Origin of the sequence: Paenarthrobacter sp. (assembly GCF_031180005.1) — a bacterium.
GTDB lineage: Bacteria > Actinomycetota > Actinomycetes > Actinomycetales > Micrococcaceae > Arthrobacter.
This window is the reverse complement of sequence record NZ_JAPSHI010000019.1, coordinates 1-57,671: the sequence shown is the minus strand read 5'-3', so window position 1 is coordinate 57,671 and position 57,671 is coordinate 1. Positions and strand designations below refer to the sequence as shown.

The following is a 57,671-nucleotide window of genomic DNA, read 5'->3' as shown; positions in this document are numbered from 1 at the left end:
GCGGAGTTCGCTGTTGTGGACAGCAACAGTCCGACGGCGTTGATCGCCAGTGCCACGATGAGGATCTTGCGCCGGCCGTAGCGGTCCGCGAAGGGCCCGAGGACGAGCGAACCCACGGCCATACCGATGAGGCCCGCGCTGAGCAGCCACCCAAGCTGGGAACCGGAGAGTCCGAACTCCTTGGTCACGGATGTGGCTGTAAAGGCCATGGCCAGCACGTCGTAGCCGTCGAGGGCGTTGAGGAAGGTGGTCACCGCGATGATGAGCCACTGGTAGGACGACATCTTGGATGCGTCGATCTGGTGTCTGATGTCCATGGTACTGATGCCTCTCAGGGAACGTCGATGGTGAGGATGGTGGGACGGGGTGTCAGGTCTGTGCCCGGTTCGGCAGCGACCACCCGCGAGACGCAGCAACACATTTTGGTGTTGGGTTCCTTCTGGCGGTCCGAGTAAAAAACGTCGCGGTGGTCGATCCGTCCGGCGAGCTCAAGGACCTTGACCTGGCACAGGCCGCACTCGCCTTTGCGGCAGTCCGACATCATGTCCACACCATCGCGCTCGAGGGCCTCCAGCACGGACTCATCGGAGCCGACATGTGTCTCTACCCCCAGCCGCGGTATCCGCACGGTGAATGGTTCTGCCTCGTACCAGCCGCTGTTGCCGAAAGTCTCGTAGCGCAGGTTCGTGGGTTCGAGCTCCCGCTCGGTCCATGCACGGCGGACAGCGTCCATGAGCCGAATGGGCCCACACATGTAAAACTCTGCGTCCTCGGGGGCTGAGCCCACGAGAGCCCGGACGTCAAGGGCAACCCCCTCCGCGTCGATGTGCGCCTCGAAACGGTCTCCGTGCATGGCGGCGAGGTCATCCAGGTAGGCCATCGCATCCCGGGAGCGGGCCACATAGACGAGGCGGTAGTCGGCGCCGAGGCGGCGCAGCAACGCGGCCATCCCGGCGATTGCGGTGATGCCGATGCCCCCGGCAAGCAAGACGTAGGAGGGGGCTCCGATCCGAAGCGGGAAGTTCTGCAACGGCTGGGTGATCTCCAGGCGCTGCCCGGGCTGGAGAGAGTGCATGAACACGGATCCGCCCCGGGAGGTGGGGGTCCGGAAGACGCTCAGGGCGAGGTGCGTGCCATCGTCGGCGGCGTTGACCACGGAGTATGAGCGGACGTGCTGCTCGCCTTCGATGGTCGTGCGGACATCCACGTGCTCGCCGGGACGAATGGCGCAGGGACGCTCTGGACGCAGGACGATACGGCGGATGTTCTCGGCCACGTCGGATACGGCGTCGACGACGGCCTGCTGCCAGAGGATGTGATGGGAATCGGCCACGGTTCTCTCCCCTGCTCAGCTGCCCGGCAGGGCGGCGAGGCGGCCCTCGGCTTCGAGCGCACGCTCCAGGAGCCGGCGCACCCACATCCCGCCCATGTCGATGTTGAGGTTGTAGAACTCGTAGTCGGGGTTGGCGTCGATGGCCGCCTGCTGCGCAAGGAGCATGGCCTCGTCTTCGCCGAAGACCCCGTGCACGCCGTTGCGCAGCTGTGTGGTGATGAGCTGGCTCTCCAACCGGTAGTTGCGCATGAACGCCCAGAAGTAGTGGCAGGAACGTTCGGTCTCCGGCGTGATGGTGTTCATGACGTAGCCGTTCACCCCGCGGGAGCGGTCGCCCTCGGGGGCTCCGGTCCCGGCCTCGGCGACCCCGACGTCGATGCAGATGGTGGACGGGAAGTAGTAATGGATGATCTGCCAGCGGTCCACCTTTCCCTCGAAGTCCGGGAACTTGTCCCGCATGTTCTTCAGCCAAAATGGCGGCGCGTCAATGTTGCGCATCCAGCGGGTGACAGTGACAGATGACTCGTCGTGGGTCACCTCAAACTCGGACTCGGACAGTTCCTCTTGCCCGATCGAGGAGCTGTGCACGAACTCCTCATGGGTGAGGTCCATGAGGTTGTCGAGGACCAGCTGGTAGTTGCACGGGGCGTGGATGGTCTCGCCGTCTCCTGCCCACTCGGGGCTGTCCAACTGGTGCATGTCCGGCACCAGGCCCGGGTCGGCCTTCGTAGGGTCACCCAGCCACACCCACACGTAGCGGTATCGCTCCACCACAGGGAACGAGGGAACCGTGGCCGAAGGATTGAGTGTTTCCTGCGCAGGCATCGAGGTGCAACGGCCAGCAGCGTTGTAACGCAGCCCGTGGTAAGGGCACTGGATCTCGTCGCGGCCCACAAGCTTACCCTGGGACAGCGGGGCAAGACGGTGCCAGCAAGCGTCGGCCAGTGCGACGGCGCGGCCGTCTCCTGTTCGGTAGAGGGCCAGAGGGCGACCCGCGACGGTGCGGGCCAGAATCCCCTTGGCGGAAATCTCATGATCCCACCCCGCCACGAACCATGCGTTGAGCGGAGAGGGCAGGAGCTTGGCGGTGGATGTGGTCTTTATTGCGGAGACGGTCATGAAGCGGTCCTCATCTTTGAGCGGGCCAGACAGAAGAAATAACTATCAGCATAGTTATTTGGTGACGTGGCACACATACTATCTATCTCGATAGTGGTTTGCAAAGCTCTTCTGAAGCTAAGCTGTGAGGGCCCGCATTGCCGACCTGAAAGGAGTACCCGTGACCCTTCGCTCAGCCCTGCTGGCACTGCTGTCCTCAGGTCCGCTGACGGGCTACGACCTGGTGAAGCAGTTCAGCTCCTCCGTGGGCCACGTCTGGCATGCCCCCGACTCCCAGATCTACCCGGAGCTGCGTAGGATGCACGCCGAGGGCCTACTCTCCAGCAGGCCTGTGCCATGGGGCACCCGCGGAGCGACAAAGACGGAGTATGCCCTCACACCGGCAGGCGAGGCGGCTCTGATCGAGTGGCAGAATCAGCCGCTCACCTACGTCCGGGACCGGGACCCCGCCCGCCTCAGGGCCGCTTACTTCGAGTGGGCACCGTCCGGCGTGGCGGCCGCGCAGCTGCGAGCTCACATCGCTCATTACGACGAACAACGCCTCCAAACGCTGCACATGATCCAAGCTCTCGAGCAGCGCACCCACCCCACGCTCGCCCGGCGCCTCACACGGTACTCCGAAGAGGAACGGGAGCATATTGTCCGCTTCAAGGTCTTCGCCTATGAAGGTCAGCTTGCCCATGCCGAACAGGAGATTGCCTGGGCGAAGCGCGGCCTGCAGATACTTGAGGATATGGAGAAATCAGGAACGACTGATCCGGTGACTGGAATGCTGCCAGCAGGCAACGGCAGCTAAAGAACGTCAACCCCATCCAGACGCAGCTGTACCGGACCCGACGTCCGTTTGGCGGCGTTTGCTGCCTTCACAGCGCGCATGGCACGGGTGGCCGTCGCAGCGTCAGCGTAGGGAATGAAATAGAGCGTCCTGACCTCTGCATCGTTCTCAGCGGCTGACGGTTGGGCACCGCCGAACAGCTGCACGGGAGCGGGTCCGGCTTTGCGAAGTTTCGCTGCCGATGCCAGCTCGGCGTTGGCTTCCAGCGCGTCACTGAAATGCACGACGTCGGCCCTTGAGCCGGTTACGGAAGCCACCCTGACCGCTGGGGGCAGCTGGAGTTCCTTCCGAAGGGCCAGTTCCCTTGATGCGTAGCCGGAAGCGTCCCACCTCAAGAGTGCTCCCGTCGCAGCGGTATCGTCCGCGGTAATCACGACGAGTCCACCTTGGCCTGCCGGCTTCACGAGGGAGGCGGCATTGAACCACCGGCGAACAGTGTCCTCCCCCGCCCGCAGGTTCTCGCGCCGGAGCAGCGAGTTGCCGTCCAGCAGCAGGGCGGCCGCATAACCGTCTGGCGCAACCGGCTCGGCACCCACCGTAGCGACAACCAACGCGGGCGCGTCGGGGACAGTTGCCTTGATGTGTTCGCCGGAGGACGTCACCACGGCCTTGCCGGGGAACGCCCGCCCCAGCTCCTCAGCAGTCCGCATGACTCCGGCCGCTCCACGGCGCAGCTTTGTCCCGCTGCAGTGGGTGCAACGCCATTGTGGGGCTGGAGTGGAACACCATCGGCAGGCCGGCATGGCAGAACTGCTGGAGACCGCAAGCGGCCCCTGACAGGCGTTGCACCGTGCCAACTCGCGGCATGTTTCGCATACCAGTGACGGAGCGTAGCCGGCCCTGGCCACCTGCACCAGGACAGGCCCACGCTCCAGCCCCTCTTTCGCCGCACGCCACGCGGCTCCCGGCAGGCGGGCAATGCGTGCAAGGGGGTCGCGTTCCTGCTCGTAACTATCAGCGGTGTTGAGGACACGCGGCACCGTGCAGCGGACAGTTGTGCGCGCTGCTTCGATAGGCACCGCCCACTGCATCTCAACGAGGCGTTGGAGTTCGGTGCTGCGGCTATGGGACGCCATAAGGCAGGCGGCATTCTCCTGCTCGGCCCGAAGCAAAAGGACCTCCCTGCTGTGTGCATAGGGAGCCCTCTGTTCGATGTGGAGGTCATCACCGTCGTCCCAGCACACCACCAGGCCAAGATCCTTGACGGGCGCATAGGCCGCCGAGCGGGTTCCGATGGCAACGCCCGCGGCACCGCTCAGAAGCCGCAGGAAATTCCGGTAGCGGGGCGTTTGGCCATCATCCGCAGTGAGCCGGGCAACGTCGGACGTCGGCAGGACCTTGGCCAGTGCAGTCTCCAACTGCTCAAGATCCCGATAATCCGGTACCACCACCACAGCTCCGCGCCCGGAGGCCCGTACAGTAGCCACAGCAGACGCCACGAGGGCCGGCCAACTTTCAGGGCCGAACCCTTGAAGGGCCGTGAGGACTGCCTTGGGCGAACCCCCGCTGGCCAGGTGCTGCAGGTATGCCGCCCCGTTCGCGTAAGAACCCCAAGCATGGGCATCCGGGGCGGGCTTCAGATCCTCTAAAGCGGCATCGAGATCCCCGGCCAGCAGCTCCTTCTCCACCTTCGCTACCCGTGGAGGAATTGCCGTTCGAAGGACGTCGCTCAGCGTACCGGCGTAACGGGCAGCGACAGTCCGGGCAAGCTCCATAGTGACCGGAGCCAGGACCGCTACGGGGGAAACAAGTTTATGGAGTGGAGTCAGCGGGTGGGCCGCATCGGAATCCGCGCGGCGCTCAGCAATGTAACCATTCAGTTCCTGGCCGTTGAACTTCACCTTCACACGGACACCGGGGACCGCAGTTTCGGCGAGCTCGGCGGGAACACTGTAGTCAAAGGGCCTGTCGAGATGCGGCACGGACGACTCCAGCACCACGCGGGCCACCGGATTCTCCGACGCCAAGGGCGGTCCGTTGACCGGCACCCTATCCGGAAATCCCTGAAGCAGCGAAGGTTGAAGCAGGGACGGTTGGGCCTCGTGTCCTGTCATGCTCGTCACCTCCAACTCATCGCGCGGAAAACCACCGCACACCATCAACGCAGATGCCCGCAGCGGGATCGACCCGCTGCGGGCATCTCTCTGGCACCAGCCAACCACGAACCACCGACAAAAACAGAGGCCAACGGCAGAACAGATCAGGCGTTGAAGTATTCCTTCAGGTCGGCAACCCGGTCCAGGCGTTCCCACGTGAAGTCGGGTTCGTCGCGACCGAAGTGACCGTGGGCCGCCGTCTTGGTGTAAATGGGCCGCTTGAGGTCAAGGGCATCAATAATGGCGCGGGGACGGAGGTCGAACAGTTCGTCGATGGCTTCGCTGATGCGCGCCGGGTCAACAGTTTCGGTACCGAAGGTCTCAACGTATGTTCCCACGGGGCGTGCTTGGCCGATGGCATAAGCAATTTGAATCTCAGCGCGCTTGGCCAGTCCAGCGGCTACCACGTTCTTGGCAACCCAACGCATGGCGTAGGCCGCTGAACGGTCCACCTTGGACGGATCCTTTCCGGAGAAGGCACCACCGCCATGGCGGGAGAATCCACCATAGGTGTCCACGATGATCTTTCGGCCTGTGAGGCCGGCATCACCAACGGGACCGCCGATAACGAAGGCGCCGGCAGGGTTCAGGATGTTGGCAGTGCGCGCGATATCCAGGTTGGACGCCGACATCACGGGGTCGATCACATAGCTCGCGAGGTCCGCGCGAAGCTGCTCAAGGCTTGCTTCTTCTGCGTGCTGGCTGGAGATGACCACAGTTTCCACGGAAACCGGCCGGTCGCCGTCGTACCCTACGGTGACCTGGGTCTTGCCGTCCGGGCGGAGGTAGGCAAGTTCACCGTTCTTGCGGACTTCGGTGAGCCGTTCGGACAACCGGTGGGCAAGCCAGATGGGAGTAGGCATGTAGGACGCCGTCTCATCGCTGGCGTAGCCGAACATGATGCCTTGGTCGCCGGCACCTTGGAGGTCGTAGTCGTCCTCCTGGCGGCCTTCGCGGGCCTCCAGCGAGTTGAACACTCCACCGGCAATGTCATTGGACTGCTGGCCGATGGACACGGAGACACCGCAACGGGCGCCGTCGAAGCCATTGGCGGACGAGTCGTAACCGATTCCCAGGATGGTCTCGCGGACGATCTGAGGAATCTCTACATAGGCGTCGGTGGTGACCTCACCAGCCACATGCACCAGGCCGGTGGTGGCCATGGTCTCGACAGCAACACGGGATTCAGGATCAGCGGCTAGCAGCGCATCCAGGATGGCATCGCTGATTTGGTCGCAGATCTTGTCCGGGTGCCCTTCAGTGACCGACTCGGAGGTGAAGAGCCGGAGCTTGGACGGGGTGCCATGGTGTTCATGGTGCAGCGGTAAAGTCACTCGTCCACCTTACTGGGTTGCGGGACGGCGGCCTCTGCCGTGTGTCCCTTTGCTAAGAATTCGGGTGTGGGCTCAGTTACAGAGCCGGGAAGACCCGCGTGAGCTCGGCGCCCACCCGATCAATGACGGCGGTGGCGACGTCGGCTTTGGAGCCGGCAGTAGACTGCGGTTCGGCTCCGTGGCCGGAGAGGATGACCACGGAATTGTCATCCTGGCCGAACACCCGGCCAATGCCCACCTGATTAACCACCAGGAGGTCGCAGCCCTTGCGCTTGAGCTTGGCCGTTGCATGCTCCAGGACATCGCCATGGGCGTCGCCCGTTTCGGCCGCGAATCCAACAATCAGCTGCTGGCCGCCCTCGGCGTTGCGGCGTCCCACGAGCTCATGCAGGATGTCCGGATTGCGGATCAAGCGCACAACCGGCGCATCCTCGCCGTCGACCTTCTTGATCTTGGTGTCCGAAACCTCTGCCGGACGGAAGTCAGCCACGGCAGCGGCCATGATGACGACGTCGGAGTCGACCGCCGCTTTCAGCGCAGCGTCCCGCAGTTCCAAGGCTGATTCGACGCGGACAAGCTCGACGCCGGCGGGCGGCTCGACGTCCATATGTGCTGCGAGGAATCTCACAGTCGCCCCGGCAGCCAGTGCTGCAGCGGCGAGAGCGACCCCCTGCTTTCCCGAGGACCGGTTACCCAGGAAGCGGACAGGGTCCAGCGCTTCCCTGGTCCCGCCAGCGGAAATGGTCACGGTACGGCCTGCCAAAGATGCGTGCGCGGCGGGCTGCGCCTCCGCTTCACCATCCACCGAGGCCTCAGCCAACGCCATTGCGGCAGCAAAGATCGCTTCCGGCTCGGGCAGCCGGCCGGGACCTGAGTCGGCACCCGTCAGACGGCCCGAGGCAGGCTCGAGTACCGTGACTCCACGGCTGCGCAACGTCTCAACGTTAGCCCGGGTGGCGGCATGCTGCCACATTTCGGTGTGCATCGCAGGAGCGAACAGAACCGGCCCATGGGCCATGAGGAGCGTGTTGGTGAGGAGGTCGCCCGCTTGTCCGGTTGCCGCCTTGGCCAGGAGGTCTGCCGTGGCAGGAGCAACCACGATCAGGTCCGCTTCATGCCCTAAACGGACATGGTTAACCTTCTCAACGTCGTCGAAAACGCTATTGCTCACAGGGTTACCGGAGAGGGCTTCCCACGTGGCCACTCCGACGAATCGGGTCGCGGCTTCCGTGGGGATGACCGTCACCTTGTGACCGGCTTCAGTAAAAAGCCGGAGGAGCGATGCAACCTTGTAGGCTGCGATCCCTCCCCCGACTCCGAGGACTATGCGCACGTGACCTCCGTCAACAGGCAGTCTTTTCTTATTCGGCGGGCTCGATCGGCGTGGACACCAGAAGGCCTTCGTTGATCTCGCGGAGCGCGATGGACAGCGACTTCTCGTTCAGCTTGGTGTCGACCAGCGGGCCGACGTACTCGAACAGGCCCTCGTGCAACTGTGCATAGTAGGCGTTGATCTGACGGGCGCGCTTGGCGCCGAAGATGACCAGGCCGTACTTGGAATCAGCAGCCTCAAGCAGCGAATCGATCGGCGGGTTGATGATGCCTTCAAGGTTCGTGGACACGAATTCTCCAAATTTTAGCGGGCCAACAAATGCAAGCGCTTAGCGCTGGTGCGGGGTAAGCCCCATGAGTGAAACAAGCTCGTCCGCTGCCCGGCGAACGTCGTCATTGATGACGGTGTGGTCAAACTCCGGTTCAGCAGCAAGTTCCAGTTTAGCGGTTTCCAGCCTGCGCTGCTGTTCCTCGGGAGTTTCCGTGCCGCGACCCACCAGTCGACGGACCATTTCGTCCCAGCTGGGCGGCGCCAGGAACACGAAATTCGCGTCCGGAACGGCAGCTTTGACTTGTCGCGCGCCTTGAAGGTCGATCTCCAGCAACACCGACTTCCCGTCAGCGATGGCCGCGTCCACGGTACTGCGAAGCGTCCCATAGCGGTTCTGGCCATGTACAACAGCCCACTCCAGCAATTCACCCTCAGCTACCAGGGAGTCGAACTCCTCGGCGGATTTGAAGAAGTAGTGAACGCCGTCCTTTTCGCCCGGTCGCGCAGCCCGGGTGGTGGCCGAGACCGAGAGCCAAACCTCCGGATAGTTGTCCCTGATGTAGGTGGATACGGTTCCCTTGCCAACGGCAGTGGGGCCTGCAAGGACAGTCAGTCCGGGTTTCTTGCTCACGGATTCCTTCGGGGAGATGCGTCAAACGCTTTGCTGGGTATCCATAAAATCTACCAGCGCCCGGGCCTGATGAATTCCCAAGCCCCTGATGCGCCGTGATCCTGCAATGCCAATCTCCGCCATAATCCCCGCAGCCCTGACGGGCCCAATACCCGGCAGGGCCTCCAGTAACTCCACAACCCGCATGCGCGCAATCGCTTCATCCGTTGAACCGGAAGAAATCAGCTCCGCGACGCTGACTTCGCCGCGCTTGAGCTTTTCCTTGGCAGCGGCGCGCACGGCCCGCGCCTTGGCAGCCTTTTCAAGCGCATCGGAACGCTCCTGCGGTGTCAGCTCTTTAAGGCCCACTGCCAAACCCCTGTCAGATCGCGATTGTGATCTAGATCACGCGGACTGATCCTGAACCTACCGGCAGGCGCCGCGTTGCGCAATGAGGGTAGCCAAGTTACTCGGAGCGAAGCCCTGCCAGCGTCTCTTCCGTTGCGCCCCGGAGGCGCACCAGGGACGGACCGGCAGCCAGGATCCCGCGGCTGGACGTCGCCAGAACGCTGGGGTAAGCAGCACCGAACGTCTCGCGGAGATCGCTCGGAGTTGCGCCCTGAGCACCTAGCCCCGGAGCAAGGATCGGCCCGCGGACAGGGCCGAGCTGAATGTCCAGATCATCAAGCGCGGAACCGATAGTGGCTCCAACAACCAAGCCGACCGAACCAAGGGAACCCTCGTACCGCTGGTTCTCCACTGCAGCCGACGCCACAATCCTGCGCGCCACGGAGTCGCCTCCGCCGACATGCTGGACGGACTTTCCTTCAGGGTTCGATGTCAGTGCAAGCACAAACACTCCCCTGCCGTATTGAGCAGCAAGATCCAAAGCCGGGCGCAGCGACTCAAAGCCAAGGTACGGGCTCAGCGTCACGGAGTCAGCCGCCAAGGACGAACCATCCCGCAGCCAGGCATCCGCATACGCCGCCATGGTGGAACCAATGTCCCCGCGCTTGGCATCGGCAATACTGAGCACGCCTGACTCCGTGCAGGCGGCCAGGGTGCGCTCCAAGACTGCCATGCCGGCGGAGCCGTGACGCTCATAGAGTGCCACCTGCGGCTTGACCGCGGCAGCGAGGGAAGCCACGGCCTCCACCACCGTCAGCGAAAAGCGCTCCAGTCCCGCGGCGTCGTCGGTCAATCCCCAGTCAGACAAAAGCTGCGGGTGCGGATCGATTCCGACACACAACGGACCGCGTGAGGCCATGGCTGCAGCCAGCCGGGAGCCGAACGACTCCCAGGCCGGCTGCAGCTCTAGCTGTGGTGAAGCAGACTCAGGCATTGGCTGCTTCCATTGCGGCTGCCAGGTTGGCTGCGTGCTCCTGCAGGCTGGTCACGGACCATTCGTAGGTGCGAAGCGCCTCAATGGCTTGCACTGCTGCATTGAACTCGGCAACGGTGGTGATGCAGGGAATGCCGATGGACGTTGCCGCGGCACGGAGTTCGTATCCGTCGCTGCGGGCTTCGCCGCCGGATGGCGTGTTGAAGACCATGTCGATCTCGCCGGCGATGACCAGATCCGCAATGGTGCCTTCGCCTTCAGCGCTGCTTCCCTCGGCCACCTTGCGGACCGGAGTCGCTTGGATGCCGTTGCGCCGCAGGACATCAGCCGTGCCACCGGTGGAGACGATCTCGAAGCCCAGGTCCGACAGGCGCTTGACGCCCATGATTACTGAGCGCTTGTCACGGTTGGCTACCGAGACGAAGATCTTGCCTTCGGTGGGCAACGCGTTGTTCGCAGCGGCCTGGCTCTTGGCGAAGGCGGTGTCGAAGTGTTTGTCGATGCCCATTACTTCGCCGGTGGAGCGCATTTCCGGGCCAAGCAGGGAATCTACTACCTTGCCTTCAGGAGTACGGAAGCGGCTGAACGGAAGGACCGCCTCCTTGACGGCAACCGGGGCGTCCAAGGGAAGGGTGGAACCGTCACCGGCTTCCGGCAGCATCTTGTAGGCGCCGCGGAGCTGGTTGATGGTCACGCCCGTACCGATGAGGGCAGCTGCCTTGGCCATCTGCACACCCGTTGCCTTGGAGACGAACGGAACCGTGCGGGAGGCGCGCGGGTTGGCTTCGAGGACGTACAAGACGTCGGAAGCCAGTGCGAACTGGATGTTGATGAGGCCGCGGACACCCACGCCCTCGGCAATGGCCCGGGTTGCCGTGCGCACGCGCTCGATCACGTTATTGCCCAAGGTAATCGGAGGAAGAACGCAAGCGGAGTCGCCGGAGTGGATGCCGGCTTCTTCGATGTGTTCCATGATGCCGCCGAGGTACATGTCAGTGCCATCAAAGAGTGCATCGACGTCAATTTCAACCGCGTCTTCGAGGAAGCGGTCAATCAGCACCGGGTGGTCCGTGGTGATTTCCGTGGCGTTTGCGATGTAGCGGGAGAGGTTTGCTTCGTCGTAGACGATCTCCATGCCACGGCCGCCCAGAACGTAGGACGGACGGACCAGCACCGGATAACCGATTTCGTCAGCGATCTTCTTGGCGTCCTCGAAGGAAACGGCAGTGCCGTTCTTCGGGGAGGTCAGGCCGGCTTCGTCCAGGACTCGGGCGAAGGCGCCGCGGTGCTCAGCGAGGTCGATTGCTTCCGGCGACGTGCCCAGGATCGGAACACCGGCGTCGGCGAGCTGCTGTGCGAGCTTCAGCGGAGTCTGGCCACCGAGCTGCACGAAGACACCCATGACGCCACCGGTGCGCTCTTCAGCAGCGATGACTTCGAGGACGTCCTCAAGGGTCAGCGGCTCGAAGTAAAGGCGCGTGGAAACGTCGTAGTCCGTGGAGACGGTCTCGGGGTTGCAGTTGACCATGACGGTTTCGTAGCCGGCTTTGCGGAGCGCCATGGAGGCGTGCACGCAGGAGTAGTCGAACTCGATGCCCTGTCCGATGCGGTTGGGCCCTGAACCCAGGATGATGACGGAGGGCTTGGCGTGCAGGCCTACCTCATCTTCTTCGTCATAGGACGAGTAGTGGTAGGGGGTGTACGCGGCAAACTCAGCAGCACAGGTGTCCACTGTCTTGTAGACCGGACGAATGCCCAAGGCCTGGCGAACGCCGCGGACCACTGCCTCGTTGTTGTGCGTCAAGGCACCGATCTGCTCGTCGGAGAAGCCGTGGCGCTTGGCGTTGCGCAGCATTTCCTCGGTGAGCACGCCCGCCTTGCGGATCTCCTGCGCGGTCTCGTTGAGGAGCTGCAGCTGGTCCAGGAACCAGGGGTCGATCTTGGTTGCTTCGAAAAGGTCTTCCACCGTGGCGCCGCCCAAGAGCGCGCGCTGCACCTGGTGCAGGCGGTCCGTCGTGGGGCGCTTGGCCTTCTCGATGAGCTCGGCAACCTCGTACTCCGGGACAGAGCTGAAGTCCAGCTGCGAACCCTTCTGTTCCAGGGAGCGAAGGGCCTTCTGCAGGGCTTCGGTGAAGTTGCGACCCATGGCCATGGCTTCGCCAACGGACTTCATGGTGGTGGTGAGCGTGTTGTCGGCTGCCGGGAACTTCTCGAAGGCGAAACGCGGAACCTTGACCACTACGTAGTCCAACGTGGGCTCGAAGGAGGCCGGCGTCTTCTGGGTAATGTCGTTCGGAATCTCGTCCAGTGTGTAACCGAGGGAGAGCTTGGTTGCGATCTTGGCAATGGCGAAGCCCGTTGCCTTGGATGCCAGCGCGGAGGAACGGGATACGCGCGGGTTCATTTCAATGACCACTACGCGGCCCGTGGCGGGGTCGATGGCGAACTGGATGTTGCAGCCACCGGTGTCCACGCCGACTTCGCGGATAACGGCGATGGAGACGTCGCGCAGCTTCTGGTACTCGCGGTCCGTGAGGGTCAGCGCCGGAGCAACAGTGATGGAGTCGCCGGTGTGGACGCCCACGGGGTCGAAGTTCTCGATGGAGCAAACAACAACGACGTTGTCGTTCTTGTCGCGCATCATCTCAAGCTCGTATTCCTTCCAGCCGAGGATGCTCTCTTCGAGCAGCACCTCGGTGGTGGGGCTGTACTGGAGGCCCTGGCCAACGATGCGGCGGAGGTCGTCCTCGTTGTACGCCAGGCCCGAGCCCAGGCCACCCATGGTGAAGGAAGGACGGACCACCATCGGGTAGCCGAGGTCTTCCGCAGCAGCGAATGCCTCTTCCATGGTGTGGATGATGTGGCTCCGCGCGGACTCGGCACCACAGCGCTCCACGACGCCCTTGAACTTCTCGCGGTCTTCCCCGAGCTCAATGGCAGCAATGTTCGCGCCAATGAGTTCCACGTTGTACTTCTCCAGCACACCGTTCTTGTCCAGCGCGATGGCCGTGTTCAATGCCGTCTGGCCACCGAGTGTGGGCAATATGGCGTCCGGACGCTCCTTGGCGATGATCTTCTCCACCACCTCCGGGGTGATGGGCTCAACATAGGTGGCATCGGCGAACTCGGGGTCCGTCATGATGGTGGCCGGATTGGAGTTCACGAGGATGACCCGCAGGCCCTCCTCTTTGAGGACGCGGAGGGCTTGGGTGCCGGAGTAGTCGAACTCGGCCGCCTGGCCGATGACGATCGGGCCGGAACCGATGACCAGGACGCTCTTGAGATCTGTACGCTTGGGCATTACTTCTTGTCCTCAGTCTTGGATTCGGTGGAGTTGGCGCCTGTGGCCTTGGACTTGGTATCGGCCATGAGGTCGATGAAACGGTCGAAGAGGTAGGCAGCATCGTGCGGTCCGGCCGCAGCTTCGGGGTGGTACTGGACCGAGAACGCCGGGATGTCGAGGCAGGCGAGTCCTTCAACGACGTCGTCGTTCAACGAAACGTGGCTGACTTCCACACGACCGAAGCGTTCTTCCGGCGCCACGGTGGAACCGTTCAGCGGCGCGTCCACAGCGAAGCCGTGGTTCTGCGAGGTGATTTCCACCTTGCCCGTCCGACGGTCCATGACCGGCTGGTTGATGCCCCGGTGGCCGTAACGGAGCTTGTAGGTGCCGAAGCCCAAGGCTCGTCCCAGAATCTGGTTACCGAAGCAGATGCCGAAGTACGGGAGTTTCTCGTCCAGCACCGAGCGCAGGAGGGAAACCTGGTGGTCTGCCGTGGCGGGGTCGCCGGGTCCGTTGGACATGAAGAAGCCGTCCGGCTTGACCGCATTGACGTCCTCCAGAGTGGAAGTGGCCGGCAGTACGTGCACGCGCACACCGCGCTCAGCGAAGCGCACCGGAGTCATCGCCTTGATACCAAGGTCGACGGCTGCGATGGAGAAGCGCGGCTCGCCTTCCCAGCCATGGTCCTTGGGCTCCACGACGTAGGCCTCGTCAATGGAGACTTCCTCAGCCAGCGCCGCGCCTTCCATAGGCGCACTGGCCAGGACAGCGTCCAGCAGTTCCTTGTCGGTGGCCTGCGCGGCATCGCCGGAGAAGATACCTGCGCGCATTGTCTTGTGCTCGCGAAGGTGGCGGGTGATGGCACGTGTGTCGACGCCCTGGATGCCAACGATCCCCTGCTCCACCAATTCATCATCGAGGCTTCGTTCGGACCGCCAGTTTGAGGGGCGGCGGGCGGCGTCACGCACAATGTACCCGGCCACCCAGATGCGGCGGGACTCAGCGTCTTCGCTGTTGACGCCGGTGTTGCCGATGTGCGGTGCAGTCTGGACCACCAGCTGGCGGGCGTAGGAGGGGTCGGTGATGGTCTCCTGGTAGCCGGTCATGCCGGTGGCGAAGACGGCCTCACCAAGAGCGGTTCCCTGCGCTCCGTAGCTGCGACCGCGGAACATGCGGCCGTCTTCGAGCACGAGTACTGCTGCTGAGGGGGTGGTTGTGGTGGCTGCTTTACTATCCGTCACTTTATTACTTTCCACTATCGGCATCTGCCTGAGGGGCTGCGGAGATCAATTCTTGGAGGGCTTCGAGGAGGAGCTGCTTGTCGGTTGCGTGCCTGGAACGGAACCCGGTGTCGAGTTCCCGGTCACCAAGTTTCCAATTGACGACCAGAAGTCCGTCCTTTTCGACAAATTTCCCGGCCATGCCGTTGGCTTCGCGGCTGTCCACCAGGGCGGAGCGCGGGATGAACACGGGGGCGGCACCGGATCGGTCGAACAACACGCCTTCAGCGTGGATGCTCAGTTCCGCATTGGTCCGGATGCCCATGCCCTGCACTGCGATCCGGTCCAGCCAGTCACCCGCCGTGGTGGTGGCCACGTATTGGCCGTCCGCGACCACCGTTGCCGGTGTCAGCTGCTCCGGCACCTCGGGAAGGCGTTCGACGTCGGCTTGTCGCCTCAGCCGGTTGCGCCACCCCAGCCAGATCATCGCCAGGATGACGACGATCAGCGGCACCGTGATGAGCACGGTCAGTGTTTGGTTGTCCATTAGTTGCTGCTGACTGCCGGGTACCTGTACGGCGTGTTGAGCTGTCCGTCGAGGACGGTTGGGTGGCCCTTGAAGAAGGTTGCCACCACGGATCCGGGCAGCTCTTTGCCCTTGAACGGTGAATTGCGGCCCATGGTTGCCATTTTATGGGGGTCAACGGTCCAACGCGCAGCCGGGTCCACCAGGATGACGTTGGCAGGCTCACCAACCTCAAGCGGACGGCCCTGATCGGCCACTCGGCCAATGACTGCCGGCGTGAACGAGGTAACCCTGGCGAAGTCGGCCCAAGTCATGAGGCCGGTTTCGATCATGGTCTCCTGAACCACAGACAGGGCGGTTTCAAGGCCGGTCATGCCCATGGCTGCCTGCGCCCATTCGCATTCCTTGTGCTCGCTGGGGTGCGGAGCGTGATCGGTCCCCACGACGTCGATGGTGCCGTCTGCCAAGCCCTCGCGGAGCGCTTGAACGTCAGCGTCGGTACGCAGCGGCGGGTTGACTTTGTACACGGGGTCGTAGCTGCGGACCAGCTCATCGGTGAGAAGCAGGTGGTGCGGGGTAACCTCGGCAGTGACGTTGATTCCACGCGCCTTCGCCCAGCGCACGATTTCCACGGATCCCGCCGTGGAAACGTGGCACACGTGGAGGCGGGAACCAACATGCTGGGCAAGCAGGACATCGCGGGCGATGATGCTTTCCTCGGCAACAGCCGGCCAGCCCGTGAGTCCCAGCACCGCGGAAACAGCACCTTCGTTCATCTGTGCGCCAGCGGTAAGGCGCGGCTCCTGCGCGTGCTGGGCCACCACGCCGTCGAACGCTTTGACGTATTCCAAAGCCCGGCGCATGAGGACGGGGTCGTGGACGCAGATGCCGTCGTCGGAGAACATACGGACCTGGGCGCGGGAATCCGCCATGGCCCCCAGCTCGGCGAGCCGCTCCCCCGCCAAGCCCACCGTCACTGCACCGACAGGACGCACATCCACCCAGCCTGACGCCCGGCCCAGGCTGTGAACCTGCTCCACGACGCCCGCAGTGTCTGCCACGGGGTTGCTGTTGGCCATGGCGTGAACCGCCGTGAAGCCACCAAGCGCAGCGGCCCGGGTACCGGTTTCCACCGTTTCGGCATCTTCGCGGCCGGGTTCGCGCAAGTGGGTGTGAACATCCACCATGCCAGGCAGGGCGACGAGGCCCTGGGCATCGATGACGGTTGCGTCGTCATGGGAGAGGTCTTTGCCGCGTGCTTCGATAACGCCGTCACGGATCAAGAGGTCTTCAGCTTCGCCACCGAGGATGGCGGCCCCACGAATCAGGTAAGTGTTCTCGGCCATCAGTTGGTCTCCTTGCTGGGCTGGCTTACGTTCGGGGCGGCTTCGCGGGAGTCCCCCGAGAGCAGCAGGTAAAGGGCGGCCATTCTGACCGAGACACCGTTCCGCACCTGTGCGAGCACGGTGGAACGCGGCGAATCTGCGGCGGCAGAAGATATCTCCAACCCCCGGTTCATGGGGCCGGGATGCATGATGATGGTGTCTTTCATGCCGAGATCGTCCAGCGTTCGGAGCCGGGCGTCGTCAAAACCCCAGCGGCGCGAGTACTCGCGGGTCGAGGGAAAGAACGACGCATTCATGCGTTCACCCTGGACACGCAGCATCATCATGGCGTCGATGCCGGCTTCCAGCGTCTCGTCCAGGTTGTAACTGACCTTGCATGGCCAGTGCTCGACGCCGATGGGCAGCAGAGTTGGCGGCGCCACCAGGGTGACCTCGGCGCCTAGGGTCTTGAGCAGCCAAACGTTGGACCGGGCGACACGAGAGTGCAGGACGTCCCCGGCAATTGCTACCCGCATGCCCTTGAGGTCCGCTCCCGTGGATTCCATGCCGTTGACCTGGGACCAATGCCGACGCATGGTGAACGCGTCCAAGAGCGCCTGAGTAGGGTGCTCGTGGGTGCCGTCGCCGGCATTGATGACAGCTGCGTCAATCCAGTCAGTGGCAGCGAGCCGATGCGGCGCGCCGGAAGCCCAGTGGCGGATGACGACGGCGTCCGCCCCCATGGCTGCGAGTGTCTGTGCCGTGTCCTTAAGGGATTCCCCTTTGGAAACCGAGGACCCCTTGGCGGCGAAGTTGATGACATCGGCTGACAGGCGTTTGGCTGCGGCTTCAAAGGAAATACGGGTACGCGTGGAGTCTTCGAAGAAAAGGTTAACCACGGTACGGCCGCGCAGTGCCGGTAATTTCTTCACTTCACGCTCGCCGACTGCGGACATTTCCTCAGCCGTGTCCAGAACACGAATGGCGTCGAAAAGACTGAGGTTTTCGGTGGAAAGGAGGTGCTTCACTTGCCCGCCTCAATAACTACTTCGTTGACGGGCACGCCGTCCACGGAGTCAATCTCCTCGAGGTGGACCCGGACTTTTTCAGATGAGGAAGTAGGCAGGTTCTTGCCCACGTGGTCGGCACGGATGGGAAGCTCGCGATGTCCCCGATCCACCAGCACAGCCAAGCGGACAATCCGCGGGCGGCCGAGGTCAACCAAAGCGTCCAAAGCGGCGCGAATGGTCCGGCCCGAATAAAGGACGTCGTCGATCAGGACAACAACCTTATTGTCTATCCCGGACAACGGGAGCCGCGTGTGGCGTGGGGGCCGCGTGGGCTGGTGGGAGAGATCGTCGCGGAACATAGTGACATCCAGCTGGCCGACCATCGTCTCGGCGTTCACCGTGGGGTCGGCCGCTGCAATCTTGTTGGCAAGCCGCACGGCCAGAGGGTAGCCGCGGCTGGGAATGCCCAACAGAACCAGGTCCTGGGAGCCTTTATTGGCTTCAAGGATCTCGTGGGCGATACGAGTGAGCGCACGATCAATGTCCGCCTGATTGAGAACAACCCGCGACGGCACGTGCGCTGAAGTGACTTCAGTCATCGCTCGTCTCCCCTTTCCCCGCCTCACGGGACGGAATTAAAAAAGGAATATTTGCTTTTCAAAGCTACCACAGCGCCTCTTTCCCACCTCACCGGCGGCAGCAGCGAACCGTGAGTTTAAGCTCACACTCCGTGCTGTGGAATAGGCTCTTGCCCATGACCATGAACCACCACGGCCAGCACTATCCGCGACCATATCTGGAACCTGGTGCCAACCCCACCTGGATCGGCCGTGTGCAGCCGGGGAACTATCAACCGGCTCCCGGTAATCCGACGTCCCTCCCCGGGCAAACCTGGGCGGTGCCACCCGCGCCACCAGTTCGCGGGTCCTGGGGCATGCTTCCCCTACTCATTGTGGGAACCGTCCTGGTTCTCGGCAGCCTGTTGCTGGTGGTGCCGTTCCTGCTGGGCAATACGGGCATTGCCGGTTTCGTGATCGGCTTCATCGCCTCCCTTATTCCACTGTCCGTGGTGCTGTTGACGGTACGCCTGATCGATCGCTGGGAGCCCGAGCCAAAGAGGCTCTTGTGGTTCGCGTTCACGTGGGGTGCCGCGGTTTCCATTGCCGGGACCTTGCTTATCCAGCCGCTCTTCGCACTTGCAGCACCAACCTCCAGCGAAGAGGCTTTCACCTACTTCATGGCCACCGTCCAGGCACCCATCGTGGAAGAGTTCACCAAGTCACTGGGGTTGTTGGTTCTGATCCTGGCAGCCCGAAAATACTTTGATGGACCTGTTGACGGTGTCGTTTTCGCCTTCACCATTGCCGCCGGCTTCGCCTTCACGGAGAACATCCTCTACTTTGGCCGCGAAATAGCCTCCTCCACCGATCCAGGGACTGACTTGATCCGAATCTTCATCCTCCGCGGCGTCATGTCTCCGTTCGCCCACGCGGTGTTCACAGGGACAACCGGGCTGATCATGGGCTTCGCAGCCCGGAAATGGCACTCGGGGTACGCGGTCCTTGCGTTCTTTATCGGTTTGCTGCCAGCGATCTTCCTGCATAACCGCTGGAACAGCATGGGACAGAACTTCCTGGTGGAGTACTTCGTGGTCCAGGTGCCGATCTTCCTGGTCGCTGCTGCAGGTATCATCCTTCTCCGCGTCGCGGAAGGAAAACTCACCCGCCAACGGCTTCTCGAGTATGCCCGGGCAGGCTGGTTCACGCCCGCTGAAGTGGAGATGCTGGCAACGTCGCGAGGCAGGCGGCAGGCTGTTCGCTGGGCGTCCTCGCGCGGTCGCGGGAACCAGATGAAATCGTTTATCAAAGGCGCCACTGCTTTGGCGTTCACCCGGCAGCGGATCCTCAGCGGCCGCGACGTCCACGTTCACCAGCACGATGAACTGGAGCATCTGCGCAGCATCCCCTCCCTCAGGGCGGCGGTTCTTCAATAGCGCAAAAGGACCTGCAGATAACGCAAAAAAGGACCCGCATCCCAGGGGTGCGGGTCCTTTATGTCGTGAATGGCTAAGCAAGAAGTGAAGGTTTGAGCTTCTGCAAACGGCCGAGCAGCCCATTGATGAAAGCCGGTGACTCGTCCGTGGACATCGTCTTGGCAAGGGCCACAGCTTCGCTGACAGCTACGCCGTCCGGAACTTCGTCATTGTAGAGAAGTTCCCAAGCGCCGATACGAAGGATGATGCGGTCCACGGACGGCATCCGCTCCAACGTCCAGCCCTGGGCGTAGGTCGCCAGGAACTCATCGATGGTTGCCTGCATGGAAACAACACCCTCCACGATTTCCACCGTGTACGGGTTGATAACAAGATCGGTCTTCTCCCGGCGCGCTGTCATCGCGTCGAAAGCCGAAACGGAGCGCTGCTCCGCCTCGAAAAGTACTTCGAGCGCCCTGCTACGGGCTTTACCGCGTGCGCTCACTAGTCGTTGACCCGGCCCAGGTAGCTGCCATCGCGGGTGTCTACCTTGACCTTGGTGCCCTGCTCAACGAACAGCGGGACCTGGATTTCGTAGCCAGTCTCCACAGTTGCGGGCTTGGTGCCTGCCGAGGAACGGTCGCCCTGAAGGCCCGGCTCCGTGTAGGTGATTTCGAGGACAACGCTCGGGGGCAGTTCGATGTACAGCGGCGTGCCCTCATGGATGGCAATGTTGACCATCTGGTTCTCGAGCATGAAATTGGTGGCGTCGCCTACGGTGGCGCCGGAAACGGTGATCTGGTCGTAGTCCTGAGTGTCCATGAAGACGAAATCTTCGCCGTCCTGGTACAGGTACTGGTAGTCACGGCGGTCAACCGTTGCGGTTTCGATCTTCAGCCCGGCGTTGAAGGTCTTGTCGACCACCTTGCCGGACATGACGTTGCGCATCTTGGTGCGAACGAAGGCGCCACCCTTGCCCGGCTTGACGTGCTGGAACTCAATGATGTTCCAGAGCTGGCCCTCGAGCTTCAGTACGGTCCCGTTCTTGATGTCGTTTGTGGTTGCCACTCGTATCCTCTGGTTTCTCTCACTGGTTCAAGCTGCCAGTTTGCCTATGCCAAGCAGGCATGCCAAACGGCCCGCCAGCGCGTATTTATCAAAAATCCAAGAACCATTCTACCGGCAAATACGGCTACGGCTTGCGAGCTGCGTTGCCCGGGCCTTCAGGAAGCCAGTTCAAGTACGTTCCGGGCCCTCTGCAGGGCAACAGCGGAAGAGTAGATCAACGCCGCATCGGCAGCCATGGCTACCCGCAGGTCCAGCGCCTTTGCGAATTCCTCGGACGCCGCCAGCGCATTGCCGCTGACGAAATATGCCCTGCCCAGATACTGGTGCACGATCGCTTCCTTGGAGCTGCCCTGGACATCCTGCAACAGATGCCTGAACAACTGCACGGCCCGGTCCAGCCGGTTGGTTGCCCGGTGTACTTCCGCTTCAAAAATCCTCAACCGGAAGGACTCCGGATCCTTGTAGCGAGCCTCGGCCAACAGCTCGGCCGCCTCGTTGGGCTGGTTGTCCAGCAATAGGGCCATAATGCGATCCGCTGGGTCTTCCGAGGCCGCGAGGGCAGTCTCCATGACATCCTCGTTGACAACCACAGGAAGCAAAGTGTCCGGGTTCATCCGGACTCCGGGGAAGCCGGCAGTAGGCCAGTCACTGACGCCTTCACGAAGAGTGACGGTCATGATGCGATCTCCTGGTAGGCGGCAAACAGAAGCGACGTGTCAGGGACCTCCAGGATGCCCGGCTTGGCAACGCCATCAAGGACAACGAACCGGAGAAGATCGCCACGGGACTTCTTGTCTCGGCGCATTCCATCCAGAAGACCCTGCCAGCGGTCCCTGCGGTACGTGATGGGGAGCCCCAGGCTCTCCAGGATGGTGCGGTGTCGGTCTGCGTCAGCATCGGACAAACGCCCGACGCTTCGCGACAACTCGGCAGCGAACATCATTCCCACGGAAACGGCCGCGCCGTGGCGCCATGAGTAGCGTTCCACGAGCTCGATGGCGTGGCCCAGCGTGTGTCCATAATTCAGGATTTCACGGAGGCCGGATTCCTTGAGGTCCTGGGAAACGACTTCAGCCTTCACGGAAATCGCGCGTTCAATGAGCTCCCGAACTACATCGGATCCGGGATCCATTACTGCGTCGGTGTTCTTTTCCACGAGGTCGAGGATTGCCGGATCAGCGATGAAGCCGCACTTGATGACCTCAGCCATTCCGGAAATGAGCTCGTTCTTCGGCAGGGTCTGGAGCGTGTCCAAATCTGCCAGGACTGCGGCAGGGGGGTGGAAGGAACCCACAAGGTTTTTTCCTTCAGCTGTGTTGATGCCGGTCTTGCCACCCACTGAGGCGTCCACCATGCCCAGCAAGCTCGTGGGCATGTGGATGACTTTGACGCCACGGAGCCACGTGGCTGCCACGAAGCCGGCGAGGTCCGTTACAGCGCCGCCGCCAACCGCCACGATGGCGTCTGACCGCGTGAAATCGTTCTGGCCCAGCACTTGCCAACAGAACGCCGCAACCTGAATGTGCTTGCCCTCTTCAGCATCCGGGATTTCGGCCGTGAGTGCCGTGAAACCTGCCGCCTCCAGCTCGTCACGGACGGTATCGCCGGTCAGGCGGAGGGCCCGCGGGTGGATCACCAGAACTCGTCGTACTCGTTCGCCAAGCTTCGCAGGCAGGGTGTCCAACAGCCCGCGGCCCACCACGACGTCGTAGTTCTCATTAACCGACTGGCCGGTCACCTTGATGACAGTTGCTTCGTTGCTCACTTTTCAACTTCCTCTTTCAAGGCTGCATGCTCGAGCAGCCGCTCCTCCAACTGGAGGCCGATTTCTGCCACGGATCCGGAACGGACATCCATGACAATGTCCGCGAGACGCTCATAGACGGGACGTCTGGTGGCAAACAACGCTTCCCAACGGGTCATGGCGTCACCCTGCAGCAACGGCCTCCCGGTGTTCCGCGCAATCCTGTCTGCGACGGTTTCCGCATCGCATTCCAGATAGACAACGGTGCACTCCCCCAGCAACTGCTGGGTCCCGGAGTCAAGCACAGCGCCACCTCCCAGGGAAATGATGGCTGGCTCTGCCTTGGCAGACTCGATGGCCTTCGCCACTGCCCGCGCTTCAATCTCGCGGAAGGCGTGCTCTCCCCTGCCGGCGAAAATATCTGCGATGCTGCCGTGGGCAGCTACCACCACTGCGTCCGTGTCCACGAACGGGACACGGAGTTGGTGGGCCAGTTGCTGGCCGATCGCCGATTTTCCGACGGCCATGGGACCCACGAGAACAACGGGGCGGCCATCCGGGATAGCGCGAACCACTACCGGCCGACCGAGTCCAGGGTGGCCGGAATGCTATCAAGGTAACCCTGCAGGTTCCGCTGGGTCTCCGCGACGGAGTCGCCACCGAACTTCTCGGCGACAGCCTCGGCGAGAACCAATGCCACCATTGCCTCGGCCACAACTCCGGCTGCCGGAACCGCGCAAACATCTGAACGCTGGTGGTGTGCCTTGGCAGGCTCCCCGGTGCTGACATCAACGGTCCGAAGTGCACGTGGGACGGTCGCAATCGGTTTCATGGCAGCCCGAACACGAAGAACCTCACCGATGCTCATGCCACCTTCGATGCCACCGGCCCGGTTGGTCTGGCGAACGATCTTGCCATTCCCGTCCTTGAGGATCTCATCGTGGGCAGCAGATCCACGGCGTGCGGCCGTAAGGAAGCCGTCGCCCACTTCTACACCCTTAATGGCCTGGATACCCATGAGGGCGGCCGCGAGGCGTGAGTCGAGGCGACGATCCCAGTGGACGTAGCTGCCGAGTCCAGGGGGAAGCCCATATGCCAGGACCTCTACCACGCCACCAAGGGTTTCACCTTCCTTGTGGGCGGCGTCCACCTCGGCCACCATCGCATTGGACGTCTCCCTGTCAAAACAACGCAAGGGGTCGGCGTCGAGGGCAATGACGTCGTTCGGCGACGGCAAAGGCCGGCCTTCAGGAACGGTCACGCTGGCAATGGAAACGGTATGGCTTACCAATTCGATGCCCAGTTGCTTCAAGAACTGCGCAGCGACGGTGCCAAGGGCCACGCGTGTGGCGGTCTCGCGTGCGCTGGCACGCTCAAGGACCGGACGGGCTTCGTCGAATCCGTACTTCTGCATGCCCGTGAAATCGGCGTGTCCCGGGCGCGGACGCGTCAGAGGTGCATTGCGGGCTTGGTCGGCGAGGATCTCAGGGTCCACGGGATCAGCAGCCATGATCTGCTCCCATTTGGGCCACTCTGTGTTGCCAACCTGGATGGCCACAGGGCCTCCCTGGGTAAGTCCATGACGGACGCCACCCATGATGGTGACCTCGTCCTGCTCAAACTTCATGCGGGCACCACGTCCATAGCCCAGGCGCCGACGCGCCAACGCGTCACGAATCTGCCCGCTGGTGAGTTCAACACCGGCAGGTACGCCTTCAACAATTCCGATCAGGGCCGGACCATGGGATTCACCGGCAGTCAACCAACGCAACATATAACCAATCCTGCCATGTAAGGCTTCTAGAACACTCGCCGGGGAAGCCCGACTGAGTCGCACATCACATCTATGACGGCGGCTTCAACGTCACAGCCGCTGAAGCGCCTGATCTGTTCGGCCGCCTGATACAGCAGCATCTCCAGCCCCGGAACCACCGCTCCTCCGTGGCCATGCCACACTTCCGCGAGGCGGCTGGGCCAAGGATCGTAGGCGACGTCCAGCAGGACTCCGGCCCCGGTGCCGGGCAACGCCGCAAGCTCCTCCGCCAAGGAATCCGCGGCACGAGGTGGAAACGTGGAGATGACCAGGTCCGTGCCAGCCACAGCTGTTGCCGCTTCCGTCAGGGGTCGGACGGCCAGGGAAATGCCGACGGCGGCCGCGGCGGCTTCCGCATCACCTGCACGTCCCGCGTCGCGAACGAAGACGTCCACGTGACGGGCACCAAGTTCGTGCACAGCGGCGATAGCCGCAGCCGAGGTGCCACCACCACCAAGGATCGCTGCATGGGGTGCGGCAACGACGCCGGCGTAGCGGACCGCTTCAACTATGCCCGCAACATCAGTGTTGTAGCCCACCCGTCGGACCTGTCCGTCGTCGTGCTCGAAAACCACCGTGTTGATAACGCCCAGATGGGCGCCGGCACCGCGGACTTCGTCCACTTCTTTGACCATGGCCGACTTCAGCGGCATGGTCACCGAAAGGCCACACCAAGCGTCATCCCCGCGGAGCGAGTCCATGAACGACGGAAGCTGTTCCACAGTGACGTCGATCGCCGAGTATGCGATATCCACGCCCAACTTGGCGTAGGCAGCAGAGTGCAGTGCCGGAGATTTCGAATGTGAGATCGGGTGCCCGAGGACTGCGGCGCGACGACTCACACACACCGTCCCGCGTTGGCCTGGCACCACGCGTTGTACTGCTCAACATAGGTGTTGTGCTCCGCCAGTGTCTTGGAGAACTTCGTCTCCTTGGTGTCCAAGTTGATGGTCACCCAGTAGAGGTACTCATTCTGTGTCGGCTTGGCTGCAGCATCGATCGCTGTCTTTCCCGGCGAACCAATGGGTCCTACCGGCAGCCCGACATTGGCGTACGTGTTGTAGGCGTTGGACTTGTCGGCCTTTTCTTCCTCGGTGAGGTGGAACGACTTCTTGCCCAGGCCATACGTGACAGTGGCATCGGATTGGATGAGTCCGCTGGTCTCAATGTTGTTGGGCTTGAGCCTGTTGTAAATGGCGCCAGCCACGTTCCCGTAGTCCGCTTGCCCGCCTTCAGCCTGCACGATGCTGGCGATGGTTACGGTGTCGTACTGCTTGGCGGGGTCAGTAACTCCTTGGGCTTTGAGTTCATCAAGGGTGGTGGTTACCAACTTCTGGATGATGTCCTTAGCGGGCGTACCCAGCTCGAATCGGTATTCGCCCGGGGCAAGGAAACCCTCCAGGTTCTTGGCCTTGGCAGGAACTCCGAACTGGGCCGGTGCCTGGTTCAAGGTGTTGAGCTCTTGCACCGGAATGCCCGAACCCTTGGAAATGGCCTCCAACGACTCATTGATGCGCAGGCCCGCGTTCAGCGCGAAGTACATGACCTTCCCGGCGTCCTTGTTGACGAGAACCGCCACAGCATCAGAGTTCTTCATTTCCGTGCGGAACGTGAAGTCGCCGGGAGACAGCTCCCCGCCATCACTCAGGAATTCCTGGACGAAAGCATCAGCGTCAGCGATCACGCGTTTTTGAACAAGCTCATTGGCGACGGCCTTGGGTCCGGACCCCTGGGCTACGGTTATGTTCACCGATCCCGTTCCCGGCCCCGGGTAGTCGGTAACCCTATCCATGCCCAGCAAGGGCTTCAGGAACTGCGCACCGATGGCGATGGCGGCGACGAAGACACCCAGCGTGATCAGGAGGGCCAGGACACGACGACGGCGGCGGGCCTTTTTCGCGGCGGCCTTGGACGCCGGACTTGCAACGGGGGCAATCAAGTCATGGTGGTGCTCATCATGAAGATGAACGTCATCGTGAAGTTCTTCATGGATGTCCAGCTGGTAGTGGTCATCATGCGCCGCGAACTCGTGCTGGTTGTGAGCGTCGTGAAACTCACCGTGATCAACGGCAGCGTGTTCACTGAGGTTGGGATCACTGAGATCGTGTTCATTGGCCTCGTGGGTGTGGACTTCTTCGTCGTGCAGGTCCTCGTGATGACCTCCCGGCTCACCAAGTACCTGAGCTGCGTGCACCTCTGCGTCGTCGGGTGCCTCGGCAGGAGCCTCCGGCTGGGCCGGGCTCTTGTGCCCGGATTCGATCGCGGAGGTTGGGGGTGCCAGAGGAGTCGGGGGGGCCACCGGTGTTGGGGGTGCGACTGGCGTGGGGGGCGTCACGGGCGCAGGCTGAACGGCCGGGACTGGTCGGGGCAATTCCGGCTCAACTTCCGTTGAGGGAGCAGCCTCTCCCGGAGTCGCTTCAGGAACGGGTACCACATTGTGGTTCTGCGTGGCGAGGAATCGTTCACGCGCCCGCAGCTCTTTGCGGGTTAGCGACATACCGCCGCCGGCGGTACCGCTGGAGGGGTCGTTGTTGACCGGGCTCACAGTTGCAGTCCCCTCTTAGAAGAATCGGATTCACGGCCGGAGGCAGCCCGCAGCGTTGGGGCACTGCTGGGTTTCTCGGACTGCGCCGGTGCCTGCACTCGGCGGCCAACGTCCGTTCCTCTGGCTTTTTGCATGTCGATTGCGTGCTGAAGTATTCCAGCAGCGGCAACCTGATCAACCACTTTACGGTGGTTCTTGCTACTCATGCCAGCTTCGTGCAGGTTGCGGTGTGCCGTAACAGTGGAAAGTCGCTCATCCACAAGGTTTACGGGAATGTCCAAACCCGCGCGTAGAAGCTCATTGCTAATAAGGTCCGCGTAGTCCATGGCCATCTGCGCAGAGGCGCGTTCCTCACCTTTCATGGTTCGAGGAAGACCCACGAAAATCTGGACCGCCGGCAACTCCGCCGCGTGCTTGACCACTACGCGAACATCGGAGTTTTTCTTGCTGTCCCGGCTTACCGTCTTGAACGGCGTGGCCAAAATCCCGTCGGGATCACAAATGGCCAGACCAACCCGGACGGTACCGACGTCTACCCCCAGCTTGATGCCCTGGGGGTAGACGCCGCTGTCAGTACTGGAATTCACCGTCAGCGCTTGGCTATCGCATCCACCACTGCTGTGAGGGCCTCGGAGACCTTCCCAGCGTCGGTGCCGCCGCCTTGGGCGACGTCGTCCTTGCCGCCACCGCCGCCACCGAGGATTCCCGCAGCCAAGCGGACAAGCACGCCTGCCTTGACGCCTGCTTCACGGGCCGCCTCGTTGGTAGCGACCAGAATGACGGGCCGGTCATTGCTCACACCCGCAACAGCGACGGTGGAGGCTTCCGAACCGAGGCGATTGCGCAGATCGAGGGCAAGGTTACGCAGATCGTCGGCTCCGCCCACCTGGCCGGCGTCGTGAGCTACAACCCGAACACCAGCGGCATCCTTGGCGGTACTCACGAGGTTTGCGGCCGCTGCTGCCAGCTGCTCCTTGCGGAGGCGATCGAGTTCCTTCTCCGTGGCCTTGAGCTTGTTCAGGGTACTGGAGATGCGGTCAGCAAGTTGTCCGGACGGAACCTTCAACAGTTCCGTGAGCTCGGAAACCAGAGCACGCTCGGCTGCCAGGTGACGGAATGCATCCAAGCCAACAAACGCCTCGACACGGCGGTTTCCGGAGCCAACAGACTGTTCGCCCAGCAAGGAAAGGCTGCCGATCAGGGAAGTGTTGGAAACGTGGGTACCACCGCACAATTCGCGGGACCACGCACCGTCGATCTCCACCACGCGGACTTCGCTGCCGTAGTTTTCACCAAACAGAGCCATGGCACCCAGTGCTTTTGCTTCAGCGAGCCCCATCACCTTGGTGTCCACCCGGAAGTTGTTCCGGATAGCGATGTTGGAGACCTCTTCGATTTCAGACCGTGTGGCAGTGCTCAGGCCCTCGCCCCAGGCGAAGTCGAAGCGAAGGTACCCGGCCTTGTTGTAGGAACCGCGCTGGGTGGCTTCCGGCCCGAGGATCTGGTGCAACGCGGCATGCACAATGTGCGTGCCGGTGTGGGCCTGCTCGGCAGCATGGCGACGTTCACGGTCGACGGCGGCGCGTACCAGCGCGTCGGAAGCGATCTCACCTTCACGGACTATTGCTTTGTGCACGCTCAGGCCCTTGATGGGACGCTGCACGTCCAGGACCTCCACTACGAAGCCATCGCCGGTGATGAGGCCGGTGTCAGCGGACTGGCCACCTGCTTCTGCATAGAACGGGGTTTCGTTGAGGACCAGCTCAATCTCGTCGCCGGTGGAAGCGTGCGCTACCGCACGGCCACCGCTGACAATGCCGCGGACTTTGGCCTCGCCCTCAAGTTCGTCGTATCCCGTGAAGACCGTCTCGCCCTTGCCTAGGAGCTCCTGGTAGGCGCTGAGGTCTGCGTGGCCGCCCTTTTTGCCCTTGGCATCGGCCTGGGCACGCTGGCGCTGCTCGAGCATGAGCGCACGGAAGCCTGCCTCGTCCACCTTGAGGCCGGCCTCTTCCGCCATTTCCAAGGTCAGGTCAATCGGGAAGCCGTAAGTGTCGTGCAAGGCGAAAGCGTCCGCGCCGGACAGGGGAACGCCGGCAGCCTTAGATTCGGCTACCGCGTCCTCCAGGCGGGCCGTACCGGAAGCAATAGTGCGCAGGAACGCCTTTTCTTCGGCGTAGGCAATACGGCTGATGCGGGCAAAGTCAGTCTCCACCACCGGGTAGACACCCTTCATGGCGTCGCGGGAGGCGGGAAGGAGGTCAGGCAGGCAAGCTTTTTCGACGCCGAGCAGGCGCATGGCGCGCACAGCGCGGCGAATGAGCCGGCGCAGCACGTAGCCGCGGCCCTCATTGGACGGTGCGACGCCGTCAGCGATGAGCATCAACGCAGAGCGAATGTGGTCGCCAACGACGCGCATGCGGACATCGTCCGTGTGGTGCGGGTCTTTCGGAGATTCAGCCGAGGTGTACTCGCGGCCGGACAATTCAGCAGCTTTGTCGATGACGGGACGGACCTGATCGGTCTCATACATGTTTTCGACGCCTTGGAGGATCATCGCGAGACGTTCCATACCCAAGCCGGTGTCGATGTTCTTCTGCGGCAGTTCACCAACGATGTCGAAGTCCACTTTGGAGCGGACGTTCTCGATCTGGTACTGCATGAACACGAGGTTCCAGATTTCGATGTAACGGGTCTCGTCGGCCAGGGGGCCGCCTTCGATTCCGTAGGCAGGGCCGCGGTCGTAATAGATCTCCGAGCAGGGGCCGGCCGGGCCTGGCTGGCCAGTTGACCAGTAGTTGTCAGCCTTGCCCATGCGCTGGATGCGCTCTGCCGGAATTCCGGTGTTCTTGAGCCACAGCTCCTTGGCTTCGTCGTCCTCTTCGTAGACAGTCACCCAAAGACGTTCGGCCGGAAGCCCGTAACCGCCGTCGTCAACACTGGTGGTGAGCAGCTCGAAAGCGAACTTGATGGCGTCTTCCTTGAAGTAATCGCCAAAGGAAAAGTTGCCACACATTTGGAAGAACGTGCCGTGGCGGGCGGTCTTGCCCACTTCCTCGATGTCTCCGGTGCGGATGCACTTCTGGACGCTCGTTGCACGGCTGTAGGGAGGCTCTTCGCGCGCGGTCAGGTAAGGAATGAAAGGCACCATTCCGGCCACAGTGAAGAGAAGTGACGGGTCGCTGGAAACGAGCGACGCGGAGGGAACGGCGGTGTGGCCCTTGTTGACAAAAAAGTCCACCCAGCGCTTGGTGATCTCCTGCGACTTCATTAGCTGATTACTTACCCTTCTCAATTCACTGCACACGATGTGCGCGGAACCGGCTGGTGCCGTTCCGCAGCTTTCCATTCTGCCCTGTTGAGGGCGTGGGGGCGAACCGCTCCCACTAGCGGCGGGCGGCCCCGGCGTCGTCGATCCCCAGCGCTGCCCGCAAATCCTCTTCGCGTTGGTGCATCCCTGTACGCACGGCGTCGGCAAAGTCGAATAGTCCGTCAGCCATCCGGCCGACGGCGCGGTTGAGGCCCTCCGGCCCAAGGTTTGCTTGGGCTTCGGTGATCTTACGGAAGGCAATGACGCCGATGGCGACGCCGATTCCCATCCAGACAATTCTCTTCATGAGGTTCCAGTCTCCCTGTCATTCAGCAGTTGGCTTGTTCAGCTGGCGTGTTCAGCTGATTTGTTCAGCGGCTGCGGCGGCCGGAGGAAGGCGTGCGGCGGGCAGCGAAGGCAGAACGGACGCCATAGCTGAAGGCAGCCACCTTGATCAGCGGCGAGCCCACCGTGGCTGCAACGAGCGAGGACAACGCGGAGATGTTGGCCGATGCATCGGAGACGTTGGAGGCGATGCCATCGACCTTCTTCAACTGCTGGTTGGTGGTGGTGACTGTTGCAGTCACTTCATCCATCAGGGGCGTGGCGCCGTCGCTGATGGAACGGATGGAGGTCCGCACCTCGTCAAAGACGCCGCCCAGCTTCAAAATGGGCACGGCCAAAAGCAAGACGAGGAGCGCGAAGACTCCTGCTGCGATGAGGCCGGCGATGTCGCCACCAGACATAGAATTTCTCTCCTTGGATCGTTTCGCTGCCTCGCACCAGCCGGTTCACGGCTTTGGCCGAAGCCTCCCCAAGTACCTTACCTATTTGGACCGGTACCTTACATACAAAGAAGCCCGCGGCGTGTGCCACGGGCTTCTTTGTATGCGCTGCTTGAATTTAGCGAGCGTAGAATTCGACGACGAGCTGCTCTTCGCAGATCACGGGGACCTCGGAGCGCTTCGGGCGACGAACCAGGCGGGCCTGAAGGGCGTCAATCTTGACGTCCAGGTATGCCGGCACGTTGTTGAGCACGTGTGCGCCAGCGGCTGCCACCTGGAACGGGGGCATAACCTCGGAGCGGCTGTGAACGTGGATGAGCTGGCCTTCGCCAACGCGGAAGGACGGGCGGTCCACGCGGATGCCGTCAACCATGATGTGGCGGTGCACAACCAGCTGGCGGGCCTGTGCGATGGTGCGGGCGAAGCCTGCACGGAGCACGAGGGCGTCCAAACGCATTTCGAGCAGCTCAACCAGGTTTTCACCGGTGAGGCCCTTGGTGCGGCGTGCTTCTTCGAAGGCACGGGTCATCTGGGCTTCGCGGATGCCGTACTGGGCGCGCAGACGCTGCTTTTCGCGCAGACGTACGGCGTAGTCGGAGTCCTGCTTCTTGCGGGCACGGCCATGCTCGCCGGGGCCGTACGGACGGCGCTCCATGTACTTGGCGGCCTTGGGGGTCAGAGCAATGCCGAGTGCACGCGAAAGGCGTGCGGTACGGCGAGCACGAGTGTTGTTAGCCACTTGTGTCCTTCCAATTACTGCGGTGTGTCAGTGTTACTGGCCTCCATCAGGGAGAGCATCGGCCAACCGCTGCCTCTTGCTACTAGCCCGGGCGCACAGCACTATTGAAGAAATCTTCAAAGGGGTTGTGCGTCGGGCCATGCCAGACAAGCAACTATCCTATCACGCGCAGGGCCGCCACCCGCAGTTGGCCTGATCGTGACGGCTACTCCCCGCGTACGATCTTGCGGAGCCGTTCCAGCCTGGCGGCAATATCCCGTTCAGCTCCGTTACTGGTGGGCTGGTAATAGTCCTTCCCCACCAGGTCATCCGGCGGATATTGCTGGGTTGCCACACCGTGTGGTTCGTCGTGTGCGTACTTGTAGCTCTTGCCGTGGCCCAACTGCTTTGCACCAGGGTAGTGCGCGTCCCGCAAGTGCATGGGAATACCGCCACCAAACCCGGCACGCACATCGGCCACCGCTTTGTTCAAACCCATATAGGCGGCATTGGACTTGGGCGCGGTGGCCAAGTGGACCACGGCTTCGGCCAAGACAATGCGCCCCTCCGGCATGCCAATCAGTTGCACTGCCTGCGCCGCAGCCACTGCGGTCTGCAACGCCGTGGGATCGGCCATGCCGATATCCTCGGCTGCGGAGATCACGATCCGCCTGGCCACGAACCTCGGATCCTCTCCGGCTTCCAGCATTCGTGCCAAATAATGCAAGGCTGCATCCACGTCCGAGCCCCGGATGGACTTGATGAACGCACTGGCCACATCGTAGTGCTGGTCGCCGGCCCGATCGTAGCGAACGGCCGCCGCATCCAAGGCGCGTTCGGTGTGCCGGAGTTCCACCAATACCGGAGCATCAGGCAGGCCGTCGTTGGCGAGTCCGGATTCGCCGTCGTCAGCGTCGCCCTCCCCTTCGGCCACTGTTGGGGCGTCATCCGAAATATCGACGGCGGTAGAGTCACCGAAGGCGACGCCGGCAGCTGCTTCCAGTGCTGTCAGCGCCCGTCGGGCATCACCGCCGGATAGCCGGACCAGGTGGTCCAATGCCTCGGGGCTAAGCTCCACACGGCCGGCAAGGCCGCGGGCGTCGGCCACAGCCCTCTGCAGCAGTCCCGAAATGTCGTCATCGGTGAGCGGCTTCAGGGTGAGCAGGAGTGAGCGTGACAGGAGCGGCGACACCACGGAGAAGGAAGGATTTTCCGTGGTTGCAGCTACCAGCACAACCCAGCGGTTCTCGACACCGGGCAGCAGTGCATCCTGTTGGGCCTTGTTAAAGCGATGAATCTCGTCGAGGAAGAGAACCGTGGTTTTCTTGTACAGGTCCCGGGCCGTCAGGGCCTCGTCCATGACGCGCCGGACGTCCTTGACTCCGGCGGTGATTGCCGACAACTCAACGAACTTACGTCCGGGTCCGCGCGCGATCACGTGGGCGAGCGTGGTCTTCCCTGTCCCGGGAGGCCCCCAAAGGATCACCGAGCTCGGACCCGCCGGGCCGGCAGCCTCAGCACCCGCTGCCAGTTGCCGCAAAGGCGAACCTTGCCCCAGCAGGTGCTGCTGCCCTACCACCTCGTCCAGCGATCGGGGACGCATTCTCACCGCCAGTGGACTGCGTTGGGAAGCCATCCAATGAGCATCGGAGGGACCCCCTGACGCAGGCAGATCCTCCGACTCGTCGTCGTCAACTGCACCGGCACCAAAGAGATCTTCCACATGGATAGGCTACTCATAGTTCCAGCAAAGGAGACATCGACGTGGATCGCCGAGCATCTGCCCCGCACCAGCCTTCCGGCAGGCGGACCGCTTTGGTGCCCGCGGCCAGGTTGCAGGGTTGGGCCGACCGGTTCGCGGCGAGCCACGGCGCCGTTGCTGAAGACCTCGACGACGGTGGGCTGCTCCTGCGGGCAGCCGACGGTGCGACTGCAATGTTGAAGGCCCCTTGGCCGGCTGACGGACGTCCGGGCCGTGGCGGTACTGAGCTGGAACGCCTGGCTTCGCTTGCGAACCAGGAACGGGGGCTTGGACTGCTCCTTGTTCGCAGGGGCGGCTACGCCATAGCTGCTGCCAGCGGTTCCACGATCCTGGCTTCGAAGAGCGGCAGTCGTTTCCTCGAAGCCAAAGCCACGGCAGAACAGGCTTCCCGCATCTTCAACGAACACCGCATTGAGTACATCGTCCCGGGCGGCGACCGCGTCCTGGTGGATCAGCTTCTCTCCCAGCCCTTGCTCAAAGCCATAGCAGGGCGGACTCGCTTAGCCTTCCTGGACATTCAAGGGCCAAAGACTGCCGTGCTGGCGAAAGCGGCTGCCGACGCGTGCTCTGTGCGCATTACGGTCACCGACCCGCAACCCTAGCAGCCGCTGGACGCACGCCTCAGCGGCGCCTGCCGGTATAGGTAGCTGCCGGAGTGGGCGAAACCTGCTTGCGAGTACAGTATCTGCGCTCCACGATTGGCCTCGGTGACAAGGAGCCAGAATCCCTTAAGATCCTGCCGGGTCCCGGCTTGCAACAACGCAGTCAGCACGTCCGTCCCATAGCCGCGCCTGCGGTGCCCGGCCGACGTCGCCATGCTGTAAATTCCGCCCCAACCATCCACCAGGGCGAGACGTCCGACGGCGGCCGGAACGCCGTCGTCGTCCCTCACCATTGCGTACAGCGCCGGACAGCCGACGAGGATCTTGTGGGCTACGGACAGCTCTGAGTCACCACCACGACCGTCAACGGACCACCACACGTGCAGCCATTCTTCGGAAGGTTCCTCAGCCATTTCAACGTTCCGACCTGAAGTGCTGACCGGCAGCCCATCCATGCCGCGGAGCATGATCCTTGTTTCCGATTGCCTGGTGAAGCGTTGCTCATCCAGGACGGCATTCAGTCCGGAGCTGCGGGAGTCATCGAACACTTGGAAGATCAAGGGAAGCCGATGAAGCCGATACCAGTCCGCTGCTGCACGCACAGCTCGTGTGATGCCCTGGTTGCCGTCCGACCCGCCGCCCGAGGTCCTTGGCCAGACAGAATTAGCCCTCTGGGTCACTCCGTCCGAAGCCCGGAGGACCCACTCCCCCGCATTTCCCCGGAGAAGGTCTTCCACGCCAAGGTCTTCCCGCTCAAGCGCAGGCCAGGCCTTGTCCATGAGCGATTCCAGGAATGCTTGCTTCATCATTCGAGGCTCCTTCTGTGGTTGGAACGCAAAAGGCTCCCCACATCAGTGAGGAGCCTTTTGGGCAGAAGCTTATTCGGACTTCGTTTCCGGCTTGGCCGCAGGTTTGGGCTCCTGCTTGACCTCCGGTTTGAAGTCGACGCCGGCTTCCTTGCGCTGCTGCGGTGTGATCGGTGCCGGGGCCGCAGTCAGGGGGTCATAGCCGTTGCCCGACTTCGGGAAGGCGATGACGTCGCGGATCGACTCGACGCCGGCCAGCAAAGCAACCACGCGGTCCCAGCCAAGGGCCATTCCGCCGTGCGGAGGTGCGCCGTATTTGAAGCCTTCGAGCAGGAAGCCGAACTTGGTTTCGGCGTCTTCCTTGTCCAGGCCCATGAGCTGGAAGACGCGTTCCTGTACTTCGCGCTCATGGATACGAATGGACCCGCCGCCGATCTCGTTGCCGTTGCACACGATGTCGTACGCGTAAGAGAGGGCCGATTCCGGGTCCTTATCGAAGGTGTCCAGGAACTCAGGCTTTGGCGAGGTGAAGGCGTGGTGCACAGCCGTCCACTGGCCCGCACCCACTGCAACGTCACCGGAGGCGACAGCCGCGGCTGCGGGCTCGAACATGGGAGCGTCCACGATCCAGACAAAAGCCCAGTCCTTGGGGTCGATCAGGCCGGTGCGGTGACCGATTTCAACCCGGGCAGCACCGAGCAGGGCGCGGGCTGCGGACTTCTCACCGGCGGCGAAGAAGATGCAGTCGCCGGGCTTGGCACCAACAGCGTCCGCCAGGCCTTCGCGCTCGGCTTCCGTAAGGTTCTTGGCTACCGGGCCAGCCAGCTCTCCGTCCTCCTTGAAGAGGACATAGGCCAGGCCCTTGTGACCGCGCTGCTTGGCAAATTCCTGCCAACCGTCCAAGGTACGGCGCGGCTGGGAAGCACCACCGGGCATCACGACGGCGCCCACGTACGGCGCCTTGAAGACACCGAAGTTGGTGTCCTTGAAGAACTCGTTGAGCTCAGTCAGTTCAACACCGAAACGCAGGTCAGGCTTGTCCGAGCCGTACTTGGCCATGGCGTCCAAGTACGTCATGCGGCGGATCGGGGTGGGGATCTCGACGTCGATCAGCTGCCACAAGGCCTTGACGATTGCCTCGCCGAGCTCAATGACGTCGTCCTGGTCCACGAAGCTGGCTTCGATGTCCAGCTGCGTGAATTCCGGCTGGCGGTCCGCGCGGAAATCCTCATCGCGGTAGCAGCGGGCAATCTGGTAGTACTTCTCGAAGCCGCCCACTTGGAGGAGCTGCTTGAAAAGCTGCGGCGACTGCGGGAGGGCGTACCAGGAACCTGGCGCCAGACGTGCCGGAACCACGAAGTCACGGGCGCCTTCCGGCGTCGAACGCGTCAGCGTGGGAGTCTCGATTTCGATATAGCCTCGCTGGTGCAGGAGCTCGCGTGCCACACGGTTCGCCTCCGAACGCAGACGCATGTTGCGGGCGGGGCCGGGGCGGCGGAGATCCAGGTAACGGTGCTTGAGGCGGGCTTCCTCCCCAACCTCCACGTGTTCGTCGATCTGGAACGGCAGGGGTTCGGAGGTGTTGAGGATGACCACCTTGTCCGCGATGACCTCGATCTCACCCGTAGCCAGCGCAGGGTTCTCATTGCCTTCAGGACGCTTGTTGACAGTACCTGTGACCTGCAGGACGTACTCGTTCCGCAAACCGTGGAAGACCTCTTCCTCACGGACAACCACCTGGGCTACACCGGACGCATCACGCAGGTCAACGAATGCAACACCACCGTGATCACGGCGGCGCCCCACCCACCCAGCCAGGGTAACGGTTTGTCCAATGTGCTCGGAGCGAAGAGATCCGAGGTCATGTGTGCGCAGCACAGCATTCCTTTCAGCATGAAATATAGGGGGATCGTTGCAAGACGATCCCGTCCGAGTTTACCCGCCCCCGCCACAGCTCATGCCACGAGGTCGGAACAATTGATGGTGCCTAGCCGGCGGTGGTGACGCGGACGTGCAAATCCTCTTCAGCGGGCGTCCAGCTGGCGGGGTCGGCGTCAACCTGCTTGCCGGAACGGATGTCCTTGACCTGATGCTTGCCGTCGTCGTCGGTGAACCACACGAAGGGGATGCCGCGGCGATCAGCGAACTTGATCTGCTTTCCGAACTTCTCGGCCTTGGCTGCCACTTCCGTGGCGATCCCGCGGCCCCGCAACTGGGCTGCAATGTCCTGCGCAGCTGACCAACTGTCGTCCGAATTCAGGGCGACCAGTACCGCCGTGGGCACAGAACGCGACGCTGTGGCCAGCTCCTGGCTGAGGATGCGGGAGACCAGTCGTGTCACGCCAATGGAAAGTCCGACGCCGGGGAACTTGCGGTTGCCCTTGCTGGCCAGTGCGTCGTAGCGGCCGCCGGAGCAAATGGAACCCAACTGCTCGTGGCCTACCAGCACCGTCTCAACAACCGTCCCCGTGTAGTAGTCCAGGCCGCGGGCGATGCTGAGGTCTGCCACTACCTTGCCGGGAGCGCGCTGGACTGCCGCCTGAATGACCTGCTCAAGCTCATTGAGGCCCTCTTCAAGGAGATCGTCCTTCACTCCGAGGGCGCGGACCTGCTCCACGAATGAAGTGTCTTCCGTGCGGATGGTGGCCAATGCAAGGGCAAGGCCGGCCTGTTCATCAGTAGCCCCAAGCTCGCTCTTCAACAGCTCGGCCACCTTCGCGGCGCCGATCTTTTCCAGTTTGTCGATGCTACGCAGCACGCCGGCCGTGTCCGTCAGTCCAATGCCCCGATAGAAGCCCTCGGCCAGCTTGCGGTTGTTGATCCGAAGCCGGAAATCAGGGATCGGCAAGGCGCTAAGGGCCTCAGCGATGACCAGCGCGATTTCGACGTCGTAGCGGAACGGCAGTTCGCCGTCGCCCACAACATCGATGTCTGCCTGGGTGAACTCGCGTGCCCGGCCTTCCTGCGGCCGCTCGCCCCTCCAGACCTTCTGGATCTGGTATCGGCGGAAGGGAAATGCCAGGTACCCGGCGTTCTCCACCACGTAGCGGGCGAAGGGCACAGTCAGGTCAAAGTGGAGGGCCAAGGCGTTCGGGTCAGCCTTGTCCGATTTGGCGTCCTCACCCTCATCGTCCTGAAGCCTGCTGAGGCCATAGACCTCTTTGTCTATTTCGCCTTTGCGGAGCAACTGGCCCACTGTTTCAACGGCGCGGGTCTCAATGGAGGAAAAACCGTGCAGTTCAAACGTCTTCCGGAGCGTATCCAGCACATGGAGCTCCACCAACCGCTCCTGGGGAAGCCACTCTGGGAATCCGGACAGGGAGGCGGTACGTGCCATGGTGGAAAAGTCTCCTCGAAGAAAGCTGACGCTGGCATTGCACCGCAGCTTTAAACACCCTTTCGGCGTTTACAGGGCGGGCGTCCAGCCGGTCATGCATAAACTATGTGCGGCAGCCAGTTTATGCTTTCCGCGCGTGCACATCTAATGCAGCATGCCCGGTTCCTGTCGGCAGCCACCGAAAGTGGACACAATCAGGAGGACTCTTGGCAACAAGGTCGCGGGATGACCGCGAAGCGAAACGGCGCATCAGGCAGATGGAAGCCAAGCGTGCCCTGCGGCAGGAACAGGGCAAGCGACGCAAGCGGGACAACACCATCGCCGTGAGCGCAGCCGCCGTAGCCGTGGTTTTGGCCGTCGTGCTGCAACTGACGGTCTTTAGTTCAAACCCCACCGAGGCGGAGTTCGCCGCCGCGGAAGCGGGACTCAGTTCGCCCTCGGCGTCCCCGTCCAACAGCGCCGACATCCCCAGCCCGGACACGGCCGCTGGAAAGACTTTCACCGGCGAGCTTGCGTTGAACAGCGGCGTTGTCGGCGTAGAACTCAACGGGACCGCCGCACCGCAAGCCGCAGCCGTGTTCAAGTCTTTGAGTGACGCCAGCTACTACGACGGAGCGTTCTGCCACCGGCTGACAACGTCCGAAACGTTTGGGCTCCTCCAATGCGGAGCCAAATCCGAAGACGGCGCGGACGACGCAAATTATCGGTGGGGGCCACTGGAAAATGCCCCGGCAGACAACAAGTACCCTGCAGGGACGATTGCCGTTGCCCGCACCGGCAACGATGCCTATGGCAACGGCCGCCAATTCTTCATCGTCTACAAAGACACCACCATTCCGGCTGATACTGCCGGCGGATACACCGTGGTGGGCAAGGTGACCAGCGGCCTGGACGTCGTCACCAGGATCGCCGCTGCGGGCCTCAAACCCGGCGAAAACACCAGCGACGGCGCCCCTGTGGCACCTGTCACGATAGACTCGTTTTCTCTGAAGTAACCAGCTCCAGGCCCGGCCTGCGGTGCATTACCTGAGCAGTTCCCTCCAAGCGAAAGACTTTTAGCGGTGACAGACAGTCAGAAATCCGACGAAACAGCAGTAGTGGCCAACCAAGAGGCAGTCGAGGCAAGCGGCACCAACGGTACCGATGCATCAGCTCCGGCGGAGACCACTCCAGCCAACCAAACAGCACCGGCTGCCGAGGAAACAGCGGAAGAAGCGCCGGCCGCAGAGCCTGCAACCCCGGCCGCTCCTCGTCCGGCACCGTCCGCAGCTCCGTCCCCCGCTGCCTTCGCGGCCCGGCCCAAGGCTCCTGCCGCCGTCGTTCCTGCAGCCCCGGCAGTCTCCGCTGCCTCCCTCGCCGAGGCAGCCAAGTGGGGACGCGCCGAAGGTGATGGCCACGTCTTCCTGACCTTGGACGGTGAGGAAATCGCTGTAGGTCAGTACCCGGGCGTCAGCGCCGACGAAGCACTTGGCTACTTTGCCCGCAAGTTCGACGACATCATCGCGCAGGTGGTCCTTCTGGAACACCGTGTGGAGTCCAAGGCTCCGGCCACGGACATGCAGAAGACGGTCACTCACTTGCGTGAACAACTCGCGGAGCGCAACATGGTGGGTGACATCCGTGCTGCCGAGGCCCGCTTGGACGCCCTGTCAGCCCAGATCGTAGAACTCGAGAAGTCCGAGAAGGCTGCCCACGAGGCGGTGCGCGCCAATGAACTCGCGGCCCGCGAAGCAATTGTTGCTGAAGCTGAGACCATCGCCGGCCAGGACCCCGCGCAGATCCAGTGGAAAACCTCAAGTGCACGCATGAACGAGCTGTTTGAAACCTGGAAGGCCGCGCAAAAGAGCGGAGTCAGGCTCGGCCGCAGCAACGAAGACGCGCTCTGGAAGCGTTTCCGTTCGGCCCGGACTGTATTCGATCGTCACCGCCGCGCGTACTTCTCGCAGCTTGACAGCAACAACTCCGCTGCAAAGGCGGCCAAGGAGGCCTTGATTGCGGAGGCCGAGGCGCTTTCCACGTCCACCGACTGGGGATTCGCGGCCGGCGAGTACCGCCGGCTGATGGACCAGTGGAAGACCACTCCGCGTGCAAGCCGCAAGGACGATGACGCTCTATGGGGCCGGTTCCGCGCCGCCCAGGACGTCTTCTTCAGCAACCGCCAAGCCGCCAACGAGCAAATCGACCAGGAGTACAGCGCGAATCTGGCCGTCAAGGAACAGCTGGTGGCCGAGGCGCAGGCGCTCCTGCCCATCAACGATCTCAACGCCGCCAAGAAAGCACTCCAGTCCATCAGAGACCGTTGGGAAGAGGCCGGCAAGGTGCCCCGCGCCGACATGGGGCGGATTGAGGCCGGGCTTCGCAGGGTCGAAGATGCGGTCCGCGAAGCCGAGGAAGAGAAGTGGCGCCGGAGCAATCCGGAAACCAAGGCCCGCACCAACAGCGCATTGTCACAGCTTGAATCGGCTATTGCAGGCCTCAAGGACGATCTGGAGAAGGCCGAGAAGGCCGGCGACCAGCGCCGTATCAAGACGGCCCGAGAGGCTCTGGAAGCTCGTCAGGCATGGCTTGACCAGATCCAGCGCTCGGCAAGCGACCTCGCCTAGAGGACTCCGGGCCAAAATCTTTCCTGCAGGCTCCGTTCCGGTTATCCACATAACCGGGACGGAGCCTGTACTCGTAGGGTGGCCGCACGGAATGATCGATGAATGGTCCCCGCTGTCAACGCCCCGCATTTACTGGAGCCGGTCATCTCCGAGCTCTACTCCCCCAACCGCATCTTTACGTGGAACGAACTGCAAAGTATGGCGTTCGATGGCATCCTGTTGCCCCTGTACGGGAAGAGTTACGCCTCCCCTGGTGTTGCTGTCACCCACCGCCTCAGAGCCCGTGCAGCGGCCCTCACAGTCCCGGAAAGAATCCGGACCAAGGTTGTGGCCGGCCGGCTCACGGCAGCATGGATCTACGGTTGCGCCAATCCGCCCGAGCACCTGTCACTGCTGGTCGATGCAAAACATCGGATCTCCAGCCTGCGGGGAACCACACAATGTAGTCTCCATGAGGTTCGGCTCGGTCAGATGGACGTGGTCAGTCTCGGAGGAATGCTGGTCAGCAGCCCACTACGTACCGCGGCGGACATCGCCCTCCATGTCGAACCCGATCGCGCGCTGCCGGCGTTGAAGCGCCTTCTTGAACGCGAGGAGCTTGGCATCCGGCTGCGGCTGCTCACCCTGGCCGTCGAGACGGCTCCCCGAGTGCCACATAAGAGGCGTGCCTTGGCAACGCTGGCGCAGCTGGCGCCAGCAGACCCGGGCTAGCTGCGCCGACGGTTGCCAGTAGTGCGATACACGTCAAAAACGCCGTCGATTCGGCGAACCGCGTTCAAGACGTGGTGCAGATACTTCGGATCACCCATTTCGAAGGCGAACTTCGAAATCGCCACTCTGTCGCTGGAGGTATGAACCGATGCGGCCAGGATGTTGACGTGGTTCTCGGACAGGATACGGGTCACGTCGGACAGGAGGGACTTTCGGTCCAAAGCTTCAACCTGAATCTCCACAAGGAACACACTCGACTGGGTGGGTGCCCACTCGACTTCAACAATCCTGTCCGGTTGGTCGCGGAGACCCGAGACATTGGTGCAATCAGTCCGGTGGACAGAAACTCCTGATCCGCGAGTCACAAAGCCCAGGATGGGGTCCGGGGGTACCGGGGTGCAGCACCTGGCGAGCTTGACCCAGACGTCCCCCACGCCTCGCACGATCACGCCGGAATCCGAGAACTTCGACTTCGCAACCTGGGTAGGAATACTGACTTCATCGAGGTCTTCGTCGGGTGTTTCATGACCACCCAAGTGCTCCACGAGCTTTTCCATGACGGACTGGGCCGAAGTGTGCCCGTCACCAACACCCGCGTACAGCCCCGAGATGTCTACATAGTGGAAGTCCTCCGCCACAGCAGACAAAGCGTCGTGCGTCATCAGCCGCTGCAAAGGCAGGTTCTGCTTCCGCATGGCCCGGGTCAGCATGTCCTTGCCACGTTCTATGGCTTCTTCGCGGCGTTCCTTGGTGAACCATTGGCGGATCTTGTTGCGGGCACGGGCTGACTTGACGAAGTGCTGCCAGTCCTGGCTCGGCCCGGCGCCTTCAGCCTTGGAAGTGAAGATCTCTACCCAGTCGCCATGGTTCAGCTCGCTGTTGAGCGGAACCAACTTGCCATTGACGCGGGCACCTATGGTTCGGTGGCCCACTTCCGTGTGCACGGCGTACGCGAAGTCCACAGGGGTTGATCCGGCCGGAAGGGCCATGACTTCACCTTTGGGAGTGAAAACAAACACTTCCCGGGCATTGATCTCGTAGCGGAGCGAATCCAGGAACTCTCCGGGATCCGAGGTTTCCTGCTGCCAGTCCACCAGCGACCGCAGCCAGCCCATGTCCCCATCACGCGGGCTGCCGGGGCCTTGTGCCGTCCGATTGGGCTGGTCCTTATACTTCCAGTGGGCTGCAACACCGTATTCTGCGCGGCGGTGCATCTCGTGGGTGCGGATCTGGATCTCCACAGGCTTACCGCCGGGGCCAATCACCGTTGTGTGCAGGGATTGGTACATGTTGAACTTGGGCATCGCGATGTAGTCCTTGAACCGCCCCGGAAGGGGGTTCCATCGTGAATGCAGCGTCCCTAGCGCGGCGTAACAGTCACGCACCGAATCAACCAGGACCCGCACGCCCATGAGGTCGTTGATGTCGTCGAAGTCTTTGTCCCGCACTATCATCTTCTGATAGATCGAGTAGTAGTGCTTGGGCCGCCCAGTGATGGTCGCCTTGATCCGTGCTGTTCGAAGGTCATCCGCTATCTGGTTGCGGATGACGCTGAGGCTCTTTTCCCGCTCCGGAGTGCGGTCGCCCACCATGCGCACGATTTCCTCGTACACCTTGGGGTACAGCGCGGCGAAGGAGAGATCTTCCAGTTCCCACTTGATGGTGTTCATACCCAGGCGATGTGCCAAAGGTGCGAAGATTTCCAGGGTTTCACGGGCTTTGCGCGATGAAGACTCAGCGGAAACAAACCGCCAAGTGCGCGCGTTGTGAAGGCGGTCTGCCAGCTTGATCATCAGGACACGGATGTCCTTGGCCATCGCGACAACCATCTTGCGGACGGTTTCCGACTGCGCAGCCTCGCCAAAACTGACTTTATCCAGCTTGGTGACGCCGTCCACCAACATGGCAACTTCGGGTCCGAAGTCCCGAGTCAGGTCAGCAAGGGTGTACGGGGTGTCCTCGACGGTGTCGTGAAGCAACGCTGCAGCCAGGGTAGTACCGGTCATGCCGAGTTCAGCCAGAATGGTGGCTACGGCCACTGGATGGGTGATGTACGGATCACCACTCTTGCGCTTCTGCCCCTGATGGCTCTGCTCTGCCACTGCGAACGCGCGTTGGATCAGGTCGAAGTCCTCTTTCGGGTTGTTCGCCCGAACCGTCCTCAGCAGTGGCTCGAGGATGGGCGAGTACGGGGCGATGCCCCTTCCCGTGAGGCGGGCAAGCCGGGAACGTGTACGTTCCCTCCGTCCCGGGAAGGTGGGACGCGCACCGGGAGCATCGACCGGAACCGCAGCCGCAGTCCGTCCGGGCACACTCGTTGCCGGAACTGCCACAGTCTTGCGGCCGTCATCCCCGCCCGCCGGTGGTGCCGACGTCGCACGTTCTTCCACAGAAGTACCCCTCACAACCGATTTAATTCTCCCAGTCTATTCCCGCAGGTGAATGCTTCTGCAACCGGGCAGCACATGACGATGACGCAGGCAAGTCAAAGAGCCGGCCTCCGCAGTGGTGCAGAGGCCGGCTCCCGGCCAAACAACGGTACTGAAAAGTCCTAGACCGTGGCTTCAGTCCTGCGATGGGCAACCTTCTTGGCTTGCTTCACGAGGTCAGGCTCACTCTGGCGGAGCCACGCGTACAGCGGTGCCGCAATGAAGATCGTGGCCGCAGTGCCGATGAGGATGCCCACGAACAATGCCAGGGAGAGATCGCGAAGGGTGCCGGCGCCTAGAAGGCCGGCACCAATGAAGAGGATCGCTGCCACCGGGAGGACGGCCACCATCATGGTGTTGATGGAGCGGACCAAGGTTTGGTTGACGGCAAGGTTTACCTCTTCGCTGAACGTGCGGCGGGTGGACGTGGAGATATCCGAGGTGTTTTCACGGATCTTGTCGAAGACCACCACAGTGTCATACAACGAGTAGCTAAGGACCGTCAGGAAGCCAATGATTGCCGAAGGCGTGACTTCAAAGTCGCTCAGGGCGTAGACGCCTGCTGTGGCGAACATAGTGACCAGCATGCCGACGAGTGCCGACAAAGACATCTTCCAGGTCCTGAAGTACAGCGCCATCAGGACAGCTGCCAAGGCAACGAAGACCACCAGGCCGATCAGGGCCTGGCGAGTGACATCCTGACCCCAGGTTGGACCCACGAAGGTCGACGTCACTTCGTTCTCAGTCACGCCATAGGCGCTGGTGAGGCCATCCTTGATCCGGTTCGTCTCGTCGTCGGTCAGTTGGTCCGTTTGGATCCGCATGGTGTTGCCTGCGACGTTGGCAACACGGGGAATGGCATCGGGCACGACATCGTGGACGGCCTTCTCGCCGAGGCTGGCATCAGTGGTGCTCACATTTGAAACCGTGAATTCGGAGCCGCCACGGAATTCGATTCCAAGGTTAAATCCACCCTTGACTACCGGAATCAGAATGGAGAGTGCCACGGCGACCGCCGCGATGATGAACCAGATTTTCTTCGAATTGACGAAGTTGTACGAGCGCTTGCCCGTGTATAGCTCGTGGCCGAAGGTTGCGAAGCTCGTGGTCATTACTTCTCCTCCTTGGTGCCGTTGGAAGTACCAGTGAGCTGGCCTTTCTCGGCAAGGCGCCTCTCGGCAATGGTCATGCGTCGTTCGGCTTCGGCTACCGCACCGGTGTTGCGTGCGCGAACCACGGCAGGCTTTTCCTCAGGCGTACGGAGGCGGCCCGCGCCACGGTATAGGGGAACTGCGCCGAGACGGTCAGGGGAAAGCCCTGAGAATCGGTGTCCTTCGCCGAAGAACTTGGTGCGCGCCAGGACCTGCATCATGGGGTGGGTAAACATGAACACCACCAGGAGGTCTGCCAAGGCAGTCAAGCCCAAAGTGAAAGCGAAGCCACGGACGTTGCCAACGGCTACGAAGTAAAGGACCAGTGCGGCCAGCAGGTTGACAGCCTTGGAGGCCAGCACGGTGCGCTTGGCCCGCTTCCAACCATTTTCGACGGCGGACACCAGGCCCCGTCCCTCGCGCAACTCATCCCTGATGCGTTCAAAATAGACAATAAACGAGTCGGCAGTCTGGCCAATGGCCACGATCAGACCCGCTACACCTGCCAGGGAGAGGCGATAATTTTCCGTCCACCCAAGAATTGCAATGGCGAGATAGGTCAGAACACCAGCCACAACCAAGGACGCGATGGTGACAAGACCCAACGCCCGGTACTGGAACAGGGAGTAAACAACCACCAGGAACAGACCGATCATGCCTGCCAGCAACCCGAGGCGAAGTTGGTCGCCGCCGAGCGTGGCCGAAATCTGCTCTTGTGATTGGATCTCGAAGCTGATGGGCAGTGCGCCATAGCGCAACTGGTCAGACAAGGCCTTCGCAGACGCCTGGGTGAAGTTACCCGTGATCTGGGGCTTTCCATCGGTGATGACAGCCAGGGCGCGAGGGGCTGAAAGTACTTTGTCGTCCAGGACGATCGCGAACTGTGACTTGGGATCGTCAGTGCCCTGGGCCTCCGCTGCAGCATAGAACTGGTTGAGGCGTTCGGTTACGGCCTTGAACTTTGCCGTTGCATCCGAGTTGAAGACAATGTTCACACCCCAGGAATTCGTCACGGAGCCCTGGGCACCCTGAACTTGGGTAAAGGAGGAATCGCTGATGTCCTGGCCTTTGACCTCAACAGGCCCGAGGATGTACTTGATGGCCGGAGTCGTGGCAGTGGCCGCCTCGCAGGTTACCAGCGGCTTCGCGGGATCTGAACGCTCACGCCTTTCAGCCGAAGGATTGACGCAGTCGAGTGCTTCGAATTCCTTCTGGACTTCCGGGGTAATCCAGTTGACATCACTCGCGTTGGCCGGCTCCGCCGTCGGCTTGTTCAGCTGATCCTCAGGAGTGCGCTGCTCGGCGGGTATAGCCGCAGGATCGCCATAAGTGATGACTGGACGGAAGTTCATGTCGGCCGAAGCCTGAATGAGGTCGCGGGTTTCCTTCGACGGTGTTCCCGGAAGGCTGACCACCACGTTGCGGCCGGACTGGGTGCTGATTTCGGCTTCAGCAACACCGGAGCCATCTACTCGCTGCCGGATAATGGCAACTGCCTGGTTGAGTTGCTCCTCATTGATGTCGCTGGAACCCTCCACCCGGGGTGCCAGGATCATCTGGGTTCCGCCTTCAAGGTCCAGAGCAAGCTTGGGAGCCCAACTGGCATTGCCAGTCACTACTCCGCCAGCAAGGACAGCGGTTAATACAACGAAAATTGCTCCAAGCCAGGTCAGCACCCTGCGGGCTGAGTTTTTGGGGCCGGTCCGTGCCATTATCGATCTTCCTGTTATCGCCGGACAGCCGCCGGCCGACGCTGGTAAGCGTCTGCCGGCGGCTCTCCGCTGCCGTAGAAGTTGCCTTGCGCGGTGTCGCCGCGACTGACGGTGCTAGTTGTCCTTCTTGTCCTCTTTGTTGAGGCGCGCGATGGTTTCTTCCGGCGTCTCGACGGCGGTAGGAGCTTCAGTCTCCGCGGCGGTCAGGGAAGAAGCGTCATCCGGGACAACCGGTGCTTCCTCGGGGGCCGTTTCGACCACCTTGGTGACTGCCTGTCGGTGAACCGTTGCCTGGTTCCCCGGGGAGAGTTCGATGACGACCTTGTTCTCAGCTTCGTCGATGGACACGATGCGGCCAAAGAGACCGAAGCTGGTCATGACGTCGACACCAGGAGCAAATTTGGACTGCATTTCAGCCTGCTGCTGCTGGGTCTTCTTGTTGCGGCGGAACATCATGAAGACAAAGAGTCCAAGCATGACGAACAGCAATATGGTCATTGGATCCACAGGGAAGTTCCGTTCTGTACTTACGTTTTGGTTCACGGCAACGTCCCTGGCAGATCCGCATAGCGGCATGGATCAAGGACTCGAACGTGCCGAGCGTCATACCAGTCTAGTGGGAAAAGCTGAACAGAGCGTGTTAACCAACCGTATCTATGCTTTCGGCGTGGTTTTCGTCCTCACCGAACAAGGCCAGCGCCTCCTGGCCAAAGACTCCAGCCGGTACGGCGTAGCCAAGGTGGGTCCAAGCGGACGCCATCGCAATTCGACCCCGCGGAGTACGTCCCAGAAGTCCCTCCCGCACCAAGAAAGGCTCAGCCACGGTCTCCACCGTTTCGGGTTCTTCACCTACGGCAATGGCCAAGGTGGACAAGCCAACAGGGCCACCGTTGAACTTGGTAATGAGGGCTTCGAGAACGGACCTGTCCAGCCTATCCAAGCCACGCTCGTCTACTTCGTACATATCCAAGGCCGCTGACGCCGAACGGGCGTCGATTTGCTCGATGCCATGAACGAGCGCCCAGTCACGAACACGGCGCAGGAGCCGGTTGGCTATACGCGGTGTGCCGCGTGACCTTCCTGCGATCTCGGTGAAACCTGCAGAGTTTACCTTCAGGTCCAGAAGCCCGGCAGAACGGCGGAGGACAAGTTCGAGTTCGGCCACCGAGTAGAACTCGAGGTGCCCGGTGAAACCGAAGCGGTCCCGCAATGGACCAGGCAGGAGTCCTGCGCGGGTGGTGGCACCTACCAGGGTGAAAGGCGGCAGTTCCAGGGGAATTGCAGTTGCGCCTGCTCCCTTGCCCACCACGATGTCCACGCGGAAGTCCTCCATGGCCATGTACAGCATTTCTTCAGCGGGCCTGGACATGCGGTGGATCTCGTCAAGAAACAGGACCTCGCCCTCCGAGAGCGATGAAAGGATGGCTGCGAGATCGCCGGCGTGCTGGATGGCCGGTCCGCTGCTAATACGCAGCGGCGCGTTCATCTCCGCTGCAATGATCATGGCAAGGGTGGTCTTACCGAGCCCCGGAGGTCCGGACATCAGCACGTGGTCGGCGCTGCGGCCACGCATCTTCGAGGCCTCAAGCACCAAGGCAAGTTGCTTGCGGACCCGATGCTGTCCTACGAAGTCGTGCAGGTTCTTGGGGCGCAGAGCAGCCTCAATAACCCGCTCTTCCGGTTCCTCTCCCCCGCTGACGAGTGACTGCTCAGCCACGGCTGCCTACGCGGTTGCCGGCGCGTGCCCCGTCCTGGCCAAGCCAGCGCAGCGTAGCCCGAAGTATTTGGGCCACGTTTGCTGCGTCTACGAGTTCCGGCGAGTCGGCCATGGCTTTGTCGATACTGCCGTTGGCGTCTTTCTCGGACCATCCCAAACTGGTCATGGCTGCCACCACCTGCGGTTTCCATTCTGCGTTCGGGGCTGCGGCAGGAGCAGTACCGGTCCCCGTTCCGTGCGGAACCAACTTCCCGGCCAGCTCGAGGACAATACGGCCGGCCACCTTGGGGCCGATACCCGGGACTTTGGTGAATGCTTTGCTGTCTCCGGTGTGAGCCGCCACCCGGATGGCTTCCGGTTCGTGCACGGCGAGGACGGCTAGGGCCAAACGGGGCCCAACCCCGCTGACACTGAGCAGGACGTCGAAGACTTCGCGTTCGTCGTCGTCGGCAAATCCGAACAGCGTGAGTGAATCTTCGCGGACGATCATGGAAGTGAAGAGCTTGGCTTCGGTTCCTGTTTTGAGGTGGCTCAAGGTCTGCGGTGTGGCGAAGACACTCATACCTGCACCGTTGAGGTCGATAACAGCGGTGGACAAACCAACGTGGGCTACGGTTCCACGGAGAAAACTGATCAAGACCCGGCTCCTGAAATACTGCCTGCTCCGTTGCCGTAATTACTGCGGCCAGAGCGGACTATCCGAACATATCTACGAATACCCTAGCAAGGGCAGCTGACAATCACCGTTTGCGGCGCGCTTTTGCTTCGGCTTCGGCCCACGCCTTTTGCGCGGGGGTGAGTCCGCCTTTACCGTTGGCGTCACCGGCCGAGCCCATACCACTGCCTGCGCGCCACGCGTGGGTGAGGGCCAACGCGAGGGCGTCGGCCGCATCAGCCGGCTTCGGTGGAGCATCCAGCCGCAGGATTTTTGTGACCAGTTTGGTGACAGCATCCTTGTTGGCAGTGCCGCTGCCGGTGACTGCGGCTTTAACCTCGGAGGGTGTATGCAAGGCGACCGGGATGCCACGGCGTGCTGCAGCCACGATGACGACGCCCGAGGCCTGAGCCACGCCCATCACCGTGCTCACGTTCATCTGCGAGAAAACACGCTCGACGGCGACGACATCCGGCTTGTGCAGGTCCAACCATTCGTCAATGGCTTGGGCAATAACCAGCAGACGCTTATCCAGGGTCAGCTCGGCGGACGTGCCCACCACTCCGACGGCCACCATGGTGGCCCGGCGATTTCGCTCAATGTCCACTACACCGATGCCGCAACGGGTAAGGCCCGGATCGACTCCCAATACGCGAAGAGTCAAGTCCGGGCCTTCCTGATGGCTGTAAACCTGCTGAGTCTCAAAGTATAGTGCTGCGCCCCACCCGACTACTCGGCGTCGAGGGCAGCCTGTACTTCCTCGCTAAGGTCCGCATTGCTGTACACGTTCTGGACATCGTCCAGGTCTTCCAAGGCATCCACGAGCTTCATGAACTTCTTGGCGCCGTCAACGTCCAACTCCACCTGCATGGACGGAACGAATTCGGCTTCGTCAGTGTCGTAGTCGATGCCGGCTTCTTTCAAGGCGTCGCGGATGGCCTGGAGATCGGAGGGCTCGGAATGGATTTCCCAGTTCTCACCGCTGTCCTTGACTTCCTCGGCTCCGGCGTCGAGGACAGCCATCAGGATGTCGTCTTCGCTGAGGCCGTTCTTGGGCAAGACAACTACACCTTTGCGGGCGAAGAGGTAGCTTACGGAACCGGGATCGGCAATGGTGCCGCCGTTGCGCGAAATCGCCAGGCGCACCTCGGAAGCAGCGCGGTTCTTGTTGTCGGTCAGACATTCAATCAACAATGCCGAACCTTGGGGACCGCGGGCTTCGTACATGATCTCGGTGTAGTCCACCACCTCACCGGTGAGGCCCGCGCCACGCTTGATGGCGCGGTCGATGTTGTCATTGGGTACCGACGTTTTCTTCGCCTTGGTGACAGCGAGTTCAAGGCCCGGGTTGCCGGCAAGGTCCGGTCCACCCATGCGGGCAGCGACTTCGATGTTCTTGATCAGTTTCGCGAACGACTTTGCACGCCTGCCGTCAATGATGGCTTTCTTGTGCTTGGTGGTCGCCCATTTGGAGTGGCCTGACATGCTTTACGCTTCTCCTCTGATCATTCGAATAAAGAGTTCATGCACGCGTTTCTCTCCCGTCACTTCCGGGTGGAAGGAGGTGGCCAGCAGTTGGCCGGAACGCACTGCAACAATTCTAGCCACTCCATGCAAAGTAGCCGTGTGGCTGGCGTGATCGGGATCAACCTGGGCGAGGACTTCCACCCCCGGACCCACACGCTCCACCCAAGGGCCGCGGATGAATACCGCGTGAACCGGATCCACGCCGGATTCCCCGGCACTGAAGTCCAAGCCCTTGAAATCGAGGTCGGTTTCGAAGGACTCGCGTTGTCGTCCGAAAGCGTTGCGGCGGACCGTAATATCCAAGCCGCCAAAAGTCTGCTGGGGATTTCCGTCCAGGTCCGTAGCCGGGTCTGCAATTTCATTGGCCAGCAGGATCATGCCGGCGCAGGAGCCGTAAACGGGCAGGCCCTCTGCAATGCGCTTCTGAAGGGGGTCTCGGACTTCGAAAATCCGGGAAAGCTTGTCTATTGTGGTGGACTCGCCGCCGGGGATAATCAGGCCGTCGATGTCGTCGAGCTCTGAGGGGCGGCGAACACCCATGCCGGTGGCCCCAGCGGCCTCAACAGCGTGGATATGCTCGCGGAAGTCGCCCTGGAGAGCCAGCACGCCGATTCGGAGTCCTGAACCCACGCGTGACGAAGCGTCGGAAAGGGGGTTGGTCATTCGACCATCATAGTGGTCCAAGCCCTCAGTAACCTTGCCTGCGACCGCCGGGGCTGACGTCAGTCAAGGTTCCATGCCCTGGCTGGGATATATTACAGAGCATGCTTTCCTTCAGCGTTCCCCTCGGCAAGCTGGTCCGCACACTGTCCCGGCTCCGGGGCGGAGGCTCAGCTTTCCCCGGCCTGGTGGTCGAGAAAATCGACCCCGGCTTCATGCAGCGAACGCTGGCGTCGCTCCCCCTCGGCGTTGCCGTAGTCAGCGGCACCAACGGTAAAACCACTACCACCAAAATGGTGGTGGAACTCCTTGAAAGCCAAGGCTTGAAGGTCTTTACCAACCGCAGCGGCAGCAACTTCACCCGAGGGGTGGCAGCCTCACTCCTGGGCGATGTGGATTGGCGTGGACGTCTCGACGCGGACATCGCCATTCTGGAACTTGACGAAGCCCACGCCGTGCACTTCGTCAACAAGGTGGAGCCCCGCTTCAGCCTCTTGCTGAACGTACTGCGCGACCAGTTGGACCGCTTCGGTGAAATCGACAAAACGGCCCGCTTGCTGGAGCACATCGCCTCCAAGACAACGGACACCGTGGTCCTCAACCGGGAAGACCCACGCGTAGCCCGGATTGCGACTGCCCTCAACACCCTCCACGCCGTTCACCACCCCGAAATCAGGTATTTCGGTCTCGATGAATCGTTGCGCAGCACTTTCCCCAACGACGACGAGATGCGCACCACGGCCATTGGCCCGTCGCCGTCCGGCACATCTGTTGCTGCAGAAACCGGTGACGATGTAGAACTGCCGGCTGCCGACGTCGTACTCCGCCGGGTAGGAGCCCAGGACGCAGACTTTGAGTTCGACGGCGAAACTGTCAGCACATCCATGAAACTTCGCGGTGTGTACAACATCTTCAATGCTGCGGCAGCTTTGTCGCTGGCGCGGGCCATCCTGGGAACCGGGCCGGTCGACACGCCTAAACTCGTGAAGGCCCTGGGGGAAGTTGCTCCTGCCTTCGGCCGTGGTGAAAGCCTCACGGTGGACGGCCAGCCCTTGGAACTGGTGCTCGTAAAAAATCCCAGCGGTTTCCGACTCGGGCTGAAGTCTTTCCCCGCCGGTGGATACGCCACCATGATTGCCATCAACGACAACTACGCCGACGGCAGGGACATGTCCTGGCTCTGGGACGTTGAATTCGATTCCCTGCGGGAAGACGGCGTGGAAGTCCTCACCGGCGTCCGCGCCTACGACATGGCGCTCCGTCTCCAGTACGACGATGTGCCCTTCGGAGTCGTCGAACCGGACATCACCGCAGCACTACGGACTTTCATAGATGGCTCGCGAGGCAAGCCCAAGCGCATCTTCTGCACTTACACCTCCATGCTCGCCATACGCCGTGAACTGGCCAAAATCACCATAGTTGAGGTGGTCTCATGACCTCGGAAGCACAGCCCCACCCGGATACACAGCCAAGCAAAGGAACAATCCGCGTCCTCCAGCTCTACCCGCGGGAAATGAACATCTACGGTGACTGGGGCAACGCCCTGGTACTGAAGCAACGCATCAAGTGGCACGGCTATACGCCGGAGCTGCTCGAATACAACGTGGGTGATGAGTTCCCGGACGACGTCGACATTATTGTGGGCGGAGGCGGGCAGGATAGTGGACAGCTGGTCATCCAGGACGACCTTCAGGCGCGTGCCGTTCAATTGAAGCAACTCGCTGATGAAGGCGCTCCCATGCTGGTGATCTGTGGGCTCTACCAGCTTTTCGGCAAATTCTTCAAGACCAGCACCGGGCCCGTCATTCCCGGCATCGGCATCCTTGACGTCGAAACGCACGGAACCAACGAGCGACTCATCGGCAACGTAACCATGAAATCTGCCGAGTTCGGCGACATCCTGGGCTACGAGAACCACAGCGGGCAGACTACTTTGGGTCCCGGCGTCGAGCCCCTCGGCACTGTCACGAAGGGCGCCGGCAACAACAGCAAGGACGGGCACGAGGGCGCCCGCTACAACAACGTCGTCGCGAGCTACCTGCACGGTTCATTGCTGCCGAAGAACCCGGCCATTGCGGACTTCCTGATCCGAACGGCAGCCGAGCGCAAGTTCGGAACCTTCGTGCCGGGAACGCCCGACGACGGTTATGCCCGCCTTGCGCGCGAACACGCCGCCCGCCGGCCGCGGTAGGCGCTACTTTTCCTTGGTGATCAGCAGCTCATGCGCGCCTGCAGTTGCTGCGCCCATGGACTCAACCACCGCTTTGGTTCGCTGGTAGGTCTCAGCATCGGCCGCGGGGGTTGCACAGACTCCCTGCGGTGCATCGCTGGCCACGGAGCACCACCGGTAGGGATCCCGAACTATCACTGACGGAGCCCAAGCGAGATCCGAAGCAGTCCAAACACCTGCAGCGTCCTGGCTGAACTGTGCCCTGACCAGCAGCCCTTCATTGTTCAGGACGTACCATGGGGACAGTTCGGTGACACCGTTGCCCAGCCCATAGACGATCCAGGTTCCTTTGTAATTCTCGATCGGCAGCACTGAGTGGGTGTGGTGCCCGTAGATCATGGTGAACTGGCCACTGTCCACCAACGCGTGCGCGACTTCCTGTTGCTGGGCATTGGCTTCGCTGGCGTACTCGTCACCGGCGTGCATGACGCCCAGGACAATGTCGGCTCCCAACGCCTTTGCCTGTTTCGCCTTCGCGATCATGGCCGCCGGGTCCAGCTCGTCAACCAACCACGGGTATTCAGGAATCTGACCGTTATGACCATACGTTCCAATGATCACTGCCACCTTGGCAGCGTCCGTTTGGAGCATGAGTATCTCTCTTGACTCCGCCTCCGTCCGGTAGGAACCCGTATGCTTCAGGCCCGCCGCGTCCAACGCGTCGAGGGTCCGAAGCAACCCTTCAGTCCCGCGATCAATGGTGTGGTTGCTGGCCGTTGTGCAAGCCTGGTAGCCAACATCCTTCGATGCCGTGATGATCTGCGGTGGCACGTTAAAGGACGGATAGGCGGAGAAGGGTCCTTCCGGTGTAGCGACAGGGGTTTCCTGGTGGCAGATGGCGAGGTCGCTGTTACGAATGTAGCGACGCTGCCCCTCAAGAAGCGGAACGAACGTATAGCCGGGCTGACCGGCTGCCGCAGCGTCAGCTCTCGCTTGCTGCCAGAGCTGGGTATGGACCAACATGTCGCCTGTCACCGTGATGGAAGTGCAGCGTAGCTCCGGGCAAGCGGGCCCCTTACCTGGTGTGGGGTTCGGCGCGGGGGTGCGGGTTGGGCTTGGAGTCTCGGTTGCCGGGACAGAAGCGGCGCTACTGCGGTTCGCATCATCATTTTCCGCCATGACACCGCAGGCGTTCACTGACAGGGACATGACCACGGCACTCAGCACGAGTGCCGTCTTGTGAGACCGGAACCATCCCCTGGAAAATGTGATTTTGCCCATGGCTTTCATCCTACGGCGGAAGCTTGAGGAAGCAGGGCGTGCCGCCCTTGAGGACACGATTCTTACGTGAAAGAGTCACTTCATGACTAACCCACTCCTGAGCCCCAGCCCCCTGCCCTATGGGCTGCCGCCCTTCGCTGGCCTCTCAGCAGCGCACTACGCCGAGGCCGTCGAGGCAGGTTTGGCATCGCATCTCCAGGAAATTTCCCGGATCGTTTCCAATCAAGAGCCAGCTACCTTGGAGAACACTGCAATGGCCATGGAGCGGTCAGGGCTTCTCCTCAACAGGGCAGCTGCGGCATTCTTCACGCTCGTTTCTGCGGATGCTTCCGACGCCATCAAGGCGCTGGAGACAGAGTTGTCACCCAAATTCTCAGCGCACCAGGATGCTGTTTACATGAACCGCGCGCTCTACCAACGGTTCGCCGACCTCGACACAGCCAGCTTGGATGAAGAATCGTCCCGACTGGTGCAGGAGTACCTCAAGGAGTTCCGGCAGTCCGGAATTCAACTGGATGACACCGCGCAACAACGCTTGCGTGAAGTTAATGCCGAGCTGTCCCAATTGGGCACCGAGTTTGGCCAGCGTGTCAAGGAAGCCATGAAGTCCGCCGCCCTGCTTCTTGACGACGCCGATGATCTTGCCGGCCTGAAGCCGGAGGTGGTCATCGGCGCCGCAGAAGCAGCAAAGCTGGCCGGGCATGACGGTAAGTACTTACTGACCTTGATCCAACCCAGCAACCAACCCGCCATGGCGTCCTTGGAGAACCGGACCATCCGCCGTCGCCTGTTCGAAGCATCCCTGGCGCGCGGCACCGATGGAGGCGACCTGGATGTCCGTGACCTGGTGAAGGCAACAGCACGTTTGCGGGCCGAGAAAGCGACTCTCCTGGGGTTTGCCAACTTCGCTGAGTTGGTAGTGGACCAACAGACTGCGCCCGGTTTCAGCGAGGTACTGGCGATGCTGGGCAGGCTGGCACCCGCTGCTGTGCGTAACGCCCAGGCGGAAGCAGACGCCCTGGCCGAATCCGCCGGCCACGAACTCGAGCCGTGGGATTGGGCGTACTACTCTGCACAAGTCCGAAAGGAAAAGTTCGAGGTGGACGAGCAGGCACTCCTGCCCTACTTCAGCCTTGAAACCGTGCTCAACGACGGTGTCTTCCATGCGGCAACGCAGCTTTACGGAGTCACTTTCCAGGAGCGCGATGACTTGGAAGGCTATCACCCCGACGTCCGAATCTGGGAGGTCCGAAATGAAGACGGCAGCGGCCTCGGCCTCTTCCTGGGCGACTACTACACACGGGAATCAAAGCGCGGAGGTGCTTGGATGAATTCCCTGGTTGAACAGTCCAGCCTGTTGGGAACGCGCTCGGTGGTCATTAACAACCTCAACATCACCAAGCCCGCGCCTGGCCAGCCTGCACTCTTGTCCTTGGACGAGGTCCGTACTGTTTTCCATGAATTCGGCCACGCCCTGCACGGACTCTTTTCCGATGTCACCTATCCGCGGTTCTCCGGTACGTCGGTGCCTCGCGACTTCGTCGAGTACCCGTCCCAGGTCAACGAAATGTGGATCATGTGGCCCGAGATACTGGCCAACTACGCGCGTCATTACTCCACCGGGGAGGCTCTCCCCCAGGACACGGTGGACAAGCTCAATGAGTCGTTGTTGTGGGGAGAAGGTTTCGCAACGACCGAATACCTCGGCGCAGCGCTCCTTGACCTGGCGTGGCACGTGCTGTCCGGGTCCGAAGTTCCGGACGACATTCTCGCCTTCGAGGCAAAGGCCTTGGCGGACGCGGGAATCGCGCACCCCCTCATCCCGCCGCGTTATCGCACCGGCTATTTCCAGCACATCTTCGCTGGCGCGGGCTACGCGGCCGGTTACTACTCCTACATTTGGAGCGAGGTGCTGGATGCGGACACCGTTGAGTGGTTCAAGGAAAACGGAGGTCTTACCCGCTCCAACGGAGACCGGTTCAGGTCCGAGCTGCTATCGAGGGGCAACAGCCGCGATCCGCTGGAATCCTTCCGCTCATTCCGAGGCCGTGACGCAGACTTGGACCCCCTCCTGAAACGCCGTGGACTCAACTAACCCCACCACCGGAACTTAAAGCCGAAAGGCGGGCACCGATCCGGCAGCGTGCGTAAAAGGGCCCCCGCCCCAGCCACCGCCAAAGTGGCGGCAGCGGGAGCGGGGAATAGCACGCAGAGGATCAGCGCCCGCCTTGGCGGGAACCTAAGTGAGACCTACCAGCCGCGCTCAGCCAGACGGTGCGGCTGCGGGATGTCGTCCACGTTGATGCCCACCATGGCTTCGCCCAGGCCGCGGGAGACCTTGGCGATCACGTCGGGATCGTCGTGGAACGTGGTGGCCTTCACGACGGCGGCGGCACGCTCTGCCGGGTTGCCGGACTTGAAGATCCCCGAACCGACGAACACGCCGTCTGCGCCGAGCTGCATCATCATCGCAGCGTCAGCCGGGGTGGCGATGCCACCGGCAGTGAACAGGACCACGGGGAGCTTGCCGGTAGCGGCAACTTCCTTGACCAGCTCATACGGGGCCTGCAGTTCTTTGGCCGCAACGTACAGCTCGTCCTCGGGAAGAGCAGCAAGCTTGGCGATCTCCGAGCGGATCTTGCGCATGTGCCCGGTGGCGTTGGAAACATCGCCGGTACCGGCCTCGCCCTTGGAACGGATCATCGCCGCACCCTCGTTGATGCGGCGCAAGGCCTCACCAAGGTTGGTGGCACCACAAACAAAGGGAACAGTGAAGTTCCACTTGTCGATGTGGTTGATGTAGTCCGCCGGGGTCAGGACCTCGGACTCGTCAATGTAGTCAACACCGAGGGACTGCAGGACCTGGGCTTCGACGAAGTGGCCGATGCGGGCTTTGGCCATGACCGGGATGGAAACCGCGGCGATGATCGCATCGATCATGTCCGGATCCGACATGCGGG

Annotated in this window: 53 protein-coding genes (1 of these 53 running past the window's edge); 9 read left to right on the top strand and 44 right to left on the bottom strand. The window is 61.9% G+C overall.

What is annotated here, in order from left to right; all coding sequences use genetic code 11:
* The 3 genes in view from RIF72_RS14375 to RIF72_RS14365 are tightly spaced (at most 15 nt apart) and all read right to left on the bottom strand, a layout consistent with a single transcriptional unit that may run on beyond the window.
* On the bottom strand, positions 1 to 317 hold the start of the coding sequence (locus RIF72_RS14375) for an MFS transporter (protein WP_309075528.1). It extends 1,030 nt beyond the left edge of the window; 317 of the gene's 1,347 nt are visible here — the first part of the coding sequence; the start codon lies at positions 315 to 317; its stop codon lies beyond the left edge, outside the window.
* Positions 318 to 331: 14 nt separating this feature from the next.
* On the bottom strand, positions 332 to 1,333 hold the full coding sequence (locus tag RIF72_RS14370) for a PDR/VanB family oxidoreductase (protein WP_309075527.1): 1,002 nt from the start codon (positions 1,331 to 1,333) through the stop codon (positions 332 to 334).
* 15 nt (positions 1,334 to 1,348) lie between these two features.
* Positions 1,349 to 2,452 (bottom strand): aromatic ring-hydroxylating dioxygenase subunit alpha, encoded by a 1,104-nt coding sequence (locus RIF72_RS14365; RefSeq protein ID WP_309075526.1) that lies wholly within the window; start codon positions 2,450 to 2,452, stop codon positions 1,349 to 1,351.
* Between the two features lie 160 nt (positions 2,453 to 2,612).
* Here RIF72_RS14365 and RIF72_RS14360 point away from each other — a divergent pair, with 160 nt between their 5' ends.
* Positions 2,613 to 3,248, top strand: coding sequence for a PadR family transcriptional regulator (locus RIF72_RS14360; RefSeq protein ID WP_309075525.1), 636 nt, complete (start codon positions 2,613 to 2,615; stop codon positions 3,246 to 3,248).
* Here the strand turns inward: RIF72_RS14360 and RIF72_RS14355 are convergent.
* The 13 genes from RIF72_RS14355 to pyrR all read right to left on the bottom strand — a co-directional run bounded on the left by RIF72_RS14355 (position 3,245) and on the right by pyrR (position 18,235).
* Complete coding sequence (locus RIF72_RS14355) at positions 3,245 to 5,341, bottom strand: primosomal protein N' (RefSeq protein WP_309075524.1); 2,097 nt, start codon at positions 5,339 to 5,341, stop codon at positions 3,245 to 3,247. The two genes, RIF72_RS14360 and RIF72_RS14355, sit on opposite strands and share 4 nt — an antisense overlap.
* Before the next feature lie 146 nt (positions 5,342 to 5,487).
* Positions 5,488 to 6,717, bottom strand: coding sequence for a methionine adenosyltransferase (metK, locus tag RIF72_RS14350; protein ID WP_017197561.1), 1,230 nt, complete (start codon positions 6,715 to 6,717; stop codon positions 5,488 to 5,490).
* A 76-nt stretch (positions 6,718 to 6,793) separates the two neighbouring features.
* Positions 6,794 to 8,050, bottom strand: coding sequence for a bifunctional phosphopantothenoylcysteine decarboxylase/phosphopantothenate--cysteine ligase CoaBC (coaBC, locus tag RIF72_RS14345; protein ID WP_309075523.1), 1,257 nt, complete (start codon positions 8,048 to 8,050; stop codon positions 6,794 to 6,796).
* 28 nt (positions 8,051 to 8,078) lie between these two features.
* Positions 8,079 to 8,339: a DNA-directed RNA polymerase subunit omega gene (gene rpoZ / locus RIF72_RS14340; RefSeq protein WP_017197559.1), complete on the bottom strand. Its 261-nt coding sequence runs from the start codon at positions 8,337 to 8,339 to the stop codon at positions 8,079 to 8,081.
* 39 nt (positions 8,340 to 8,378) lie between these two features.
* On the bottom strand, positions 8,379 to 8,951 hold the full coding sequence (gene gmk, locus RIF72_RS14335) for a guanylate kinase (RefSeq protein WP_011774946.1): 573 nt from the start codon (positions 8,949 to 8,951) through the stop codon (positions 8,379 to 8,381).
* A 21-nt stretch (positions 8,952 to 8,972) separates the two neighbouring features.
* On the bottom strand, positions 8,973 to 9,299 hold the full coding sequence (mihF, locus tag RIF72_RS14330; protein WP_309075522.1) for an integration host factor, actinobacterial type: 327 nt from the start codon (positions 9,297 to 9,299) through the stop codon (positions 8,973 to 8,975).
* 97 nt (positions 9,300 to 9,396) lie between these two features.
* A complete protein-coding gene (gene pyrF / locus RIF72_RS14325; protein ID WP_309075521.1) occupies positions 9,397 to 10,272 on the bottom strand; it encodes an orotidine-5'-phosphate decarboxylase in 876 nt (291 codons plus the stop codon).
* Positions 10,265 to 13,573, bottom strand: coding sequence for a carbamoyl-phosphate synthase large subunit (gene carB, locus RIF72_RS14320; protein WP_309075520.1), 3,309 nt, complete (start codon positions 13,571 to 13,573; stop codon positions 10,265 to 10,267). Before carB ends, pyrF begins: the two co-directional genes overlap by 8 nt.
* Positions 13,573 to 14,820, bottom strand: a complete 1,248-nt coding sequence (carA, locus tag RIF72_RS14315) for a glutamine-hydrolyzing carbamoyl-phosphate synthase small subunit (RefSeq protein ID WP_309075519.1) — start codon at positions 14,818 to 14,820, stop codon at positions 13,573 to 13,575. Before carA ends, carB begins: the two co-directional genes overlap by 1 nt.
* On the bottom strand, positions 14,801 to 15,322 hold the full coding sequence (locus RIF72_RS14310) for a hypothetical protein (protein ID WP_309075518.1): 522 nt from the start codon (positions 15,320 to 15,322) through the stop codon (positions 14,801 to 14,803). The genes carA and RIF72_RS14310 overlap by 20 nt, the downstream gene beginning before the upstream one ends.
* On the bottom strand, positions 15,322 to 16,647 hold the full coding sequence (locus RIF72_RS14305; RefSeq protein ID WP_309075517.1) for a dihydroorotase: 1,326 nt from the start codon (positions 16,645 to 16,647) through the stop codon (positions 15,322 to 15,324). The genes RIF72_RS14310 and RIF72_RS14305 overlap by 1 nt, the downstream gene beginning before the upstream one ends.
* Complete coding sequence (locus tag RIF72_RS14300) at positions 16,647 to 17,654, bottom strand: aspartate carbamoyltransferase catalytic subunit (protein WP_309075516.1); 1,008 nt, start codon at positions 17,652 to 17,654, stop codon at positions 16,647 to 16,649. The genes RIF72_RS14305 and RIF72_RS14300 overlap by 1 nt, the downstream gene beginning before the upstream one ends.
* Positions 17,651 to 18,235, bottom strand: coding sequence for a bifunctional pyr operon transcriptional regulator/uracil phosphoribosyltransferase PyrR (gene pyrR, locus RIF72_RS14295; protein ID WP_014921974.1), 585 nt, complete (start codon positions 18,233 to 18,235; stop codon positions 17,651 to 17,653). Before pyrR ends, RIF72_RS14300 begins: the two co-directional genes overlap by 4 nt.
* Before the next feature lie 110 nt (positions 18,236 to 18,345).
* On the opposite strand from pyrR, the gene RIF72_RS14290 reads away from it, so the two are divergent.
* A complete protein-coding gene (locus tag RIF72_RS14290; protein ID WP_309075515.1) occupies positions 18,346 to 19,629 on the top strand; it encodes a PrsW family intramembrane metalloprotease in 1,284 nt (427 codons plus the stop codon).
* 73 nt (positions 19,630 to 19,702) lie between these two features.
* Here RIF72_RS14290 and nusB read toward each other — a convergent pair whose 3' ends face one another.
* The 14 genes from nusB to RIF72_RS14220 form a co-directional block, all read right to left on the bottom strand.
* Positions 19,703 to 20,113, bottom strand: a complete 411-nt coding sequence (gene nusB, locus RIF72_RS14285) for a transcription antitermination factor NusB (protein ID WP_089595229.1) — start codon at positions 20,111 to 20,113, stop codon at positions 19,703 to 19,705.
* Entirely contained in the window at positions 20,113 to 20,676 is a 564-nt protein-coding gene (gene efp, locus RIF72_RS14280) for an elongation factor P (RefSeq protein WP_011774957.1), read from the bottom strand. Before efp ends, nusB begins: the two co-directional genes overlap by 1 nt.
* 155 nt (positions 20,677 to 20,831) lie before the next feature.
* On the bottom strand, positions 20,832 to 21,353 hold the full coding sequence (locus tag RIF72_RS14275) for a tetratricopeptide repeat protein (RefSeq protein ID WP_309075514.1): 522 nt from the start codon (positions 21,351 to 21,353) through the stop codon (positions 20,832 to 20,834).
* Positions 21,350 to 22,441, bottom strand: coding sequence for a 3-dehydroquinate synthase (gene aroB, locus RIF72_RS14270; RefSeq protein WP_091467821.1), 1,092 nt, complete (start codon positions 22,439 to 22,441; stop codon positions 21,350 to 21,352). The genes RIF72_RS14275 and aroB overlap by 4 nt, the downstream gene beginning before the upstream one ends.
* The gene (locus tag RIF72_RS14265; protein WP_375164234.1) at positions 22,438 to 22,995 is read right to left on the bottom strand and encodes a shikimate kinase; all 558 of its coding nucleotides are present in this window, start codon (positions 22,993 to 22,995) and stop codon (positions 22,438 to 22,440) included. The genes aroB and RIF72_RS14265 overlap by 4 nt, the downstream gene beginning before the upstream one ends.
* Positions 22,995 to 24,194 carry a chorismate synthase gene (aroC, locus tag RIF72_RS14260; RefSeq protein ID WP_309075512.1) on the bottom strand — a complete coding sequence of 400 codons (1,200 nt, stop codon included), beginning with the start codon at positions 24,192 to 24,194 and terminating at the stop codon, positions 22,995 to 22,997. The genes RIF72_RS14265 and aroC overlap by 1 nt, the downstream gene beginning before the upstream one ends.
* Before the next feature lie 26 nt (positions 24,195 to 24,220).
* The gene (locus RIF72_RS14255) at positions 24,221 to 25,075 is read right to left on the bottom strand and encodes a shikimate dehydrogenase (protein WP_309075511.1); all 855 of its coding nucleotides are present in this window, start codon (positions 25,073 to 25,075) and stop codon (positions 24,221 to 24,223) included.
* Positions 25,072 to 26,778, bottom strand: a complete 1,707-nt coding sequence (gene mltG / locus RIF72_RS14250) for an endolytic transglycosylase MltG (RefSeq protein WP_309075510.1) — start codon at positions 26,776 to 26,778, stop codon at positions 25,072 to 25,074. The genes RIF72_RS14255 and mltG overlap by 4 nt, the downstream gene beginning before the upstream one ends.
* On the bottom strand, positions 26,775 to 27,365 hold the full coding sequence (ruvX, locus tag RIF72_RS14245; protein ID WP_309075509.1) for a Holliday junction resolvase RuvX: 591 nt from the start codon (positions 27,363 to 27,365) through the stop codon (positions 26,775 to 26,777). The genes mltG and ruvX overlap by 4 nt, the downstream gene beginning before the upstream one ends.
* Before the next feature lie 2 nt (positions 27,366 to 27,367).
* On the bottom strand, positions 27,368 to 30,046 hold the full coding sequence (alaS, locus tag RIF72_RS14240) for an alanine--tRNA ligase (protein WP_309075508.1): 2,679 nt from the start codon (positions 30,044 to 30,046) through the stop codon (positions 27,368 to 27,370).
* A gap of 115 nt (positions 30,047 to 30,161) precedes the next feature.
* Positions 30,162 to 30,392 (bottom strand): hypothetical protein, encoded by a 231-nt coding sequence (locus tag RIF72_RS14235; protein WP_208295800.1) that lies wholly within the window; start codon positions 30,390 to 30,392, stop codon positions 30,162 to 30,164.
* 64 nt (positions 30,393 to 30,456) lie between these two features.
* On the bottom strand, positions 30,457 to 30,831 hold the full coding sequence (locus tag RIF72_RS14230) for a DUF948 domain-containing protein (protein ID WP_018777745.1): 375 nt from the start codon (positions 30,829 to 30,831) through the stop codon (positions 30,457 to 30,459).
* A gap of 157 nt (positions 30,832 to 30,988) precedes the next feature.
* The gene (rpsD, locus tag RIF72_RS14225) at positions 30,989 to 31,609 is read right to left on the bottom strand and encodes a 30S ribosomal protein S4 (protein ID WP_011774968.1); all 621 of its coding nucleotides are present in this window, start codon (positions 31,607 to 31,609) and stop codon (positions 30,989 to 30,991) included.
* A 205-nt stretch (positions 31,610 to 31,814) separates the two neighbouring features.
* A complete protein-coding gene (locus RIF72_RS14220) occupies positions 31,815 to 33,311 on the bottom strand; it encodes a replication-associated recombination protein A (protein ID WP_309075507.1) in 1,497 nt (498 codons plus the stop codon).
* A 41-nt stretch (positions 33,312 to 33,352) separates the two neighbouring features.
* On the opposite strand from RIF72_RS14220, the gene RIF72_RS14215 reads away from it, so the two are divergent.
* Positions 33,353 to 33,952, top strand: coding sequence for a Vms1/Ankzf1 family peptidyl-tRNA hydrolase (locus RIF72_RS14215; RefSeq protein ID WP_309075506.1), 600 nt, complete (start codon positions 33,353 to 33,355; stop codon positions 33,950 to 33,952).
* Here RIF72_RS14215 and RIF72_RS14210 read toward each other — a convergent pair.
* From RIF72_RS14210 to hisS, 3 genes are all read right to left on the bottom strand, one after another.
* Positions 33,949 to 34,761, bottom strand: coding sequence for a GNAT family N-acetyltransferase (locus tag RIF72_RS14210; RefSeq protein ID WP_309075505.1), 813 nt, complete (start codon positions 34,759 to 34,761; stop codon positions 33,949 to 33,951). The two genes, RIF72_RS14215 and RIF72_RS14210, sit on opposite strands and share 4 nt — an antisense overlap.
* A gap of 69 nt (positions 34,762 to 34,830) precedes the next feature.
* Positions 34,831 to 36,636: an aspartate--tRNA ligase gene (gene aspS, locus RIF72_RS14205; protein ID WP_309075504.1), complete on the bottom strand. Its 1,806-nt coding sequence runs from the start codon at positions 36,634 to 36,636 to the stop codon at positions 34,831 to 34,833.
* Positions 36,637 to 36,745: 109 nt separating this feature from the next.
* Entirely contained in the window at positions 36,746 to 38,095 is a 1,350-nt protein-coding gene (gene hisS / locus RIF72_RS14200) for a histidine--tRNA ligase (protein WP_309075503.1), read from the bottom strand.
* Between the two features lie 257 nt (positions 38,096 to 38,352).
* On the opposite strand from hisS, the gene RIF72_RS14195 reads away from it, so the two are divergent.
* The 3 genes from RIF72_RS14195 (at position 38,353) to RIF72_RS14185 (ending at position 41,409) form a co-directional block, all read left to right on the top strand.
* Complete coding sequence (locus RIF72_RS14195; protein WP_375164236.1) at positions 38,353 to 39,090, top strand: peptidylprolyl isomerase; 738 nt, start codon at positions 38,353 to 38,355, stop codon at positions 39,088 to 39,090.
* 66 nt (positions 39,091 to 39,156) lie between these two features.
* Positions 39,157 to 40,698 carry a DUF349 domain-containing protein gene (locus tag RIF72_RS14190; RefSeq protein ID WP_309075501.1) on the top strand — a complete coding sequence of 514 codons (1,542 nt, stop codon included), beginning with the start codon at positions 39,157 to 39,159 and terminating at the stop codon, positions 40,696 to 40,698.
* A 102-nt stretch (positions 40,699 to 40,800) separates the two neighbouring features.
* Positions 40,801 to 41,409, top strand: coding sequence for a hypothetical protein (locus tag RIF72_RS14185; RefSeq protein ID WP_309075500.1), 609 nt, complete (start codon positions 40,801 to 40,803; stop codon positions 41,407 to 41,409).
* Here the strand turns inward: RIF72_RS14185 and RIF72_RS14180 are convergent.
* From RIF72_RS14180 to pdxT, 9 genes are all read right to left on the bottom strand, one after another.
* Positions 41,406 to 43,799: a bifunctional (p)ppGpp synthetase/guanosine-3',5'-bis(diphosphate) 3'-pyrophosphohydrolase gene (locus RIF72_RS14180; protein WP_017197534.1), complete on the bottom strand. Its 2,394-nt coding sequence runs from the start codon at positions 43,797 to 43,799 to the stop codon at positions 41,406 to 41,408. The two genes, RIF72_RS14185 and RIF72_RS14180, sit on opposite strands and share 4 nt — an antisense overlap.
* A gap of 161 nt (positions 43,800 to 43,960) precedes the next feature.
* Complete coding sequence (gene secF, locus RIF72_RS14175) at positions 43,961 to 44,950, bottom strand: protein translocase subunit SecF (RefSeq protein WP_309075499.1); 990 nt, start codon at positions 44,948 to 44,950, stop codon at positions 43,961 to 43,963.
* Positions 44,950 to 46,701 (bottom strand): protein translocase subunit SecD, encoded by a 1,752-nt coding sequence (secD, locus tag RIF72_RS14170; protein WP_309075498.1) that lies wholly within the window; start codon positions 46,699 to 46,701, stop codon positions 44,950 to 44,952. Before secD ends, secF begins: the two co-directional genes overlap by 1 nt.
* A 114-nt stretch (positions 46,702 to 46,815) precedes the next feature.
* The gene (yajC, locus tag RIF72_RS14165; RefSeq protein WP_309075555.1) at positions 46,816 to 47,199 is read right to left on the bottom strand and encodes a preprotein translocase subunit YajC; all 384 of its coding nucleotides are present in this window, start codon (positions 47,197 to 47,199) and stop codon (positions 46,816 to 46,818) included.
* A 142-nt stretch (positions 47,200 to 47,341) separates the two neighbouring features.
* On the bottom strand, positions 47,342 to 48,418 hold the full coding sequence (gene ruvB, locus RIF72_RS14160) for a Holliday junction branch migration DNA helicase RuvB (RefSeq protein ID WP_309075497.1): 1,077 nt from the start codon (positions 48,416 to 48,418) through the stop codon (positions 47,342 to 47,344).
* Positions 48,411 to 49,055: a Holliday junction branch migration protein RuvA gene (ruvA, locus tag RIF72_RS14155; RefSeq protein WP_309075496.1), complete on the bottom strand. Its 645-nt coding sequence runs from the start codon at positions 49,053 to 49,055 to the stop codon at positions 48,411 to 48,413. The genes ruvB and ruvA overlap by 8 nt, the downstream gene beginning before the upstream one ends.
* 103 nt (positions 49,056 to 49,158) lie before the next feature.
* Positions 49,159 to 49,737, bottom strand: a complete 579-nt coding sequence (gene ruvC / locus RIF72_RS14150; protein ID WP_309075495.1) for a crossover junction endodeoxyribonuclease RuvC — start codon at positions 49,735 to 49,737, stop codon at positions 49,159 to 49,161.
* 65 nt (positions 49,738 to 49,802) lie between these two features.
* Entirely contained in the window at positions 49,803 to 50,558 is a 756-nt protein-coding gene (locus RIF72_RS14145) for a YebC/PmpR family DNA-binding transcriptional regulator (RefSeq protein ID WP_309075494.1), read from the bottom strand.
* A 3-nt stretch (positions 50,559 to 50,561) separates the two neighbouring features.
* Complete coding sequence (pdxT, locus tag RIF72_RS14140; RefSeq protein ID WP_309075493.1) at positions 50,562 to 51,263, bottom strand: pyridoxal 5'-phosphate synthase glutaminase subunit PdxT; 702 nt, start codon at positions 51,261 to 51,263, stop codon at positions 50,562 to 50,564.
* Between the two features lie 101 nt (positions 51,264 to 51,364).
* Between pdxT and RIF72_RS14135 the strand changes: the two genes are divergently transcribed.
* Together RIF72_RS14135 and RIF72_RS14130 are read left to right on the top strand one after the other, a co-directional pair.
* Positions 51,365 to 52,696 carry a MurT ligase domain-containing protein gene (locus RIF72_RS14135; RefSeq protein WP_309075492.1) on the top strand — a complete coding sequence of 444 codons (1,332 nt, stop codon included), beginning with the start codon at positions 51,365 to 51,367 and terminating at the stop codon, positions 52,694 to 52,696.
* Positions 52,693 to 53,451, top strand: a complete 759-nt coding sequence (locus RIF72_RS14130; RefSeq protein WP_309075491.1) for a glutamine amidotransferase — start codon at positions 52,693 to 52,695, stop codon at positions 53,449 to 53,451. The genes RIF72_RS14135 and RIF72_RS14130 overlap by 4 nt, the downstream gene beginning before the upstream one ends.
* A gap of 3 nt (positions 53,452 to 53,454) precedes the next feature.
* Here RIF72_RS14130 and RIF72_RS14125 read toward each other — a convergent pair whose 3' ends face one another.
* Complete coding sequence (locus tag RIF72_RS14125) at positions 53,455 to 54,720, bottom strand: CapA family protein (RefSeq protein WP_309075490.1); 1,266 nt, start codon at positions 54,718 to 54,720, stop codon at positions 53,455 to 53,457.
* 73 nt (positions 54,721 to 54,793) lie between these two features.
* Here RIF72_RS14125 and RIF72_RS14120 point away from each other — a divergent pair, with 73 nt between their 5' ends.
* Positions 54,794 to 56,806, top strand: coding sequence for a M3 family metallopeptidase (locus RIF72_RS14120; RefSeq protein ID WP_309075489.1), 2,013 nt, complete (start codon positions 54,794 to 54,796; stop codon positions 56,804 to 56,806).
* A gap of 155 nt (positions 56,807 to 56,961) precedes the next feature.
* Here the strand turns inward: RIF72_RS14120 and pdxS are convergent.
* Positions 56,962 to 57,671: pyridoxal 5'-phosphate synthase lyase subunit PdxS (gene pdxS / locus RIF72_RS14115; protein WP_309075488.1), on the bottom strand; the 710-nt coding region annotated here is incomplete at its 5' end.

Excerpts from the sequence above, each read along its gene's own strand:
- RIF72_RS14235 (WP_208295800.1), bottom strand. The coding sequence starts at position 30,392 with ATGAAGAGAATTGTCTGGATGGGAATCGGCGTCGCCATCGGCGTCATT.
- RIF72_RS14210 (WP_309075505.1), bottom strand. The coding sequence starts at position 34,761 with ATGATGAAGCAAGCATTCCTGGAATCGCTCATGGACAAGGCCTGGCCT.
- RIF72_RS14130 (WP_309075491.1), top strand. The coding sequence starts at position 52,693 with ATGACCTCGGAAGCACAGCCCCACCCGGATACACAGCCAAGCAAAGGA.
- RIF72_RS14355 (WP_309075524.1), bottom strand. The coding sequence starts at position 5,341 with ATGACAGGACACGAGGCCCAACCGTCCCTGCTTCAACCTTCGCTGCTT.
- RIF72_RS14275 (WP_309075514.1), bottom strand. The coding sequence starts at position 21,353 with ATGACCGTCACTCTTCGTGAAGGCGTCAGTGACTGGCCTACTGCCGGC.
- RIF72_RS14230 (WP_018777745.1), bottom strand. The coding sequence starts at position 30,831 with ATGTCTGGTGGCGACATCGCCGGCCTCATCGCAGCAGGAGTCTTCGCG.
- RIF72_RS14195 (WP_375164236.1), top strand. The coding sequence starts at position 38,353 with ATGGAAGCCAAGCGTGCCCTGCGGCAGGAACAGGGCAAGCGACGCAAG.
- hisS (WP_309075503.1), bottom strand. The coding sequence starts at position 38,095 with ATGGCACGTACCGCCTCCCTGTCCGGATTCCCAGAGTGGCTTCCCCAG.
- RIF72_RS14135 (WP_309075492.1), top strand. The coding sequence starts at position 51,365 with ATGCTTTCCTTCAGCGTTCCCCTCGGCAAGCTGGTCCGCACACTGTCC.
- pyrR (WP_014921974.1), bottom strand. The coding sequence starts at position 18,235 with ATGACTGAAGTCACTTCAGCGCACGTGCCGTCGCGGGTTGTTCTCAAT.
- RIF72_RS14305 (WP_309075517.1), bottom strand. The coding sequence starts at position 16,647 with ATGGCCGAGAACACTTACCTGATTCGTGGGGCCGCCATCCTCGGTGGC.
- carA (WP_309075519.1), bottom strand. The coding sequence starts at position 14,820 with ATGCCGATAGTGGAAAGTAATAAAGTGACGGATAGTAAAGCAGCCACC.
- pdxT (WP_309075493.1), bottom strand. The coding sequence starts at position 51,263 with ATGACCAACCCCCTTTCCGACGCTTCGTCACGCGTGGGTTCAGGACTC.
- aroC (WP_309075512.1), bottom strand. The coding sequence starts at position 24,194 with ATGTTGCGTTGGTTGACTGCCGGTGAATCCCATGGTCCGGCCCTGATC.
- secD (WP_309075498.1), bottom strand. The coding sequence starts at position 46,701 with ATGGCACGGACCGGCCCCAAAAACTCAGCCCGCAGGGTGCTGACCTGG.
- yajC (WP_309075555.1), bottom strand. The coding sequence starts at position 47,199 with ATGACCATATTGCTGTTCGTCATGCTTGGACTCTTTGTCTTCATGATG.
- RIF72_RS14125 (WP_309075490.1), bottom strand. The coding sequence starts at position 54,720 with ATGAAAGCCATGGGCAAAATCACATTTTCCAGGGGATGGTTCCGGTCT.
- RIF72_RS14120 (WP_309075489.1), top strand. The coding sequence starts at position 54,794 with ATGACTAACCCACTCCTGAGCCCCAGCCCCCTGCCCTATGGGCTGCCG.
- pyrF (WP_309075521.1), bottom strand. The coding sequence starts at position 10,272 with ATGCCTGAGTCTGCTTCACCACAGCTAGAGCTGCAGCCGGCCTGGGAG.
- RIF72_RS14145 (WP_309075494.1), bottom strand. The coding sequence starts at position 50,558 with ATGTCAGGCCACTCCAAATGGGCGACCACCAAGCACAAGAAAGCCATC.
- carB (WP_309075520.1), bottom strand. The coding sequence starts at position 13,573 with ATGCCCAAGCGTACAGATCTCAAGAGCGTCCTGGTCATCGGTTCCGGC.
- RIF72_RS14365 (WP_309075526.1), bottom strand. The coding sequence starts at position 2,452 with ATGACCGTCTCCGCAATAAAGACCACATCCACCGCCAAGCTCCTGCCC.
- secF (WP_309075499.1), bottom strand. The coding sequence starts at position 44,950 with ATGACCACGAGCTTCGCAACCTTCGGCCACGAGCTATACACGGGCAAG.
- RIF72_RS14310 (WP_309075518.1), bottom strand. The coding sequence starts at position 15,322 with ATGGACAACCAAACACTGACCGTGCTCATCACGGTGCCGCTGATCGTC.
- RIF72_RS14185 (WP_309075500.1), top strand. The coding sequence starts at position 40,801 with ATGGTCCCCGCTGTCAACGCCCCGCATTTACTGGAGCCGGTCATCTCC.
- alaS (WP_309075508.1), bottom strand. The coding sequence starts at position 30,046 with ATGAAGTCGCAGGAGATCACCAAGCGCTGGGTGGACTTTTTTGTCAAC.